Source organism: Flavobacterium sp. LK-23 (genome assembly GCF_058135255.1).
In genome coordinates this window covers 1-57671 of sequence record NZ_JBYUVT010000024.1, presented here as the reverse complement: position 1 = coordinate 57671, position 57671 = coordinate 1, and the positions used below count along the sequence as shown (strand labels likewise).

The following is a 57671-nucleotide window of genomic DNA, read 5'->3' as shown; positions in this document are numbered from 1 at the left end:
GTGCCAACTTGGAATTACATAGCTGTACATGCTTACGGAAGAATCAAAATTGTAGATTACGAAACTTCTGTAGAACAACTGAAAAAACTGGTCGACAAATACGAAGTAAATTCTAATAATCCAGTACGAGTTGAAGATTTATCTGAAAAAACAATGCGCGAAGCCAGAGGGATTTTTGGTTTTGAAATCGAAATTGACGAAATTCAAGCCACAAAAAAACTCTCCCAAAACCGCGACGATCATAATTACAAAAACATAATTTCGGAATTGGAAAAAACCGAAAACCCTCAGTCTATTGCTGTTGCAAAAGAAATGTCAAAATGCCGAAAGTAAATCTGCTTTAGCTATTGAAATTATCGAATTGATAAGTACATTTGCAGTCGCAGAACGTGAAAATTAATAGAATCAAATAAATCAGATGCTTATATACATATTTTACTTTTTTATTGCTATTGTCGTAGTTCAATTATTTTATTATTTAGGAGTCTTTGGGAAATTTGCTTTTGCTAAGCCACAGCAAATTAAGCCTAAAAATCTTCCAGTTTCTGTAATCGTTTGTGCTAAAAACGAAGAAGAGAATGTAAAAAAATACGTTCCGATTTTGGCACAGCAAGATTATCCAGATTTTGAAATTGTCTTAATCGACGATGCCTCTAGCGATGAAACTCTTGAAGTTTTTGAAGAATTTGAAAAAGAATTCTCTAATATCCGTTTGGTAAAAGTCGAAAATAATGAGGCTTTCTGGGGAAATAAAAAATACGCTTTAACGCTTGGAATAAAAGCGGCAAAGAAAGATTATTTACTTTTTACAGATGCAGATTGTTTCCCAAGTTCAAAAGACTGGATTACCTCTATGACTTCTCATTTTACGATGAACAAAACAATCGTTTTAGGATATGGAGGTTATGAAAAAGTAGAGCGTTCGTTTTTAAACAAAATTATTCGCTTTGAAACTGTTCTAACAGCAATACAATATTTTTCTTGGGCAAAAATGGGACTTCCTTATATGGGAGTCGGCAGAAATCTTGCTTACAAAAAAGAAGAGTTTTTTAATGTAAATGGTTTTATTGACCACATTCAGATTCGTTCTGGAGATGACGATTTATTCATCAATCAAGCCGCAAATAAAACAAACACTACTATTTCTTATACGCCTGAAAGTTTTACCTATTCAAAACCTAAGACTACTTACAAGGAATGGTTTACTCAGAAAAGAAGACATATTTCTACCGCAGAACATTACAAGTTCTTTGATAAAATGCAATTAGGATTATTCTTCATTTCACAATTATTTTTCTTTTTATTAGTTATTGTATTATTAGCATTTCAATTCCAATGGATTGCCGTATTAGCAATTTTAGCAACGCGCTATACTGTTGTATGGACCGTAATTGGATTTTCAGCAGGAAAATTAAAAGAAAAAGATATTAAAATTTGGTTTCCAGTTGTTGAGATAGCGCTTATATTAACGCAAATTAATATCTTTATAACTAATATCTTTTCAAAACCCGTATATTGGAAATAAATTCTAAAATAGAAAAAGCAAAAAAAGGCGATCAGATCGCCTTTACTTTTTTATTAGATCATTATTGGAATGAGGTGTATTCGTTTATGCTCAAACGAACCGAAAACGAAACCACCGCAGAAGATATTACGATAGAAACTTTCTCCAAAGCTTTTGACAAAATAGCTTCTTATAATTCAGAGTTTCAGTTTAACACCTGGCTTATTGCAATTGCAAAAAATGTCTATATTGATTTGCTTCGAAAAAAGAAAACCAATCTTTTTATAGAAATCACAGACAATGAAGACCAACAGGCATATAATATTGCCGACCCTACTCCATCTGCAGAAGATGCTTTAATTAAAGAACAGAATCTTTCTCGTCTGCTTCTATGCATCAAAGAACTTAAACCACACTACCAAGAAGTAATTCAGCTTCGTTATTTTCAGGAAATGTCTTATCAGGAAATTGCGGTTAAGATAAACGAACCCCTAAGCAGCGTTAAAGTAAAGCTTTTACGAGCTAAAAAATTATTAGCCGAAATTATCGAACGTAACAGATAATTTATTATCTTTAAATAAAGAATAAACAATTACTCGTTTTATTCTTAAAATAAACAGATTTCCATAATACTAAAACTACAACTTTTACGTTGTTAGCTCAAACCTAAACCTTTTTTGCGTATGATTTAAAGTTACTTAACCTTAAAACCCAAAAATTATGTCTAAATTAAGCATTTATGAAAACAAGTGGACCGATCTTGTTTTCGAGAACAAAAACAAAGAATACGGCGCTTATCAGCTACGTCAGGAGAATTCCAAAAACTCTGTTACAGCTCTCTTTATGGGTTTATTGTTAATAACAGCTTTAGGAAGTGCACCGGTACTTATTAGCAAAATTACGACTTCAACTGTCGAAGTTGAGCCAGAACCTAAGATCTACGAACCAACGATTGTACATGTTGATCCAATTGTTGTGCCGCCACCGCCAGCTCCGCCTGCACCTGTGGTTGAACATAGTACAGCTCCAAAAACAGATGCGGTACAGTTAACAAATCCTGTAGTTACGAGAACACAAGAGGCAGTTGAAAATATTGCAGCAAATACAGAAAATGTACCTGCTACAGATAATAATACAACTGGAAATGGGCCTGCAATTAATGCAATGCCTTCTTCTGCAGGAAATGGAGATGTTGCTTCGGTTGCACCGCCAACCAACGATCCTGTTTCAGTTGCGGTTCTGGATAAGCTTCCAGAATTCCCAGGTGGAATCGCGCAGTTTTACAAGTATGTTGGAAACAATTTCCGCAGACCAGAACTTGATGTAGAAAAAACATTAAGAGTGTATGTATCGTTTGTAGTTGAAAAAGATGGATCGCTTACTGACATTATGGTAAAAAATGATCCTGGTTACGGAGTGGGAAAAGAAGCGATTAGAGTTCTTAAATCATTGAAAACAAAATGGGTTCCAGGAATTCTAGACGGAAAACCAGTGAGAACTGCATACAACCTTCCTATCACAATAAAAACAGAAGTCGAATAATATAAATATTTTGAAAAGTGAAAAAGCAGAACTTAGGTTCTGCTTTTTTGTTTACATTTAATTCATCAATCAAACCCTAGCTAATTAAAATTCAACTTTAATGCCTTTTACATTTTCGCATCCTGCAATAATTCTTCCGTTAAGATATTTACCAAAATCATGGTTTTCTATAACAGCATTAGTAATCGGAAGCCTTACTCCTGATTTCGAATATTTTCTCCGCATGAAAGTTAAAAGTGATTACAGCCATACTCTAAATGGTATTTTCTGGTTTGATTTACCTTTTGCTCTTTTACTAACTTTTCTCTTTCATAATTTAACTAAAAATCTCTTGTTTCAAAATCTTCCATTTTTTATAAAAAACAGAATTCTAATTTTTGCAGATTTTGACTGGAATGTTTATTTTAAAAGAAATTGGCTTATTGTTCTAATCTCTTTGTTAATCGGAATATTTTCTCATCTTTTCTGGGATGCCTTTACACATAAACATGGTTATTTTGTCAATCAATTTGATGCTTTTCAAAACACCGTATCAATATTCAGAGTAGAAATTCCGTTTTGGAAAATAGCGCAGCATTCAAGTACTCTTTTTGGAATTATTGTTATACTATATGCGTTCTCTAAACTCCCAAAAGTTTCTTATCCGCAAACCGCTATTAATAAACTGTATTGGAGTGCTGTTGTTTTATTTACCGTTACGATTATATCAATGAGATTTGCATTAAATCCAAAAGCTTTAAATATTGGAAATTTAATTGTGACTTTTATAGCGTCCTTTCTAATTGCCATAACAATAGTCCCGTTAATAATTAAATTTAAATCCAATCAAAAACAATAACAAAATCGACTACATTTACTACTTCAAAACGGAAATCATTTTAACTAAATTAAAACAGAATAATGGGAATATTTTCAGCAATTCTTGGCAATGCGGGTTCAGTAAGTCAAGAAGATTTAATTAAAAAATACGGACAGCTTTTGACAGCAAATGAAGAAATCGAAATGGGTTTTAAACTTATTCGCGATACTTTTATTTTCACCAACAAAAGATTAATCTTGGTTGATGTACAAGGAATTACAGGAAGTAAAACAGAATACAAATCTATTGGCTATAAAAGCATTACTCGTTTTAGTGTAGAAACAGCTGGAACTTTTGATTTGGATGCCGAATTAAAAATCTGGATTTCAAGCGAACAACATCCGAGTATTGTAAAACAATTTAATAAATCGGTTAATGTCTATGAAGTGCAAAAGATTCTTGCTTTTCATGTATTAGGATAAAAAAACAAACCCGGCAAAATGCCGGGTTTGTTTTTTATGATTACACACAACTCTTATTTCTTTTTGGTTGTAGTTTTCTTAGTGGTTGTTGCTTTTTTAGTTGTAGTGGCTGCTGGAACTGTATTTACAATCTTTTGTTGCACATAAGGTTTGTACAAACCGTCTTTTTCTGCTCTTTTCTTAGCTTCATCTGCTCTTTTCTGAGAATCTGGATGCGAGCTCATCATTTGATCAATAAACGAAGCTTGTGACCCTTCACTCATTTTTGCCAAAATTCTAAAAGCAGATTCTTCAGCATTGACATCGTAACCATTTTTTTTCATGAAATTGTAAGCAAATAAATCTGCCTCAGATTCTTGTTTACGGCTATATTTACTATCAATAATTGCGCTTCCAATTTTTCCAAGCTGACTATCGGTAACTGTCGCCACTGTTGCAGATTGAGAAGCTGCTCCATCCATTAAAGCTTCTTTTTGATAAGCCGCGCGAATAGCATCTCTCGAATCATTGTTTGCTACGTGTCCGATTTCATGCCCAATTACAGCAATTAATTCATTGTCATCCATAATATCCATTAAACCTGAATATACACGAACGCTTCCGTCTGCAGTTGCAAAAGCATTTACTTCTTTTAACTTATATACTTTATAATTTAAAGTAAATCCGTCACCAGAAGCATGTTTTCCAAAAACACGATTTAATCTTAAAGTGTAACCGTCAGTTGGTCCAGCAATTTCATGTTCGGCATCTAATTTATCTACCGCTTCTTTAGATAATTTTGCAGCATCGGCATTACTAAAAGTAAAACCTGTAACACCTTTTTGAACTGCTCCAATCGCCTTATCTCCAAAATTAATCTGAGCATTCATTTTAGTTAAACCAAATGCTGCAAATAAAAGTCCCGCTATTATAAATTTCTTTTTCATATTTTTTTTATAATTACAATTTAACAACAAATGTAGCATAACAAAATGCTATTTTAATTTCATACAAAACTTGTTTTTCAACAAATAAAGATATAACATTTTTATGAGCTGATAATCAATAGACAGTCGATTTTGCTACTATTCTAAAAAGAAAAAAACCGGCAAACTCTTTAGATTTACCAGTTTTGAATAATGCATAACTTATTTCTTTTTTGCTGCACTTGTTTTTTTTGTTGCTGTGGTTGTCTTTTTTGTAGCAGTTACTGGAGCTGTATTGACAATTTTCTGTTGCTCATAAACATGATATAAACCATCTTTTATTGCTCTTTTTTTGGCTTCATCAGCCCTTTTTCCTGGATCTGGATGAGAACTCTGCATTCTTGAAATAAAAGATGAGTCTGCTCCTTCACTTATTTTTTGTAGAATTCTAAAAGATGACTCCACAGCGTTAACATCGTAACCATTTTTTTTCATAAAATCGTAAGCAAAAGAATCTGCTTTAGACTCTTGTTTTCTATTATGCCCACTATCAATCATTGCACTTCCTAATTTTCCATATTCAGATTTTGAAATAGTAGATACAATATCCGACTGTGATGCCGCTGCATGCAATAAAGCTTCTTTTTTATAAAATGCTTTAATCCCATTTTTACTATCATGATTTACCACATGGCCAATTTCATGCCCAATAATTGCCAGTAATTCATTATCGTCCATAATATTCATTAAACCTGCAAATACACGAACACTTCCATCCGCACAAGCAAAAGCATTTATGTCTTTTACTAAATAAACTTTATAATTCAAAGTAACGCCCTCACTAGAAGAATGTTTTCCAAATAAGCGATTTAATCGAATTGCATAACCATCTGTCGCTTCAGCCACCGGATTATTTGCATCTAGTTCTGTAATCCCTTTTTGAGCCATAGCTACTGCATCGGCGTCACTAAAAGTAAAGCCTAACATAGTTTTATCTAAAAGCGATAATTCTTTCTTATCTGAGCCCTCCTGTGCATTCATTTTAGTAAGACCTAAGATTGCAACTAAAACTCCTAATACAACAAATTTCTTTTTCATGTTCTTAATCTTTTAAAATATAGGGTAAAATTATCCCCCGTTTTTTCTTTATAGTATCCCAAAAAGACAAATTTGCAATAGATTAAGGCATAAGCATAAAATTTTGAAAAAGCATATTCGAAAAAGCAAAGGAAAAGCAAATAAACATCTCAAAATAAACTACATTCCGTATCTTTGCACTTTGAACATTGATATATGGAAACAGTCACTGAAAATATACAAACCACAAAACCAAAGTGGTTAAAAGTAAAATTACCTATCGGACAAAAATATACTGAACTTAGAGGTTTAGTTGATAAATATAGTTTAAATACCATTTGTACTTCTGGAAGCTGTCCCAACATGGGAGAGTGCTGGGGCGAAGGAACAGCAACTTTCATGATTTTAGGAAATGTTTGTACGCGTTCTTGCGGTTTTTGCGGTGTAAAAACAGGCAGACCAGAAACGGTAGATTGGGATGAGCCTGAAAAAGTAGCTCGTTCTATTAAAATCATGAATATCAAACATGCTGTAATCACAAGCGTTGATAGAGACGATATTAAAGACGGTGGTTCTATTATTTGGATGGAAACCGTGAGAGCCATTAGAAGAATGAATCCTCAAACTACTCTTGAAACTTTGATCCCAGATTTTCAAGGAATTGAAAGAAACCTTGATCGTATTGTAGAAGCAAATCCTGAAGTTGTTTCTCATAACATGGAAACTGTACGACGTTTGACTCGCGAAGTTCGTATTCAAGCTAAATATGACAGAAGTTTAGAAGTGCTTCGTTATCTGAAAGAAAAAGGAATCAACAGAACAAAATCTGGAATTATGCTTGGTCTTGGAGAAACTGAAGAAGAAGTTTTCCAGACTATGACCGATTTGAGAAATGCAAATGTTGATGTGGTTACAATTGGACAGTATTTACAGCCAAGTAAAAAACATCTTCCTGTAAAAGAATTTATTACACCCGAACAATTTGCCAGATATGAAAAATTTGGTCTTGAATTAGGTTTCAGACATGTCGAGAGCGGACCTCTTGTTCGTTCTTCCTATAAAGCGCAAAAACATATTTTATAAAAAAGTTTAATCGTTTAATCGTTTAATTGTAAAACCGATTAAACGATTAAACAGTTAAACGAATAAATAAAAAATTGAAAACAAGAATTGCTATTAATGGATTTGGAAGAATTGGAAGAAATTTATTCCGATTGCTTTTAAATCACCCCGAAATCGAAGTCGTTGCTATAAATGACATTGCAGACAACAAAACCATGTCGCATTTAATTAAATATGACAGTATTCACGGTGTTTTGAAATCCGAAGTAATTCATGACGAAAATAGTATCATTGTAGACGGAAGGCATTTTTTCTTTTTTCATGAAAAAAACATTTCAAACATAGACTGGAAGTCGCATTCGATTGATATTGTGATTGAATCGACAGGTAAATATAAAACGCATGAAGAATTAAATGCGCATCTGGAAGCTGGAGCAAAAAAAGTAATTCTTTCGGCTCCATCAGAAGTTGACACGATCAAAACGGTAGTTCTTGGTGTAAACGAACATATTTTGGATGGAAACGAAGATATAGTTTCTAATGCAAGCTGTACAACAAACAATGCAGCTCCGATGATCAAAATTATCGAAGAATTGTGCGGAATTGAGCAAGCTTACATTACCACTATACATTCTTTCACGACAGACCAAAGTCTTCATGACCAGCCACATAAGGATTTACGCCGTGCGAGAGGTGCCAGCCAGTCGATTGTTCCAACAACTACAGGTGCAGCTAAGGCATTAACAAAAATTTTTCCTAAATTGCACAATAAAATGGGTGGCTGTGGTATTAGAGTCCCAGTTCCAGACGGTTCATTAACAGACATAACCTTCAATGTAAAACGTGCCGTGAGCATTGAAGAAATAAATAAAGCATTCCAACAAGCCTCAAAGACAAATTTAAAAGGAATATTAGATTATACCGAAGATCCGATTGTTTCGGTTGATGTAATTGGCAATACACATTCTTGTTTATTTGATGCACAGCTAACTTCGGTTATCGATAAAATGGTAAAAGTTGTAGGCTGGTACGATAACGAAATTGGCTATTCATCAAGATTGATCGATTTAATTTTACTGATAAGAAAAAAATAAGATTCATTGTAATAGCGTTGCCATACATGATGAAATACTATCTTTTTATTGTTGTTTGTTTTTTAAACTCATTTTTGTATTCTCAAGCTAAAAAGAATACGGATAGTGTTACCTATTATAACAAGCTGGCTAATTCTAACCTTAACAATAAAAAGTTTGATCAGGCGGTTTATTACACCGAAAAGTCGATTAATTTCTGTGAGGAAAATGGCAAAAAAGAGAATTTGGCCAATCAGACTTTTAAGCTCGGAAAAATCTATTACAATCAGAGAAAATTTGAAGACGCTTTAAAAAACTTCCATAAAACGGTTTCTTTATTTGATACTTTAAAACCAAGCTGCACAAAAGTTTTGGCATTGCATTATATTGGCGTAACCAATACTGCAAAAGGCGATTACAAAACGGCTAATGTTTATTATACAAAAGCCAAAGATTTACTAAAAAATCTGAATATCAATGATAACGCAGAAATATTAAATTATCAGAAAGCTTTAGCATTTAAAACCAATAACGATCTTAAATCGGCTATAAAGACTTTTAAAGCGATTACTAAAAAACCAGACAACAATGCAATTATAAAAACCAAAGTAGATACCTATTATCAGCTTGGTTTAATTGAAGGGCAACTTAAAAGAAACGATTCGGCAATTATATATTTTAATAAAGCCTTAGATTACAATGACAAAATCAATGATTTTCCGAAGAAATCGAAAATCGTTTTAGCCATAAGCCAATACTACAAACAAAATAAAAACTATGATTTGGCATATTCCTACCTAGACGAGCATTATCAGCTGGAAAATTATATGCTAAAACTAAAAAATGCCAAAATTGATTTGGATGAATTTCAAAAGTTCAAAAAAAATCAATCTTTAAGCAACACAATTAAGAAAGAAAGCGAAGAAAAATTTCAACTCAAAACATATCGCTATTCTAAATTGGTTAGTATTTTGGCAATTGCTTTGATTTCGATTTTATCCCTTTTGAGTTTAGCTCTATACAAAAACAACATCATCAGAAATCAGAACAATTTATTGCTTCGGGAAAAGAATAAAGAATTGATTCTGGCCAAAAACAAAGCAGAAAAAGCATCAAAAGCAAGATCTGAATTTTTATCTACAGTAAGTCATGAACTCCGGACACCTTTGAATGCAATTAACGGAATTACCCATATTCTACTGGAAGACAAACCGAAGAAAAAACAATTAAAATACTTAGAATCTTTAAAATTCTCTGGGAATTATTTGACCACTTTTATCAACGAAATTTTAGAGATCAACAAAATTGATTCGACTAAAGTCGAAGTTGAAAATATCAGTTTTAATCTTAAAGAACTTCTTTTTAACATTCAAAGTTCATTAAAAGAATTGGCAACCGCCAATAAGAATTACTTCAATCTAGAAATAGATAAAACCATTCCTGATAATCTAATTGGAGACCCAACCAAATTATCTCAGATTATATTAAACTTAATCAACAATGCTTTAAAATTTACTCAGAACGGCCACGTAAATGTTATCGCAAAACTTTATTCTCAGGAAGAAGAAAATGCAACCGTTTATTTCGAAATTGTCGACACTGGAATCGGAATTCCAGAAGACAAACTTCAATCTGTTTTTGAGAGTTTTTCTCAAGGTTCTATCGAGGTAAACAGAAAGTATGGAGGAACAGGTCTTGGCCTTACAATTGTAAAAAAATTAATAGAACTTTTAGGAGGCGAAATAAAATTAAAAAGTGAAGTTGGCAAAGGCTCTACATTTACCTTCAAGTTAAACTTCAAAATCAATAATGAACCATTGGAAGTAATCGAAGAAGTAAAACCTTATAATGACAAACAATTGAAAAACAAATCTATTTTATTGATTGAGGACAACAAGATCAATCAAATGATCACTCGCAAAATGTTGGAAAACAAAAATATCACTTGCGAAATTGTTGACAATGGAGAAGATGCTGTCGAACTTTTAAAAGTTAAACGCTTTGACATGATTTTAATGGATGTTCATCTTCCTGGAATTAACGGTACGACGGCTACTAAATTGATTCGCGAATTTGACAAAGCGACTCCAATTATTGCTTTAACAGCTATTTCGCTTGACGAAAACCGAGATATGCTTCTTTCTTTCGGAATGGATGACGTAATTACAAAACCTTTTGTACCAGACGATTTCTATACTACTATTGCTAAGTTTTTTGATTAACTGAGACACTAAGTTTCTGAGATGCTAAGATTTTGAGTTTTCTTTTAAATACTCTAAAATCGTTGCATCAAAATCTTGCTGATGATTGATGAAAGAGCTTTTTATTGGCAAATAATACAATTGATCTACTAACTCAGAGTCTTTCAATCTCACATAATCTTTTTCGGTGGTGATTATTTTCCTTCCGTTTGCTTTATTTCGAATTGAATCTAAATCTGCATCAGAAAAATGATGATGATCTGGAAAAGTCAAGCATTCATCACTTTCATTTTTTAAATAATCAAAAAATGGTTTTGGTTTTGCAATTCCAGCCAGCAGCAATTTTGGTTCAGATTTGATTTCGCTAACGGCAATTTTTTCGTTTTTACCATAAATGACCATATCGTAATCTATAAAAGTAAAAAAGACTTTCTGACTGCTTTTCAATTTCAACTTTAATCTAATCTCCGTTTGTTCTTCTTTCGTTAAAATTTTAGGACATTTTGCAACAACTACTATACTGGCTCTTTCTGCTCCGCTCCTGCTTTCGCGCAAATTCCCTGTTGGCAGCATAAAATCGTCTGCATATAAATCACCATAAGAAGTCAGTAAAATATAAAAACCAGCTTTTACTTTTCGGTGCTGATAAGCATCATCTAACAGCACAATTTCTGGCTTTTCGTTTTGAGAAAGTAATTGCTGAATTCCGTTTGTACGATTGGCATCAACAGCTACCATTATATTTGGAAATTTTTGATAAAACTGAAAAGGTTCATCTCCCAAAATTTCGGCATTCGAATTTTCATTAGCCAAAACAAAACCTTCTGACTTTCTTTTATAACCGCGGCTTAAAGTGGCAACTTTATATTTATCAGATAATAAACGAATCAAATATTCTATTTGAGGTGTTTTACCAGTTCCGCCAACACTTAAATTTCCAACAGCAATTACTGGAATATCAAACGAAGTGGATTTTAGAATTCCTTTATCAAAAAGAAAATTACGGATTGAAGTAATGAATCCGTATAAAATGGCGAAAGGGAAAAGTATTTTTCGAAGTAAGTTCATAGAATTATTTATCTGAGTAATGACCCATTGCAGAAACTATAATAACGGTGACAATATCTTCTTCTACCCGATAAATCATTCTATCTTTTTGATTAATTCTTCTAGACCAATATCCATTAAGACTATACTTCAACTCCTCTGGTTGTCCTTCTCCAAAAAAAGGGGTTTCAGTTAGTTCTAAAAGTATTTTTTCAATCTTTTTTATGGTAGCTTTATTTCCTGATTTATAGTGATTTTTCAAATCTTTACGAGCAATATCGTCAAATTCTACAAAATACTTCCCCATATATCATCTGGATTTAATCTTGTCGTTTTTCCTTGTTTAATATTCTCTTCTGCTTTTTTAATTTTTTCAATAAATTCGGCACTATAAATACTTGATTCCTCATTAACCTGTCCATAACTATCCGTTTCAATAATCTCAATACCATCAAGACCTTTAAAAAAAGCTTCGAACATTTCCATAAATGCTTTTCCCGTCTTCGTGCGTTCGTTAATTTTTATAGTTGTCATAACTTATAAATTTTATATTACAAATGTACTAAATTTGTACTTTTAGTATCAACTATTATTACCATTAGTATAAATAGTTGTTACCAACAAAAATTTGGAAAAAACTGAAAATGAAAATCAAAAATATTATATCGGTTCTTGAAGAAATGGCTCCTTTGGCTTACGCCGAGGATTTTGACAATGTTGGACTTTTAGTCGGAGATTCTGAAACCGAATCTACTGGAGTTTTAGTCTGTCATGATGCCTTAGAAAATGTTATTGACGAAGCCGTTGCTAAAAACTGTAATCTAGTCGTTTGTTTTCACCCGATATTATTTTCTGGAATTAAAAAAATTACAGGCAAAAATTATGTGGAACGCGCTATTTTAAAAGCGATCAAAAACGATATTGCTATTTATGCCGTTCATACCGCACTTGACAATCATTCGCAAGGCGTAAATAAAATTTTCTGCGATACATTAGGATTGACAAACACTAAGGTTTTGATTCCGAAACAAAATTTCATTCAAAAATTAGTCACTTTTACCGTTCCAGATAATGCAGATAAAGTTCGAAATGCCATGTTTGAAGCTGGAGCAGGAACAATTGGAAACTATGACAATTGCAGTTTCAACACGCAAGGTTTTTTTACTTTTCAAGGAAATGAAGACAGCAATCCTGTAATTGGAGAAAAAGGAAAACTGCATACTGGAGAAGAACTTAAAATTGAAGTGGTTTTTGAAAAACATCTTCAATCCAGAATTTTAAAAGCACTTTTTGCGAATCATATTTACGAAGAGGTCGCTTATGAGATTTACGATTTAAAGAATTCTCACCAAACTATTGGTTTAGGAATGATTGGCGAGCTAGAAAACGAAATGGATGAAAAAGATTTCCTTGTTTCTGTAAAAGAAAAAATGATTGCCGACGGAATTCGTCATTCTGCATTTTTAGGTAAAAAAATAAAAAAAGTAGCTGTTTTGGGAGGATCTGGAAGTTTTGCTATAAAAAATGCAATTCAGGCTGGAGCTGATGCTTTTTTGACTGCCGATTTGAAGTATCACCAGTTTTATGAAGCTGAAAACAAGCTACTTTTGGCCGATATTGGTCATTTTGAGAGCGAACGCTATACAAAAAATTATATTGTTGATTATCTTCGAAAAAAAATTCTTAATTTTGCAATCATTTTATCGGAAGAAAATACAAATCCAGTTAAGTACTTATAGAATATGACGAATACGAAAGAATTAAGTGTTGAGGACAAGTTAAGAGCAATATACGATTTACAGCTTATTGACTCTAGAATTGACGAAATCAGAAACGTTAGAGGAGAACTTCCTTTAGAGGTTGAAGATTTAGAAGATGAAGTTGCAGGTTTGAGCACTCGTTCAGAAAAACTGAAAGGTGAACTTGAAGTGATTGAGGAGCAAATCAAAGCAAAGAAAATTGCTATTGAGGAGCATAAAGAGGTTATCAAGAAGTACACTAAACAACAAGAATCAGTACGTAACAACAGAGAATTTAATTCTTTGACAAAAGAAGTTGAATTTCAAGAATTAGAAATTCAATTGGCTGAAAAGCAAATCAAAGAAATGAAAGCTTCTATCGAGCACAAAAAAGAAGTTATTTCTAATTTAAAAGAAAAACTTGATGCTAAAAGCTCTCATTTAAAACATAAAAAATCTGAGTTAGATGCTATCATGGCTGAAACTCAGAAAGAAGAAACTTTCTTAACTGAAAAATCTGCTGAATTTGCTTCACAAATCGAAGACAGATTATTAGCAGCTTACAACAGAATCAGAAGCAGTGTTCGTAACGGATTAGCTGTAGTTTCTATCGAAAGAGGAGCTTCTGCTGGATCTTTCTTTACAATTCCACCACAAACTCAGGTTGAAATTGCTTCAAGAAAGAAAATCATCACTGATGAGCACTCTGGAAGAATTTTAGTTGATACTCAATTAGCTGAAGAAGAAAAAGAAAAAATGGAACAATTGTTCGCAAAATTCTAATATCAAGTCCCGATTAAATCGGGACTTTTTTTTTACTTATTTTTTTTGCCACAGATTAAAAGGATTAACGCAGATTAAATTATTCTTATGCTGAATAAAATCTTTTTTAATCCTTTTAATCTGTGGCAAAACATTTTTTACCTTTAGAAAAAAAAATTAAGTTTTGGGAATTAAAAAAGGCATTCGTTTTATTACATTAAAATCAGTTGGATCTTATATTAATTTTTTGAGCTATGTGCGTCCGCAAAAAGCAATGGAGCTTTCTTATGCTCTTTTTAGCCAACCGCGAATTGGCCGATTGAAAAAAGAAGAACTTCCGAAAGTTTTGCGACATACAGAAACAGAAACGTTTCATCATAACGAACATCATTTTCAAACCTACATCTGGAAAGGAAATGAAACCAAAATTCTATTGGTTCACGGTTGGGAAAGCAATGCTGCGCGATGGAAAAAAACATTACCTCACCTTCAAAAATCCGGAAGCACTATTATTGCCATCGATGCTCCTGCTCATGGACAAAGCAGCGGAAAAGAATTTAATGTGCCGCTTTATGCTGAGTTTATCAATAAAGCAGTAGAAAAATACCAGCCAGAAATTATTATAGGACATTCTATTGGCGGTGCAGCCTGCGTTTATCATCAGTATTTGTTTCCGAATACCAGCATTAAAAAAATGGTTGTTCTTGGTGCACCTTCTGATTTAAAGACTTTGATCGACAATTATATTGCGATGCTTAGTTTGAACAGAAAAATGCTGCCTCTTCTAGAAACCAAATTTGTAAATCGTTTCAACTTTAAACTAGACGATTTTTCAGGACAAAAATTTGCTTCCCAATTTACTCTTCCAGGTTTTATTGCTCATGATACTTCAGATAAAATCGTTGCTTTTGAAGAAGGAAAAAAAATAGCCAACAGCTGGAAAAACAGTCAGTTTATTGAAACCTCTGGTTTAGGCCACGGAATGCATGATGATGAATTGTATGACAAAGTGATTGAGTTTCTTTTTTCTGAAGGTTCTGAGCCACTAAGTCGCTAAGACACTAAGTTTTCCCCTTAAAAACGGCAGTATTGCCATTCGCCAAAGGAGACTCGAGCGATAGCGAACAGGCGGAGCAAATCTTCGCAAGTAACTCCGTAACGAAAACCCAATCTTTGTCGAGCTTCTCACGAAGATTTCTCCTTAGTCGATATGACAAGATTGCGTAAAATCTATTAATCTGAAATCTAAAATTTTCAAACAACAATCTTAAAATACTTCAGCAATTCCTTCTCTCCTTTTCCAGTAACAGTAATAGCTCTCGAATTTTCAGTTTTTCTTAGCCAGTCTTCTTTCAGCATTTTATTAAAAAGCAATGTTCCAATTGAACCGGCAATATGATTTCTGCGTTCGCTCCAATCCAAGCACGGTTTTAAGAAAATTCGTTTTTGTTTTTGTGCTTCTTCCAAATCAATCCCAAAATCTGAAAACCACTTTTCCCCATCTGAACTTATTTCAAAAGTGTTATTTTGATTGACAATTATTTTTTGTTCCAATAAACTATCCGTTAAAGCCACGCCAATCTTTCCCGCTAGATGATCATAGCAAGTTCTGCAGAATTTTATTGGTGGATAAGTTTCAGTTTTATTTTTCGAAGCAACTTCAGGTTTCGGAATTAAACTTGCCATTGCTTCAAGCGCATAAGCGACTTCTTTATTTGAAAATCGGTAATATTTATGACGCCCTTGTTTTTCTACACAAAGCAAATCGGCATCGAGAAGCTTCCCTAAATGCATACTAATATTTTGCGGAGATGTGTTGACGCTTACTGCCAGTTCTGTAGCTGTAAAAGCCCTTCCGTCCATTAAAGTCCACAAAATTGAAGCGCGCGTAGGATCGCCAATTAAGGATGCTGTTTTTATAAATTGATCTTCCATTTAGATGTTCATAGTTAAGTGCAGAATGAACTATTGCCTTGTAAAGTTAAATAACTTTGCTAAAAACATTCCACATGAAGTCAACTTTATTCCTTCAATCTGACAGCAGCGATCCTTATTTGATCTATAAAACCATGTTGCAAAACAATCCTGTGTATTGGGATGAAACCAATAAAATATGGGCAATATATTCTTATGAAGATTGTGTTTCTATTTTAAAAAATCCTAAAGCTGAGATTCCGGCTTTAAATCCAGACAACAAACAAAAACTGAACAAAACGGCATTAGAAATTTTAAATAACTTAACAAGATTATCAAACGGGATACAGCATGAAATTTCAAAAGAAATCGCAATGTTGTTGTTTTCAAAAATGAAATCTGTAGATATCAATCGGATTATTTCCCAATTAATAAAAAGCAATTTAGTTGAAAATAAAATGGATTGGGTAAATTCGGTTTGCAAAAAACTGCCAGTTCTAGTCGTTCTGAAAAGTTTTAATTTTGAAGAAAAAGATTGTGAGTTTATTGCAAACCAAATAGAATCTTTGGTTAAAATAATGCTTCCGCAGAAAACAGAAGAACAAGTAAAATCTATAAATGAAGTTTCAGCAACAATATTTTCGATCGTAGAAAAACAGCTTTTTCAATTAAACTTTTACGAATCTTTATCAGCCAAAATTTCGGAATCAAATTCTCTTTCGCTTGACGAAATTAAAACAATAAGCATTAGCAATTTAATTGGATTATTTATTCAGAGTTTTGATGCGGGAAGAGGAATTTTGAGCAATTCTCTCTTGCAGATTCTGAATAATAAAACTTTTTCTAGTAAAACGGAAATTGAAAAATCGGTAATCGAAACTTTGCGTTTTGATCCTCCAATTCAAAATACTAGACGAATTGCGACTGAAGATTTTTACATCGGCAAAAGCCTAATTAAAAAAAATGATTCTATTTTAGTTGTGCTTGCATCGGCAAATCGAGATCCGAAAAAGTTTGAAAATGAATCAAAATTTGATATCGAAAGAAAAAATAATGCTGAAAATCTAACTTTTGGAATTGGCGGTCATATGTGTCTGGCTAAACATTTCTCGATTCATTTAACTACCGAAGCTTTATGGTTCCTGTTTAATGAATTTAAAACCGTTACCATTTTAGAAAATAATATTCAATACGAACCCATGATAAATGCCAGATTACCGAAGAATATCTGGATTTCATTACAATAAAAAAAATAAAAATATGATAGCTGTAATTTTTGAAGTAATTCCTAACGAAGGAAAAAAAGAAGAATATCTGGACATCGCTGCAAGTCTGCGTCCAGAATTAGACCATATTGAAGGATTCATTTCTATAGAACGATTTCAAAGTTTTACCGATCCTTCAAAAGTGTTGTCTTTATCATTTTGGAAAGATGAAAAAAGTATTCAGCAATGGAGAAATCTGGAAATGCATCGTCACGCGCAGGCAAAAGGTCGAAATGAAGTTTTTAAAGATTATCATTTAAGAATTGCGACTGTGGTTCGTGATTATGGAATGTTTGATCGAAAAGAAACGCCGAGTGATAGTTCAGTTTTTCATGATTCGTAGAAAAGGTGCTAAGATTCTAAGCTACTAAGGTTCTAAGTTTTTTCTCAAAAATCTAAAGTCTAAATTCTAAAATTCTAAGATATCTAAACTTTTGCCTACTTTTGCAGTATGGAAGAAAATTTGAAACGTCTCAATAAATTTATAGGAGAAACTGGTTATTGTTCTCGTCGTGAAGCCGATAAATTGATCGAAGAAGGGCGCGTTACAATAAATGGCGCTGTGGCTGAAATGGGAACTAAAGTTTCGCCAGATGATGAAGTACGTATTGACGGAAAATTAATCGTTGAAAAAAACGAGAAACTGGTTTATCTGGCTTTCAATAAACCAGTCGGAATCGAATGTACTACCAACTTAGAGGTTAAAAATAACATTGTTGATTATATCAATTATCCAAAACGTATTTTCCCAATTGGAAGATTGGATAAAGCCAGCGAAGGATTAATTTTTATGACCAATGATGGTGATATCGTAAACAAGATTCTTCGTGCCAGAAACAATCACGAAAAAGAATATACCGTTACCGTTGACAGACCCATTACAGATCGTTTTATTCAGAGAATGGGAAATGGTGTGCCGATTTTGGATACGGTTACTAAAAAATGTAAAGTAGAGCAAATTAGCAAATACACTTTCAAGATCATTTTAACGCAAGGATTAAACCGTCAGATTAGAAGAATGTCTGAATACCTGGGTTACGAAGTTACGGCGTTAAAACGTATCAGAATCATTAATATTTCTTTGGATGTTCCTGTTGGAAGATATAGAGATTTAACAGATGCTGAAATAAAAGAATTAAATCAGTTGATTGAGCCTTCGAGTAAAACGGAAGAAGCGAGTTTTCCTAAAGTTGAAACTGCGCCTTCAGCTTCCACTCCAACTAGAAGAAAAAATTTCATCTCAAAACATGATCCCCGATTTAAAAAAAGAGGAGATAATAAATAAGCAAAAATCCCATTCACTAACGGAATGGGATTTTTCATTTTTGTTCTATTTCTTTTCTTTATTCAAAAAATCATAATACAAAGCTTTAGATAAAAAGCTAGCGTCTTGATAATTCCATATCATTTCTTCTCTAACTGATTCTGCATATTTTCCGTCTAAATTGTTCTTTTTAAAATATTCTCGTCGAGCTTCATCATTAAAATTTAATCCGCTAAGGAAAACTGGCTCTACTCCTTTGTTTACAGAAATATTGTAATTCGTAATTAAACCACCCCAATTTACATAACTGCATAAAAGAATCGTTCCGTAGAAATACCAAAGCATTTGATTGAAAAGAAAAGCATTTGTTTTCTGTTTGCTGATTTTTTGAAATGAAACTACTAATCCGATAATGGCTAAAATTAGAAAAGCATACACTCCTAACCTTTTATAAGTGAGACCATAAAAAGAAACATACTCTGAATTTTTAATAATCGCACTGATAATTAAAATCACATTTAGCCCAAGCCATACTTTAGCCAGCATTTTTAAAGAAGAAGCTTTTTCATCAAAATTAAAGCCTCCTTTAAAATAAAATAAGATTACGCCCACTGCCATTAAGATTGAAAAAATTACGGCGTTTACGCGTTCGTGCGTATCAGAACTTAGATTTGTTTTTTCTACTGCTTCAAAAAACTGTTCGTAATTGTAGGTTGCTATAAAAACTAGCAGCATGATATTTAAAAGAAACAAAGTAATTGCGCCACTTTTCCTTTCAAAATCAAGATCTAAAAACGAAAAAGTACTTTGATTTTTTATTTCAGAAATATTGCTGAAATCATTATTTAATTTCGGATTACACTCATAACAAGTGTCTGGAACCCAATAATTCCAAAAACTGAACGAGATGTAAAATCCCAAAGTGCACATTGCAATTAATTGTGGAAGATTAATGTCTAATTCATAATCTGTAAATAATGAAGAGAAATGATCACTTCCGAAAGAATACACGATAAAAAACAATCCGAGAAAAATAATTGGAATAACAACAAAGGCAATTAATTTTTTAGCAAAATCATTGTGGATTTTTCGCTCTGGAAGCCATTGCTTAAAAATAAATATTCTACCCACAGAAGTAAATCCGTTTAAGACTATCAGAGGGAAAACCTGAATCATTTTCAGTTCTCCATTTTGTGTTTTAAATTGTAGAAATAAAATGGATAAAGCTAAAGCAAAAAATGATGCCGCGTCTCCGTACCATGCAAAGGCGAAACAAGACAAGATAGAGGTCATTACAAGAACTAAATGCGATCTGTCGACAAACTTCTCCTGAAAGAAATAACTAATCAAGAGCGTAAGAACTACACCGAAAATAGAAATATTAATTCCCACAGATTGATTGTAAAAAAGCAGTATAAAAACCGCTGTACAGGCTAAGATAATTTGATGTTTTTTCATGATTGATAAATTTAAAAGTACTTTGTAATTCAAAGTTTTTAGGTAAAAAAATAGAATTATTTATGATTTCATTAATTTTTCAAGGTAAGATAAGTGTTCTTTAAAAGCTGCACGCCCCAAATCGGTTACTTGATAAGAGGTTTTTGGCTTTTTGCCTACAAATTCTTTCTTCACTTCGATATAAGCTGCTTTTTCAAGCGCAGAGGAATGACTCGCTAAATTACCGTCGGTGATATTCAAAAGCGCTTTCATCTCGGTAAAATCTACCCAGTCGTTAACCATCAGAACGGACATTATACCCAGTCTGACACGGCTTTCAAAATCTTTATTTAGTTTATCAATAATTCCCATTGGGTTATTTGTATTTTTTGAACATCACTAATCCGTATACAATATGTAGGATTCCGAATCCGATAATCCAGAAAATCAAACCATATCCTATATTAAAAAGTGCAATACATCCTAAAATCAGTTCCGAAAAACCTAGATATTTAATATCTGAAAATGTATATTTTTCTGCGTTTATAACGGCTAATCCGTAAAATATTAATGTCGATGGCGCCACTAAACCAAAATAACCGTGGTACATCATTGCCAAGCAAAACACTCCACCAGCTAAAAGCGGAACACCTAGATTGAACAACATCTTTTTTGTTGCCGAAGTCCAGATTGGCAAATTGTATTTTCGGCTTTTTCTAATGGTAAAAAAGATTCCGAATGCAAATGCAAATACTAAAATTGTGATTCCGATCCAGAATAATTCTGAAACGAGATTGGCAGAATATAATCTATGCTCATCATTGAGATAATCCATTCCGTTTGCTTTAAAAAGCTGGTAAACATAGATTCCGCCAATTAAAGCCGAAAGACCCGCGAAAACTCCCGAAAGTCCGCTTAATGATATAAATCGTGAAGAGCGCTCCATCATGGAACGAATATGTGCTAAATCTTCTTGGTGCTTTTGATTCATAATTAAAGTACTTTGCAATACAAAGTTATTATTTATTTTGAATTGGCAAATAAAAAACGTGAAAATTATTTTTCAAAAATAAAATATATTGCGGCAAGGCTTTGGAAACCTTGTAGATCTGAAGAAATATATAATTTATAATGAGATTCAGATTTTAATTTAAGCCTCAAAAATACCTACAAGGTTTTGGAAACCTTGCAGGAAAGCGAGTTTATTTATTACCGTAAAGTTGCGTGAGGGATAGGAGCATGCTACCGAAGTAGCGCGGATAGCCCGACCGTCCCGATATAAGAAGGCGTATTTACATAAAGCATATTGGCCTTCTTATATCGGGACGGTCACGCCCAAATTATAAAAACGAAAAAGCCCATTCTTAACGTGAACAGGCTTTTACTATTATGAAATTTCGAATTAAAACCATCTTCTTCTTTTGAATAGAAGAACTCCGAAAGTAGATAGAATTATAGAGACTAAAAGCAGAATCCAGATTCCATATTTACTTTCTTCTAAACCGTTTGGCACGTTCATTCCGTATAAACTGGCGATTAGGGTTGGAATCATTAAGATGATCGAAATCGACGTCATCTGTTTCATGATTGTATTCATATTATTTGAAATTACAGAAGCGTAGGCATCCATCATTCCTGTTAAGATGTTGTTGTAAATATTGGCGGTATCTTGTGCCTGATTTAATTCGATTTCGACATCTTCTAATAATTCTGGGTCGTAATTGGCTTTGTGCGCTTTTAGATTTTTAATTCTTTGAAATAAAACGTCATTTGCCTTTAATGAAGTGATGAAGAATACAAAACATTTTTCGATTTGAAGCAGCGCCTGTAATTCTTCATTTTTGATCGATTTCTCTAAGTTATCTTCGGCAAGTTTTATTTTATGATTGATTTGTTTTAGATATTTCAAATACCAAACGCTTGACGACAAAAGCAATCTTAGTACAAGGTTGAAATTGTCTTCAATTTCGATGTTTTTACGTTGTGAATACGACACAAAGTCGGCAATGATTTCTGTTTTATAAAAACTGATGGTCACACAGATATCATCTTTAAAAATGATTCCGAGAGGAACGGTATGAAAAGGAATTTTGATATCGCCACTTTTAACTGGAATACGCATAATAATAAGTGTCCAGCCGTCTTCGATTTCGATACGGGGTCTTTCGTCGATATCCTCGATATCATTGTAAAAAGCTTCGGGAATTTGAAGTTCTTCTACTAAATAATTTTTATCTGATTCTGTTGGAGATTCGATATGAATCCAGCAATTTGAAGTCCATTTTTGGATTTCTACCAATCCGTTGTTGTTTGTGTAAAAGGCTTTCATTTCAAAATACAGGTTTTTAGCGCAGCATTTTGAAATTTCAAAAGCTGCTTAATTTAATACTAACGAATAATAATAATCGTCCATTTGGAGAAGTGTTTTTAAGTGGTGCAAAAGTATCCTTTATTTTTAAGAACCAAAACTTTAAACTATTAATTATATATTAAAATGATATTTTTAAATTCCAAATTTAAAATTCCAAATTCCAATTTTTCAACGGCAAAGAACGCAAGGCCTTTCTTTAATTCTTTACATGTTTTGAGTTCGCAGAGCTTCGACTTAAATCAATTATAGCCAGAGTCAATCTTGTTCTATGTGTTTTTTTTTAGTTGTATTATACAAGAAAGCCCGTTCAACAGAACAGGCTTTGTAATATATTCTTAGAAAGAGAATTATTTTCTTGCGCTTCTCATTTTTCTTGCTAAAAGTGTATTTTTAAGCAACATTGCAATTGTCATTGGTCCTACTCCACCAGGAACTGGTGTAATGAAAGATGCTTTTTTGCTTACTCCGTCAAAATCAACATCACCTTTAATAACATATCCTTTTGCGTTTGATGCGTCTTCTACACGTGTAATTCCAACATCGATAACTGTTACTCCTTCTTTTACCATGTCTGCTTTTAAGAATTCGGGAACTCCTAAAGCCGTAATGATGATATCTGCATTTTTAGTGAATTCTGCTAAGTCTTTTGTACGGCTGTGAGTTAACGTAACTGTAGAATCACCTGGATTTCCTTTACGGCTCATTAAAATACTCATTGGACGTCCTACGATATGGCTTCTTCCAATTACGACTGTATGTTTTCCTGCAGTTTCTACTTTGTAACGCTCTAACAATTCCATAATTCCGAATGGAGTTGCTGGAATAAAACTTTCCATTTCAAGAGCCATTCTTCCAAAGTTAGTTGGGTGGAATCCGTCAACGTCTTTGTCTGGATCGATTGCTAATAAAATTTTTTGCTCGTCGATATGTTTTGGCAAAGGCAACTGAACGATGTATCCATCAAGATTATCATCTTCGTTCAATTCTTTAATTTTAGCCAATAATTCGTCTTCTGTAATCGTTTCTGGTAAAGCAACCAAAGTTGAATCGAAACCAATTTCTTGGCATGATTTTACTTTACTTCCTACGTAAGTTAAACTTGCTCCGTTATTACCTACTAAAACGGCTGCTAAATGAGGTACTTTTCCTCCAGCTGCTTTTATAGATTGAACTTCGGCTGCAATTTCGTTTTTAATGTCGTTAGATGTTTTTTTACCGTCTAGTAGTTGCATTGTGTGTTGTTTCAGGTTTTAATTTTTGTTTCAAGTTTCATGTTATTGTTGAAACTTACTATTTATTGAATTAAAAAAGTTTCAAGTTTTGGTTTCTTAACTAGAAACCTTAAACTTGAAACTCTTTTTATTATTTCGGCATTCCTCCTGGCATACCACCCGGCATCCCTTTCATACCTCCCATCATTTTCATCAGATTTTTTCCGCCTGGGCCTTGCATCATCTTCATCATCTTGCTCATTTGGTCAAACTGTTTCATCAGCTGATTTACTTGCTCGACTTTAGTTCCCGAACCTTTTGCGATTCTGGCTTTTCTTTTTACATCGATAATCGCTGGTTTGCTTCTTTCTCCTGGAGTCATCGAATAAATGATCGCTTCGATATGTTTGAAAGCGTCATCTTCGATCTCAACATCTTTCATGGCTTTTGAAGCACCTGGTATCATTCCAACCAAGTCTTTCATGTTACCCATTTTCTTTACTTGTTGAATCTGCGTTAAGAAGTCGTCAAAACCGAATTCGTTTTTAGCGATTTTCTTTTGAAGTTTTCTTGCTTCTTCTTCGTCAAATTGTTCTTGAGCTCTTTCAACAAGAGACACAACGTCTCCCATTCCTAAGATACGCTCTGCCATACGTTCTGGATAGAAAACATCAATTGCTTCCATTTTCTCACCAGTACCAACAAATTTGATTGGTTTGTTTACAATCGATTTGATTGAAAGTGCAGCTCCACCACGAGTATCACCATCTAATTTCGTTAAAATAACTCCATCAAAGTTTAAGATATCGTTGAAAGCTTTTGCTGTGTTTACAGCATCTTGTCCTGTCATAGAGTCGACAACGAACAATGTTTCTTGTGGCTGAATTGCTTTGTGAACACGAGCAATTTCGTCCATCATTTCCTGATCTACTGCTAAACGTCCTGCTGTATCGACAATAACAACATTGAATCCGTTTGCTTTTGCATGTTTAATTGCGTTTTGAGCAATTTCTACAGGATTTTTATTTTCTGGCTCAGAGTAAACCTCGACACCTATTTGATCTCCCACAACATGTAACTGGTTAATCGCCGCTGGACGGTAGATATCACACGCTACAAGAAGTGGCTTCTTGTTTTTCTTTGTTTTTAAGAAGTTAGCTAATTTTCCAGAGAAAGTCGTTTTACCAGAACCTTGAAGTCCTGACATCAAAATCACTGTTGGATTTCCTGAAAGGTTCACACCAGCAACGTCTCCACCCATTAATTCAGTAAGTTCGTCTTTTACTAACTTAACCAATAATTGTCCTGGCTGTAATGTTGTTAATACATCCTGACCAATTGCTTTGTCTTTTACTCTAGCGGTAAAATCTTTAGCAATTTTAAAGTTAACATCGGCATCAAGTAATGCACGACGAACTTCTTTTAAGGTATCGGCAACGTTTACTTCTGTAATTTTACCGTGTCCTTTTAATATATGGAACGCTTTATCTAACTTATCACTTAAATTATCAAACATATCATTTTCTTTATATGAAGTGCAAAGATAATCTAATTAGATATTTCAGGCAATTTTTATTTAAGCGCAATTTAACCGCAAAGTGCGCGAAGGTTCACGCAAAGAACGCTATATTTTTTTGCTCGCAAAGTCGCGAAGTTTTTTCACGCAGATTTAAAAAGATTTAAGCAGATTCGCGCAGATTATTATTATTTAAAATCTAAAAAATAAAATCTGCTAAAATCTGCAGAATCTGCGTGAAAAAATCTTTTCAATTCTTTAATCTGTGGCAAAAACAAAAAAAAGCGCAAAGAATAAAACCTTTGCGCCTTTGTGCCTTTGCGGCCATATCTTTTTAGAATTGAAAATAAATGAAAGGCTGTGAACCGGCTACTGCTGTTGCGTAAACAATCCAATAAACAAATCCTAAGATTATTGCTTTTACTAATAATGGCGTTTTATCGAAAACAGATTTCATTCCGTTTGTGAATGAATCTGGCAAGAAATGCCAAACATAACCGAACAGCATCAATCCGAAAACATTTTTATAACCTAATACAATTGTTTTCCAAAGTTCTGGTTCGAATGTTAATTGACCAATATTATTAATTACTTGCAAGGCTGTTTCGAAATCTCTAGCTCGGAAGAAAATCCAACAGAAAACCACAAAATGGAATGTGATTACGATTGAGAAAAATCTCCACAAGAAATTTGGACTTTTGTCTTTCTTCGAAGGAAAAAATTCCATAAATATTTTATGAACTGCCAATGCTAATCCGTGAAGTGCTCCCCAAACGATAAACTGTGCTCCTGCTCCGTGCCACAAACCTCCTAAAAGCATCGTGGTAAACAGATTGAAATTGGTTACCAAGGTTTGTTTTATTTTGCTTGACAATAAAAATGACAAAGCGAAAATTAAAATACTGACTCCTGCAATGATAAGCGGAATTATACTTTCATTATAACAAGACATTCCCCAAAGCAATAATCCGAAGAAAAATAAACTTGGGAATAAATATCCTGCGAAAGAACCTTCTCTGTTTCCTCCAATCGAAATGTATAAAAAGTCTTTTAACCAAGTCGAAAGTGAAATATGCCATCTTCTCCAGAAATCGGTAATCGAAGTCGATTTGTATGGAGTTCTAAAGTTGACTGGCAATTTAAATCCAAGCAATAACGCAATACCAATTGCCATGTCTGAATATCCAGAGAAATCACAGTAAATCTGAATGGCATATCCATACGAAGCCATTAAGTTTTCGAATGAAGTATAACTCATTGGCGTGTCAAAAACACGGTCAACAAAGTTTACTGATATATAATTTGAGATTACTGTTTTTTTGATTAAGCCTCCAATAATTAAAAACAGAGCATTGTTTACATCTTCTTTAGTCAAATTTAATTTTTGATAAATCTGAGGCAAGAAGTCTTTCGCACGTACAATTGGTCCAGCAACTAATTGCGGGAAAAACGACACGAAGAATAAATATTCGATGTAATTTTTTGTGGGTTTAATTTCTTCTCTATAAATCTCAATAATGTAACTCATGGATTGGAAAGTATAAAACGAAATTCCAACAGGAAGAAAAACATTGTGAAGTGCAAAATTACCATGAAACATATCATTGTAAGTCACAATCAAAAAGTTCATGTATTTGAAATAGCCTAAAAGGGCTAAGTTCAAAATAACACTTATCACCAAATATAATTTCTTAACACCGTCTCTGCTTTCTCTATAAATAATCTGGCTCAAACCATAATCTACAACCGATGAAAGCAATAGCAGTAGAAAGTAAATTCCACTTGATTTATAGTAAAAGAACAGTGAAAAGAGAATAACATACGTTAATCTCAAATAAAATGTTTTGCGTAAAAAACCATACACAAAATAGAAAACCAGAAATAAACCTAAGAATAAACCGGTATTGAATAAAAGTTTTTCGTCTTCATTATAAACGAACCAACTTTTAACTTGCTCTATTGTAATTGCACCAAAATTTTGAATAAACCAATTATTAATGCTATCTATTGTTGTCAACTTACTTCTTTGATTTAAAATTATCGTATGATCTTAAAAACGCCTGAGTAAACAAATCTCCTTGTTTCTCGTATCCTCTTTTTGAATAATGAACCCAATCTGGTCCTATTAATCCTTGTACTTTTAATTGTCTGATGCCGCTCATTCCGCCAAACTCATCGTATAAATCCCAGACGGCAAGATTTTCTTTCTGAGCTATATTAAGAATTTGTTTGGCATAATCATCAATATAGGTATTTGGTTTTCTTCTTAGCAAAGATGGCGGCGGTGTCATTACAATGATCGGCGCATCTATTTTCTGTGCTCTTATATTGGAGATAAATTCTTTTAGCTCACGAATGTATTTTTCTGGATCTAAATGATCATAGCTTTCATTTGTTCCTAAAGAGAAAACCAGTAAATCTGGATGCAACGATTTTAATTGCTCAAAGAATAACGGATATTTATTGTAATCTGAATATTTAGCTCCGTTTACTCCAATTCCGCTGTAAATAATTCCGGGAGCGTCTTTTTCTAAAACAATTCCGTTTAACTCGTAATCTTTTGCTTCTTTGTTCGGAATCAAGAAAATTCGGCTCAAGGCATTTTCAGAATTATAATAGTGCGAATATGAATCTGATTTTATTGCTAAAGGAACAAATTCTGACATTGAAATCGTCTTTTGTCTCGTTTCTTTTGTGGCAATTTTTAAGGTTCTTCCGGCTCTGATATTATTAGACTTTAAATGATTGTCTCTTTTAATTTCTGTAATCGAAACATTGTATTTGTCTGCAATTGTACCAAGCACTTCGCCTTTTTTAATTTTGTGCGTAATAACTTTTGGCTCTGTTGTCTGAATAGAATTGATTTTAGACGAGGTTGCCAAATCAAACATATCCTGATTTTGAGGCGTAATTATTTTTATTGTATTGAATTTGTAAGCCAAATCTTTTACATCCATTTCCATCACAAATCCGCCAGAATCTCGCCAAAGTCCTATTCCGCTTAACCCAATCGGACAATTCTTAACTGGGTGAATGTTTCTATAACTTTCCCAAGTTCTATTCGATTTGAAACGTTCGTTATAAGAACCATTTGTTTTGGCTAATTGATACGGAAATACTAAACCGCGTCCTGCATTACCAAATTTCTGCTGCAGTTTTTTTCTGATCTCATTAGTCATTAAATCACCTTGAATGTGCGAATCTCCGATATGCACAATATTGATTTTTTGACTCTTCTGATCTTCGTTCTTTTCCAGTTTCTGAAAAAAATCATTTAACGCTTTTGCATTATAAATTTGACCATCAGAAGGAGCATCAATTATTGCTTTATCTGCTTTTTGAATCATACTTTTGGGTGTTGGATGTACATCTGTTTTTGGCGTTTTTTCATTTGTTGCAAAAAAAAGACAACAAAAGAAAAAAATAAGTTTGTTTATCATACACTATCTTTTGTTACTGAAACGGAATCGGGTCTGGCTTTTCTTACTGGTTTTGGCTTAGTTCCTTCAGCATCTCTTTTTTCTCTGAGCACTTTATATTCTTCGTATCCTTTATTCAATTGTCCGTATAGCAAATTACCAATTGCTTTTGCACCACGTTGATTAAAGTGGGTATAATCTTTATTTGCTTTTGCAGGAGTTTCGTCAACCCATTTAATCATAGATCCATCTCCTCCCATCAAAGTATATAAATTCACAAATCCTGCTTGCGCTTCCAATGCATAGTGTTTTTGCGCTTTCATTAATGGAACTACAGCAGAATCGGTCTTCATTTCTAAATCATATTTTGTCGATTTATCGGCAGTAGAAACAATCAGGATTGAAACTCCTGGAAACGATTCTTTAATTTTATTTACGGTTTTAGTCATTCCTTTTTCATACCAAGAATAATTTTTTGTTCCGTAATTTAAAACGTTTGTTCCGTAATGTAGAATAATTAAATCGTATTTTAGACTATTATTAAAAGCTCTCATTACATCTGCATTGAACATCGAAATTGGAAGTCCAGAATTTCCTCTCTGCGAGAAATTATCAACATGAACTCCACTTCCGTTATCAAAATTAAATCCGTAAATCGGAATAGAATCTGCCTGAACAAAGTTTGCCTTGAAAGCTTTTAAACTTCCAGATGAAACTTTTAGTGTGTTCACTAAACTATTTGGCGAAAGACTTTTCTTGATAGTATCTTTTCCGATAATAAAATTAACTTTTCCTGTTTTAGACGAGCGACCGTAAAATAAGGTTGCATTATCTAAAGAAGTAGAATACTTATTAAGTCCCGCTTCGTACTGAACCCAAGTTGAATTGGATTTATCATTTGCAAAAAACACATGTCCGTTAACTCCAAAAGGACTTGTTGGCCTTTTTACATTTAAATAAGATTGTGTCTTCCAGTTTTTAGAATAGGTTGATTTTACAGAACCTCTTGACGCCGCAGACTCTGAAGTAATAGAAACAAATCCTACTCCATTTCCTCCAAAACGTTCCTGATAATTAGTACGAACGTCTTGCACGATTAAATCTCCATCGGTCATGGAATCTCCATAATAAGCAATTCTAACCTTATTCTGAGGATTTTTTTCTAGCTGATACAATTTCTCATAAAAGGAAATCAGGTATTGATAACCTTTGTAGTTTTCAAATGTTTCGGCTGGAAACTCGATTCCTTCGGTTTCATCAAAAACAATTTTCTGGCCGTTTAGTGCTCGCTCACTTTTTGCAATACTGTCTTTGTCTACCGATAGTGAATCTTCGGCAACAGATTCTAAAAGCAGACTGTCTATCAATATATTTTTAGAATCTAATTTAGTCTCAGAAAATATTTTGTCTGGAAGAATTTGCTTAAACCCAATAAAAGCAACCAGCGCTAACGCCACGATCGCAAAAGACTGAAAAAAATAAGATTTTGTATTCACCTAAATAATTATAAAATATGAAGAACTGCATTCAAAAATTAAACCAATTAAATAATGGTTAACTTATTGCAGAAAAAATTTGTGCAAAGATAGAATAACATTTTGTATCTGTTTCATTTTAACAAGAAAGTAGAACAAAAAAAAGAGGTTAGAATTTCTAACCTCTTGAATCAAAAAAAAATAAAAAAAACAAAGCTAATGATTAACTAAACTTTAATGCCGAAGCATTTTTTAAGTTAAAATGAAATATTCTTTATAATCTTTAGATTTTTTCATCTATGAATTTATTTTAAGATCGCATATTGGAATGTTGGATAACCTCTTTCTCCAGCGGCATTTAAACCAGCTGTAAATCTTACTTTATAAACATTTCCTGCTGGATCTTTAACCACATAGAAACGATCTGATCTAGCTGCAAATCCCGAAGTTGGATTACCATTTGCATCTGTTCCTGAAACAGTTCCTCTCCAGTTTGAACCAATATTTCTTTGATCGTCTGTGAATTTTGCACTTTCAACATTTGTCAATGTAAAAGCATCATATGCGAAAGCTGTTGTAAGTACTTGGTAAGTTCTTGCACCACCTTTAACGTTATTTAAAACGAAGTCCGCAAAATTATATGGCACTAAACCTGTTCCAAAATTAGTTGTATTAGTAAAACTTGTGAAGCTGATATCCCATTGTGCTTTCTGAGGCTCAACACTAACTGTTTTCTTGTCTAACAAACTTAAGAATGTAAAGTTATAAGCTGCATTTTTAGTAATAGTAATTTCATTATGAGTAGTTGCAGCAATATCAGCGTACTGAACTTTATAATCATTTCCACTTCTTAAGATTCTAACTTTTTTCCATCCTCTAGAAGGTCCATTAGCAGTGCCCTCATTTCCAGTTTCTGGTTTAGTTGTCGCTGGGTTACTTCCCATGTTAATCACATAAACTTTATTTTCACTGTCTGTCGCTGAGATAGCTGCAATAGTAGTTTTAGTAATATCTCCAGCTGGATCGTCTACTTGAGTTGAACTACCAGATCCTTGATTGAAAATCATAGTTGCATCTTCCTCCTGAACTTCATCGATATTTGTACTCGCAGTTTGTTTAGCAGACATTTTCACTGTATGATTTATTATAACTCTAAAATCTGTTCCAGAATAAAACCCTAAATCCCATGAAACTCTAGGAACAGCAGTCATTTTTCCACTACTTAAATCAACAAAAACTTGATTTGGTTCAGTAGGACCTCCAACTTCTGGAGCCAATGCATTTCCTAAAGATGCAGTTTCATTAAAATTTACCTGAATAGACTTATTTTCAGAAATCACAGCATTGATAGAAGCACTACTAATAGTGAAAACTACATTTTTAACTTCGCCTTCAATAGCTTCTTTTAATTTCTTAAAAGTAAATGTCACAGAAGAAACATTTTGATCAAAAGGAACGATTAGTTTACCAGCAGCGATTGCTGGCGTAGTACTATAATCTGTGCCACTTGCAACTGCTGTTTCAGTGTAAGTTAAAGTTAAAGAACCTGCCGATGCAGTTGGAGAAGCAAATTTAATTTCGATTGGAGTCGTTTCAGCAGATAAATTTACTGAAGTCGCTGCAAAAGCTACAACATTGGCTTGAACTGCTTCATCATCACTACTACAAGCGCCAATGGCAAGCAATACGAAAGATAATATTAAAATAAAGTTTTTTTTCATGGTATTGATTTATTAATTAAAATTTAGATTATATGAAAGTTTTAAGAAGTAAGATCGGCCGTAGCCAAGCATCATATCGCTAGAAGTTCCTCCTCCATGCGCGCCGCCACTTGCATCGCCACCGCCGCCATTTTGCACAGATTGCAAATTGGTTACGTTAAATAAGTTTCGAGCTCCGAGTGTAACTTCAAATTGATTTTTAAAAAATGCTTTTCGGATAGAAGCATCCATCCAACTGTAAGATTCTAATGTACTTAAGAAGAAACCCGATTTCCCGTCTGTACCAGTACCTGCAACATATTGTTGCTGTTGTCCATTATATTTGTAAAAAACAGCTAACAAAGTATTCCATTTCGGAATGTTATAAGAAATACTTGAATTTAATCTGAACGAGTAGAAAAACTTATCATCAGACACCAAATTTTCAGCTGCCAAATCTAATTTTCTAGAAATACCTACTACAGCTGCTCCCAACATTACATTCCAGTTTTTATAAGTATATTGTTCAACTGTAGAAATGTTCCACATTTTATATTTGTTGATGTTCATATATCTATAATTCCAAGTGGGAGTTACCTGTGTAACCACCATATCAATTCTGTCATCAACATCTAAATACGTAACCGCTAAATTGTTAGATATTTGAGCGCCCGAATCAAAAGAGCAAGCTCTTTTAAAACTAACTTCATACGACGTACTGTTTTCAGGAATCAGATTTGGATTTCCTTGCATATTATGGTTTGAATCAACAAAATAAGTATACAGCTCATCAAAGTTTGGAGTACGATAGGATTTACCTAAAGAAGCTCTTGCTTCTAATCCTTTATCAAAAAGATATCTTAAACCTAATGAACTTGCATATTGATTATCAAAAGCGCTTTGAAATGAAAATCGAAGCCCTGGACGAATGGAGAATTTCTCGTTTACGCCAATTTCTGCAACTGAATAAATATCATAATTTTCAAGTCTCTTTCTAATATCTACCCCTTGCTGATTATCATCTCTAAATGCCCCAACTGAAGAGTCATAGAAACCATTCTCGTTAGTGATTTCATAGCCAAGCTGAAAGTCTACACTTTTATTATCAAAGAAATTGCTAAGTGCGCCTGTCGAATAAAAGACCTCTTTTGATTGATAAGTGGCTCTTTGATTATCTACCTCCTGTTTTGTATCTATGTGGTAGACAAAATTTTCCAAATCACGTTCTTGTTTCTGTTGAGAAACCGAAACATTATATTTTAATTTCGAGAAAAGATTTCCATTGGCATTTAAATGGTGGTAATAACGATTGGTGATATATCTTTTATCTCTCGAAAAATAAGTATCTGGAAAAGGGTAATTATCCTGTATATTTACTTGTGGATTGTAATAGTGAACATCTTCACCATAATAATCAAATTTGTAAAAAATTCTAAAACCATCTTTTTGGTAGCCTAAAATTGCATTCCCAACCAATTGTTCTTTCGGAAGCTGGGTATAACCTCTAAGTCCATCATTTTTATCATAATCTTTTCCTTTCTTATCGTCATAATAACCGGCCATCGCATTTCGATTTCCTCCAATATTGATAAACCAATTTTCATTAAAATTGTAACCAATTTTAGCCGATTGAATATGACGACCTTTATCAAAAAATGCAAACTCTTTACCTACTGTTTCTTCTTGAACGGTCGCATTAATCTGCCACTTATAACCGCCTCCTTTTTTTGTAATAATATTTAAAATACCAGTAACTGCATTTGCTCCATGGGTTACTCCCATTGATCCTTCGATAATTTCAATTCGCTCAACGTCGTCTAAGTTTACTTGGGTTAAATCTACATTTGTTCCCATTCCTGTATCGCTTACTAAAGGTATATTATCAACCAAAATTTTAAAATATTGAGAATCTAATCCAAACATTGAGACTTTAGAACGTCCGTCATCTCCATTAGATGTCACAGTAATATTTAAATACTGATTTAAAACATCAGCCAAATTATTTGCTGCCAGCTGTTTTATGTTTTCTTTAGAAATCACTCTAACATTAAAAACAGACTTTTTTATAGATTGTGGCTCAAACTGTCCCGTAACAACAACCTCAGAAAGCTTTTCCTTAGAAGCAATACTATCTTTCTGCTGAGCAAAAGAATATGTACAAAATAGAAATCCAGCAAAAAGGGTAATTTTAATTTTCATTATTTTTATTCAGTCTTAATAATCGATGCAAATATATAACTATTTTTAATTGTTCTAAATAAAATTTATATATTTGCGAAAAATTTAAAAACAAAACAATAAGTTATGATTTCAAAAAGCCTTTTTATGTCAGCCGCTTTGGCCTTAACATGCAGTCTTGGTTTTAGTCAGGACAAAAAACAACAAGACATTAAGTCAATTAAATCAATGTGTGGTTGTTACGAAGTGAAATTTAATTTTACAGAAACATTTTCATATCCAAAAGACACTCTTACTTATAAGCCGTCTGAAACAAAACACGAATCTGCATTAGAATGGGTAGAGTTATTAGAAGATACTCCAAACAAAATTGTAATGCAGCACTTATTGATTGTAAGTGACGATATGATCATCAAGCACTGGAGACAAGATTGGCTATACGAAAACACAGACTTATACTCTTTTGATAAAGGCAATACTTGGAAATACAAAAAGTTAGACAAAAAAGCGGTTAAAGGCCAATGGACTCAAAAAGTATATCAAGTTGATGATAGTCCAAGATATGAAGGGTCTTCAACATGGGTTCACGTTGACGGGCAAGATTATTGGGCAAACGTTGCTGATGCACCGCTTCCAAGAAGAGAGCAAACAAAACGTAACGATTACAATGTATTAAAAAGAAGAAACATTCATGAAATTACTTCTACAGGATGGAATCATGAACAAGACAATGACAAATTGGTTCGTGACGATGCTGGAAAAGATGTTTTGTTAGCACAAGAAAAAGGATTTGACGTTTATACTAAAGTTCCAGATATTAAATGTCTAGCAGCTCAAAAATGGTGGAAAGAAAATAACGCGCTTTGGAAAAACGTTCGTGACAAATGGCAGACTCTTTTTGACAGACACCAAGATTTAAACTTAGAGGCAAAAGTTGACAGAAAAGCACTTTACTCTCTTTTATTTGATTTGAAACCAGATACTGCAAAAGCAGAAACAGATAAAATCATTGACAAATTTGTTAAGTAATTAGAATTAGTTGTTAATAAAAAATCCGGAAGTTTTTATAGCTTCCGGATTTTTTTGTTTGTTCTAGTAATTACTGAGCACACTCAGAATAAGTAACAGCGTGTCTTGATAAATCTGTCCATTTTGGATCTGCTGCAGATGCTGTGATTAATTTGTCACATCCGCTCCACAATGTTGCAAACTCTTTTTTGTATTCTTTTTTCTTTAATAAAAATGCAGGTGCATCTTTTTTAGCAACATAGTAAGATTTAGCATCTCCACCTACAAATTTAATACCTCCAACTCCTAAAGAAGTAGTTTCTTTTGCATGTGGATCACAGTATATTTTAAATTCTTTACTAAATGCAGGGTTTAAAAGTTGCATTAATAATTTTGATTTTTTCTTTTTGATTTGCACATCAGCAGTTTCAAAATATGCGTAACCTTCCTTTAAGTATTCTTGGTTCAGTTTATCATCGTTCCATTTTTGAAAATCTGTACCAAAATCAATTTTTTTAGTCAAATTATCAAGTCCACTAGGTGGTAAGTACATATACTTAATATCCTCCGGTTTTAATTTGTGCTTTTTTCCAGCTGCGTCTTGTAATTTAATAAATTCAATTAACCCTTTGTCTCTATCAATATCACGAATAGTTCCGCTAATTTCTGTTCCGTCTGCTAGCGTAATGTAAGCTGTTTTACTGTGCGAAAATCCATAAGATGGGTTAATTAAATCTTGAGCTTTAGTTGCTGTAAATGCAAAAAGAAGCATCATTAAAAGTAAAGGTTTTTTAATCATTTGTTTTTGGGTTTAAATTTTGCCTACTCTCACGATTTTCGGCTTCCTCGTATTTATTTTATAGTATCGTAAGCCGATTTTTCTTCTTTGTCTATTGGCACTTTCAGCTGAAAAACAATCAATTATTTCTTACTGTAAACATACTTATAAAAACAACATACACAAATCTCGCTAATACTTTTTTACACGAAAATTCATTTAAAAAAATCCAGAAGTTTTAAAGCTTCCGGATTTTTTTGTTTTTTAATTTTTATTATAATGGATTTTGCACAATTAATGGATTGGCATTAATTTCCGCTTTAGGAATTAGCCACTGCCATCTTTTATCTGCAGGGTCTACACTTAAAACCCCATTCACAATACTTGAATCATGATTTGCACCAGTTCTATCTAATGATGAATTTGTTCTCTTCAAATCATAGAATCTAAATCCTTCACCCCATAATTCAATTCTTCTTTGTAAAAGTATTTCCTCAACTAAAGCTTGACCAGTGTTACTAGACAAAACATAAGCAGGATCTCTCATTATTTCAAAATCAAAAAGCACATTTGCTGCAGTAGCATCTCCAAGTCTCGCTTTAGCTTCAGCCTCTATCAGATACATTTCAGCAACTCGCATATACGGAACATCACATCTACTATCTCCTGTACTTATTGCTAAAAATTTCTGGCTAGTGTAAGGAAATTTAGCATAATTCGATGGCAATGAAAGAGCTGTATGGTTTCCTGTTTTATCAAATATTTTAGAACGAACATCCGTTTGTGGAATCATATTATATAATTTACTATTAATTGCTTTTGGGCACGAACGTATAACAGTTGAGTTGTAATTTCTTGACATATATGCTCCAAAGTTTCCAAAATAATCAGTTTGAACTTCATTTATATGACTTCCCCACATCCATTCTTTATTAGAGTAATCATTAAATCCCGCAACATAATCTGATGCAGACATTAGCGTTTTTCCCGTTCTCGCTTTGTTCGCATAATTTGCTGCTACTGCCCAATTCCCTTGAGTTAAAGCAACTCTTGCTTTCAGACCTTGTGCTACTTTTAAATCAAGATGTGAATTGTTGGGTTTTGTGTAATCAGCTAGCAAAACATTTGCTTCATCTATATCCTTATTAATTTGCACATATACTTCTTCTACTGTTGAACGAGGAAATTTATCATTGCCAACAGTCAAAATAATAGGAACACCAAGCTGAGAATTATTAATTCCGCTTATATATCTTTCTCCAAAAAGCTGAACCAATTGATAATGACAAAAAGCTCTATAAAGCAAAGCTTGTCCTTTTACAATTTTCTTATCTGCATCAGAACCGATGGACACATCTGCTGCATTTATAATAGTATTTGCATTTCTAATTATTCTATAATAAGTTCTAAACTGGAATCTTAAATCCTGAGAATTCTCATTAGAGAATGCTGCCCAGTTATAAACTTGCAAATACCAGCCATTAGTAACAGGGAAAACAATGTCATCACCAGCAATATCTATCTGCTGCATCAAACTGCCTAATCCATTTTCATTTTGATTTCCTTCATATCTTATATATAAAGATCTGTGAATACCATTCAAAAGAGTCATTAGGTTTTCAGTTGTTTTTGTTGCTCCTTCATAATCCACAAATTCTGTTGGCTTTTTATCTAGAAAATCATCCGAACAAGATCCAAAAATAATTATGCATACAAATGCAAATATCAATTTTATATAATTTGATTTCATAATGTTAAAAATTTAAATTCAGACCTAATGTTATTACTCTAGATGGTATATATCTATTCTGCGTTGTACCGTTAAAAGTTTGTGTAGGATCCATTCCCTGACGTTTTGTAAACAACAATAGGTTTTCTCCATTAACATAAACAGAAGCATTATCTATCTCTAACTTTGAAATAAACTCTTTTGGCATTTTATAAGATAAATTAATCTGTCTTAATGATAAATAATCAGAACCTTTTAACCATCTGTCTGAAGCGGCAGATGATTGAGTATTTCTATTTACATCTAATCGCGGAACGTCTGTAATATCCCCAGGTTTTTGCCACCTATTCAATATATCAGTACTAAATGCTGATCCGTAACTATTCCCAGTGTGCATTAAAACAGAATAATTTGTATCATACATTTGTCCTCCTATTTGGTAAGTACAAACAACATCTAATTGAAGGCCTTTGTATTTAAATGTATTCCCAAAACTTCCAAATAAATCTGGAATTGCTGAACCAGCATAATGGTATAAAGCTTTATTCTGATCGGTAGTTACATTTACTCCATTTACAACTCTTATAGTACTATCTCCAGAGTTCACAAATTGTGGATCAGCTACATATAAAGCATATCCATCTGCTGGATCCACACCATACCAATCTCTTAGCCAATAATCGTAAATTGAATGTCCTACTGAAAGTTTCTTCGTCCCATCAATAATTTCCCCTTGAGGCAACTTTGTAATTTTATTATTGATAGTTGATGCATTAATATTTAGGTTCCAAGAAAAATCATTTGTTTTGATAATTGCACCATCTAAAGAAATCTCAATTCCTTTATTTACCATTGAACCTATATTTTCCATTCTGTTATCCAAACCAGATGATAAGGGATTTGGAACTGCAAAAATTAACCCATCAGTATTTCTATTATAATACTCAAAACTACCTTTTAATCTATTTTTAAATAATCCAAACTCTACTGCAATATCTTTCTGAGTATTGACTTCCCATTTTAGATTAGGTGCTCCTGCAGCGTAAATTAACACACCGCCTTCTGTTCCGTTATCATATCCTAAACTATAAGTATTCTGACTAACGTAATAATTCAAGCCATTGATTTGCGAACCTGCATCATTTGTATCACTAATCGTATGTGAGTCATTTCCAACTTCTCCAATAGATGCTCTTAATTTTAAGTCATTAATCCATGTTTTTTCTTTTAAAAAATTCTCTTTAGAGATTACCCAAGCTCCTCCAAAAGACCAAAAATTTCCCCATCGATTATCTTTAGCAAATTTTGAAGATCCATCTCTTCGTAACGATGCTGAAAAAATATATTTATCATCATAGTCATACCCAACTCTAGAAAAATATGATTCGGTAGCGTAATTTCTCGTATAAGAATTCAAACCTGTTGTAGTCGCATAATTAACAAACTCTATAATCTCTGGAGCTACCTGACCGGTTTTAGTGCCCGTACTCCAATTTCTTTCATAATCGAAACTTTCATGACCTAAAAGTGCCGTAAAATTATGATTGCCAACTTTTTTAGAATAATTAAGTAACTGATTATATGTAACTCCTGTTAAAATTTTATCATCCTTTCCAATTAATCCTGTTGGCGCCCCATCTCCAATTAAAGTATTATAAGAATAGGTTCTATTCGAATATGTTTTATCGATTGAGGCATTTGTGGTGAACTTAAAATCTTTGAGGAAAGTTATTTCAAAAAATGTTCTTGCAGAAAGCGCTAATCCTTTTACTACATCAGTATCATTTAAAGTTTCATAAACAACATTTCGTCCATTAGAAGCACCCGACCCCCTAGTTGTTGAATAAACTCTATCGCCATTATCATCAAAGACATAATCTCCATTGGCGGTATGATCAAAAACTGGGTAAATAGGCCCCATCGTTCTTATTGTTCTAAATGGGTTTTTGAAAGAACTTGTATTTTCTACACCATCGGTCCCTAATTTAGAGTTAGTTAAAGCTCCTGAAATGTTTACTCCTGTTTTGAACCAATCTTTTAGACTTGTATTAAGATTTAATCTTCCTGTAGTTCTTTCGAAACCTGACTTTTGTATATATCCTTCTTCATTCAAATAACCGAGAGAAGCGAAATAATTTGATTTTTCCGATTTTCCTTGATAAGAAAAATCTACATTTTGGCGAACTCCAGCTCTTTCCAATTGTTTTTCCCAATTCAAATCTTGTGGATAAAGCAATTGAGCATTTGGATTTAATTTTCCATCTGTTCCAACAATACTATTTGCAGGAACATTGAATGGATTTGTAACTAGAACAACTGGTACTCTTGTGGAAGCATAAGCATTAGCTGCATCAATTTGAGATTGGTTTGCCATAGGACGACTATTTCTAATCGCCTCCCATTCTAGAGGATAATAATCAAAAGCATTCACTCTTTCGTAATCCTTAATTGAACGAGAAGTCATTCCCGTACTCATATTTAATGAAAACTTATCTTTTGATGACTTTCCTGTTTTTGTAGTGATTATAATAACTCCATTTGCAGCTTTTGAACCATAAAGAGAAGTTGAAGAAGCATCTTTTAGAACAGTTAGACTTTCAATATCACTTGAATTTAAGCTACTGATATCTCCTGCGTAAGGAACTCCATCAACAATATAAAGTGGAGTATTTGATCCATTTATAGAACTGAATCCACGTATTCTCACTTCTGGTGCGGCCCCAGGTTGACCAGCCGAACTTTGAATTTGTACTCCCGAAGTACTACCTTCTAAAACAGATAAAGCATTCGTTAAAGGTCTACTCTCAAGCTGTTCTGATTTAATTTGAGTTGCTGATCCTGTGTAAGAACTTTTTTTTGCTTTTCCATAAGCCACCTGAACAACAACTTCTTCTAATTGTTCTCCACCCTCCTGCATTTTAATATTTACAGAAGATGAATTTCCAACGGTAACCGACTGATCTTTCATCCCCATGTAAGAAAAAACCAGAACATCTCCCGTTTTTGCTTTAATCTTGTATTTTCCATCAAAATCGGTTTGAACTCCATTGCTAGTTCCTTTTACCATAACATTTGCACCTGGAATTGGTCCGCTTGCATCTGATACAATTCCTGAAATTGTTTTTTCCTGCGCAAAAAACAATTGAGCAGTTAACAAAAACACAAGAATTGCAAATCCTTTAAATTTTCTTTTCATTATAGTTTGTTTGAATTAAGGGGCGCAACTTATAAAATTAAATTAATTTTAACAAGATTTTACACTTATTTAACACCTAATAACATAATACTAAACTTACAAATAATTAAAATAAACAAAAAAACCACCTATTGCTAGATGGTTTTAATCCTGTATCATTTATACTAAAAGCTTACTAATTCAAAATAGTTAAAAAACGAATATTAGGAAGTATCTTAATGACTATGTAATTTAATACTGAGAAATCTGATGCAAAACTAATACAGAATCAAACCGAATATATTACCGTATAAGCCAAAAAAGCAATAAAAAAAGCCAATAGTTCAAAAACTATTGGCTTTAAAATTCTTAAGCTTTAATCCTTACATTCTCTCTGGAACTTCAATTCCTAATAATTGGAATGCTGATTTGATTACCTCTGCAACCTTTTGAGAAAGCTGCACTCTAAATATTTTTTTCGTTAAATCAACTTCTCCTAAAATATGTACTGATTGGTAAAAAGAGTTATATTCTTTTACTAAATCGTACGTATAATTAGCAATTAATGCTGGGCTATGATTCTGAGCCGCATTCTGAATTACTTCTGGGAAAAGCTCGATTTGTTTTACCAATTCTTTCTCTTTTTCATGCAATTCTTCGATTTCAATTTTATTAGAAAAATCAAAATCGGCTTTACGGATTATAGACTGAATTCTAGCGTAGGTGTATTGAATAAACGGCCCAGTATTTCCAGCGAAATCTACAGATTCTTCTGGGTTAAACAAGATACGTTTTTTAGGATCTACTTTTAAAATGTAATATTTTAAAGCTCCCAATCCAATTGTTTTATACAGTATTGCTTTTTCTTCGGCAGAATAGCTATCCAATTTCCCTAAATCTTCTGCGATTTGTTTGGCTGTATCGGTCATATCTTGCATCAAATCATCAGCATCGACAACTGTTCCTTCACGGCTTTTCATTTTTCCAGAAGGTAAATCTACCATTCCGTATGATAAGTGATATAAACTTGAAGCCCAGTCAAAACCTAATTTCTGTAAGATTAAGAATAATACTTTAAAGTGATAATCTTGTTCATTTCCTACAGTGTAAACCATTCCCCCGACATCTGGCATGTCTTTAACACGTTGAATTGCAGTTCCGATATCTTGGGTCATATAAACCGCTGTTCCATCAGAACGTAAAACAATTTTTCTGTCAAGACCTTCGTCTGTCAAATCAATCCAAACAGAACCATCTGGATCTTTTTCGAAAACGCCTTTATCCAAACCTACCTGAACAACATCTTTTCCTAAAAGATAGGTATTGCTTTCGTAGTAATATTTATCAAAATTAACTCCAAGATTACTGTAAGTTGTTGCGAAACCTGCATAAACCCATTCGTTCATTTTTTTCCAAAGCTCAATTACTTTTTCGTCACCAGCTTCCCATTTCTTAAGCATATCTTGCGCTTCGATAATGATTGGAGCTTGCTTTTTGGCTTCTTCTTCTGTTTTTCCAGCTTCTATTAAACCGTTAATTTCATTTTTGTAAGCTTTATCAAACTCTACGTAGTATTTACCTACTAGTTTGTCCCCTTTTAAACCAGATGTTTCAGGAGTTTCTCCGTTTCCGAATTTTTCCCAAGCTAGCATTGATTTACAGATATGAATTCCTCTATCGTTGATAATTTGAGTTTTATGCACTTTTTTACCAGAAGCTTTTAAAATCTCTGCAACAGAATATCCTAACAAATTGTTACGAACGTGTCCTAAGTGCAAAGGTTTATTGGTATTTGGAGAAGAATATTCTACCATAATTGCCTTCTCTGCCGGATTTGGAGCTACAAAACCAAACTGTTTTTGATCTTTTATTCCGTTAAAGAAATTCACATAATAACTGTCTGAAATAACAATATTCAAGAAACCAGAAACTACATTAAAGCGAGCAACCTCAGAAACATTCTCAACTAGATAATTTCCAATTTTATTTCCCAATTCAGCCGGATTGCTTTTGATGACTTTCAATAAAGGGAAAATTACCATTGTAATATCTCCTTCAAACTCTTTTCTAGTAGTTTGAAACTCGATTTTATCAACAGTAACATCAAATAATGCTTGTATTGCTTTTTGTATAGAAGGTGTAAGAATTTGTGATAATGACATGTAAACTTATTTTAAAGTGAGCAAAGATACTGCTTATTCATCAATTAGAGAAAATCAAAAACATATTAAATTCAGAAAAAGAGTTTCAATTTGACAAAAAAGCACATTTTTTAATTGTTAAAATTATCAAAAAATCAAAACCGTAATCTCTTACAAAACAGCCAACGAGAAAAAAAACATACTTTTTTATTTAATTTCTTGTAACATATCAACTGTAAAAGAGTCTTAATAGAGACTCTAATTTTTTAAGGTCAACAAAAACAAAAAAAAGAAAAACTAACAAAACGAAATCTCATCATCAATCAAATCAAAAATAATCAGTAAAAAAATCATGAAATTAAAATTCTTTCTGTTTGCGTTATTAGGTATAATCGCAACTGCACAGGCCCAGAATACTGGAAGTATTACTGGAAAAATTACAGAAAAGTCGAACAACGCGCCGATTTCTTATGCAACAGTTTCGCTTAAAGAAAATGGGAAAGTGGTTTCTGGAGTAAATACAGACGATAACGGGGACTATTCATTTAAAAACATTGCTTTAAAAAGTTACACTATCGAGATTCAATATATTGGATTTAGAAAATATATCGGTTCTGTTCTTTTGAGCGAAAACAAAAAAAATGCTACTGTAAATGTAGCTCTTGAAGAAGAAGCAACGCAATTAAAAGGTGTCAACATTATCGCAGAACGCTCTACAATCGAACAAAAAATTGACAGAAAAGTAGTTAATGTTGGTAAGGACTTGACAACTGCAGGAGCTTCGGCATCTGATATTATGAACAATATTCCTTCTGTGAATGTGGATCAGGACGGAAAGCTTTCGCTTCGCGGAAATGATAATGTTCGTGTATTAATTGATGGGCGTCCAACGAATATTGATCCTGCTCAATTGTTAAAACAAATTCCGTCAACTTCTATCAAGAAAATTGAATTGATTACGAACCCAAGTGCAAAATACAATCCAGAAGGAATGTCTGGAATCATTAATATTATCTTGCACAAAAATGCAAATACTGGCTTTAATGGAAGCTACAGCGGTGGTATTACTTTTGGTAAAACGGCAAAATACAATCAGTCTTTAGATTTAAACTATAAAACTGGTAAAGTAAATTTCTTTGGAAATGTGGGACAAAATTTTGGAACATACCAAAACACAGGATTCATCCAAAGATTTGATCAAGATATAGTTCAAAATATATCAGTTTTGAATGATAATGATTCCTACTTATACAAAATAGGAATGGATTATTTAATTGATGATCATAACACCTTGTCTTTCTACACCAATCAAAACAAATCTAACGGAAAAGGTTTTGTAGACACTGATATTGATTACAATAATGTAACGGGTTCTGACATTTCCAATATATTTCAAAAATCAAGCTATTGGGGACCTGATAGAGTTGGAACATACAATTTGGCATACAAACACATCTTTAAAAAAGAAGGTCACACTTTAGATTTTGAAGCAAATTATAGTGACAATAAAGAAACTCAAAATGCTGCTTTTGACACTAAAACGACCAAAATAGACAATACTGCTTCGGGTATTGTATACAATGATTTTCTGCAAGGAACTAGAAAATTAAGCACTGTAAACGTAGATTATGTTAATCCGTTAAACGAAAAAACAACCCTTGAAGCCGGAGCTGAAGCTAGGATCACGAGAACAGATAACGATTATGTGACTGGAAATCCTTTGTTGCCAGTAGCAGATCAAACGTCTCATTATACGTATGACACCGATATCTATTCTGCTTATGTAACATTTGGACAGAAATACAAAAAGTTTAGCTATCAATTGGGTGCACGTTTTGAAAGCTATAAAGTACAGGCTAACTTAAATTACGGTCAGACTAAATTTGATGATGATTATATTACATTATATCCATCAGCATATTTAACGTATAATTTGAATGAGAAAAACACGTTGCAGTTTAGCTACAGCCGTCGTGTAGACCGTCCGAGTTTAGAACAGACAAAACCTATTCGTGAATTTGCTACTCCGTTAGTTACTTCATTAGGAAATCCTGAATTAAGACCTCAGTTTACCAACTCAGTTGAAGTAAATTATACTAAAACTCTTGAAAAAGGAAGTTTTACAACTGGAGTTTTTGTGAGAAGTATTAATGACCAAATCAGCAGAATTTTATATCCTGATCCAGCAGATCCGAGCATGGAAAAACAAATCATGAGTTTTACCAACTACGATCACAATACAGCTTACGGATTTGAAGTTTCTTTTAATTATAAAATCACAAAATGGTGGGATATCCAACCATCGATTGATTTCTCAAGTATTAATCAGCAAGGTATTGTATTCCAATACGATCCTGCAACAAATACAAGTAACCCAATCGATAGAAAAATTACTGTTGCTGCTTTCAACGGACGTATGAACTCTAATTTTAAAGTAAACAAACGTTTAAGTTTCTTAGCTTTTGGATTCTATAGAGGTGCTACAGACGGGCTTCAAAACAACAGCCACGAAATGTATAAAATGGATATTGGTACACGTTACACCTTATTGGACAACAAAATGAATTTAAGTGTTCGTTTCAATGACATTTTCAATACAATGAAATATGCTTTTGATACCATGTATCCTTATCCTCAAGCAGGTCAGTTTAAATGGGAAAGCCAAACGGTTTACTTTGGTTTGACTTATAACTTTGGAGGCGGAAAAATCAAAAATTTACAGCGTAAACAAAGAGATGACAATACTAACAAAGGCGGGGGCGGAATGTTCTAATCTTGTCTGAGAAAATTTTTTAAATAATTTTTTGAATAATTTCTTGTAGAAAAAAAGTCTGGAGATTGCCACCTCCAGACTTTTTTTGTTTTATTCTATTCTATAAAAAGTTACGCAACTCTTTTATTTCTTCTGGATTTGCAGTTTCAGAATTATCTGTTATTGCTGAAGAATGATAAAAAGTGAGATCTAATTTTTCTTGCAACAGTTTGATATTTGAAGATCTTAAACCTCCTCCTGGCATAATTTCAATTCTGTCTCCCGCTAGTTCTTGAAGCCTTTCTAAAGCCAAAATTCCTTCTTCTACATTTACACCTTGACCTGAAGTCAAAATGGTTTTGAAGCCACAGTCGATTACATCTTCAAGTGCTTTTTCAGGATTTTTAACTACATCAAAAGCACGGTGAAAAGTACACGATAACGGATGCGCCAAATGCACTAATTCCTTATTCTGCTTTTTATTTACTTTTCCGTTTTCTTTTAAAATTCCGAAAACGAAACCATCAACGCCTAGTTTTTTATATTGCTTGATATCTTGTTTCATTTCGGTAAGCTCTTCGTCAGAATAGACAAAATCACCACCTCTAGGCCTTATAATAACATGCATTTTTATATTTATACTTTCGCGAACCTTTACTACCAAAATAGAGTTTGGCGTAGTTCCTCCCAGTTTCATATTTTCACATAGCTCAATTCTATCCGCACCGTTTGCTTGAGCAATTACTGCCGATTCATAATTAAAACAAGCTATTTCTAGTTGATTTTTTTTCATTTGTATTGTATTAAAATGGCTTCGACTCCGCTCAGCCTGACAAGCTGCAAAAAAATTATGTTTAATCTTTGTCTCCCTGAGCGGAGTCGAAGGGCGCTCCTATTGGAACGTGGGCTTCGACTCCGCTCAGCCTGACAAAGTATGTCCTGACGAAACCGACGGCTAATTTAATACTAAACATCCTTTTTATTAAAATTTTTATGAGTTGTTTTATTCAAACATTGAGAAAGTTTTTTCAAATCCTCCCATTTATCTTTTATTATAGCTTCTTTCTTTTTTCTGCTCCAGCCTTTTACTTGCTTTTCAAATGCAATGGCTTGGATAACATCATTAAACTCTGTACAAAACACCAACTCCAAAGGCCTTTTATTAAATGTATAGCTTTCTTTATTTAAACCATAATTATGTTCACTTAGTCTTCTATTTATATCATTTGTCATTCCTGTGTAATAACTTCCATCAGAGCATTTTAAAATATAGACGTAATATCTTTTCATAATTTTTTACTTCAAAAACAATAAAAGTAAGAAATTTAATTCAAAAATATTAAAAAGAGCGTGATAATAGAAACGTGGCTTCGACTTCGCTCAGCCTGACAAATAGAAATCAAACACATACAATCGTCAAAGCTTTGTCACCCTGAGCGGAGTCGAAGGGCGAGCCTATTGGAACGTGGGCTTCGACTTCGCTCAGCCTGACAAATAGAAATCAAACACATACAGCCATCAAAGTTTTGTCACCCTGAGCGGAGTCGAAGGGCGCTACTATTGGAACGGGAGCTTCGCCTTCGCTCAGCTCAAATGGCTATAAAAAAAACCTACTCCCAATAAGAAGCAGGTTTTAAAAAAATATAATGTAAGATGATTATTTTACCATTTAATAATAGCACTTGCCCAAGTAAATCCACTTCCGAAGGCTGCTAAGACTACAGTATCTCCAGATTTGATCTTTCCTTGTTCCCAAGCCTCAGTCAAAGCAATCGGAATAGATGCTGCGGTTGTGTTTCCGTATTTCTGAATATTGTTATGAACTTGGTCGTCTGTCAATTTGAATTTATTTTGAATGAATTGCGAAATTCTCAAATTGGCTTGATGCGGAATTAACATATCAATATCTGAAACCTGAAGACCATTTGCCTCCAATCCTTCATTGATTACTTCAGCAAAACGAACTACAGCATTTTTAAATACAAATTGTCCGTTCATATACGGGTAATAACTTTCATCATTCGGATCATTATCTGCAATAATATCTGTTACCCAACGCGCTCCCATTCCTGGCGCTTGCAAAGCCAATTCTTCTGCGTGCTCTCCTTCAGAGTGTAAGTGTGTAGATAAAATTCCTTTGCTTAAATCTTCTTCACGGCTTAAAACTGCAGCTCCTGCTCCGTCTCCGAAAATTACAGAAACTCCACGTCCGCGAGTTGTCATGTCTAATCCTGTAGAGTGAACTTCAGAACCAATAACCAAAATATTTTTATACATTCCGGTTTTAATATATTGATCTGCAACAGAAATTGCATAAACAAAACCAGAACATTGATTTCTAACATCTAATGCTCCAACTGTTCTTAAACCTAAATCTCTTTGAACCAGAACTCCAGGTCCTGGAAAATAATAATCTGGACTTAATGTAGCAAAAACTACAAAGTCAATATCTTCTTTGGCAACACCAGAACGCTCTATTGCAATTTTAGCTGCTTTTACTCCCATTGAAGTAGTAGTGTCTTCTCCACGGATAATGTGTCTTCTTTCCTGAATCCCGGTTCTTTCCTGAATCCATTCGTCATTGGTATCCATTATCTTAGACAAATCATCGTTAGTCACCACATTAGAAGGAACATAATATCCTAAACCAGCTATTTTTGAATGATACATATATCTATTATTATTTATTAAAAAATTGGATTGCAAATTTACGCATACTTTAAAATATACGTACACAAATTACTATTTTTTTCGTTATTAGCAATTTAATATATTCTAATTCTACACTAACTTATCATCATTTACTTCTTGAAAAGACAATTTTGGAACGCAAACATTGAAAAAAATTAAAAATCAGACTCAAGATGTAACAAGACAAAACTATCTTAGACAAACATTTTGAATACCAATTACAAACCCATAAAATTCAAACTATGAAATTAAAGGTTACACTGTTTTTATTTTTAAATATAAGCTTTTTCTCTTTTGCACAGGAGAATCTAACTTATCAAAAACCTTCAAAATCTATTTTAGATTTGGCAGACTATCAAAGAGCTCCTTCCGTATCAATGGATACAAAAAAAGAGAACATGCTCTTGATGTACCGCAACACCTATAAAACGCTCGACGATTTAAACCAAGACGAAGTTCGTCTAGCTGGTTTGAGAATTAATCCGGTTACTAATATTTCAAGCACGGTAACGTATTTAATCAATCTTAAACTAAGAAAAATAAACGGAAAGGAAGAAATTCAGGTAAAAGGGCTCCCTGATAATCCGAAAATATCAAACATTCTTTGGTCGCCAAACGACAAAAAAATCCTATTCTCGCACACTACCAATTCTGGTGTAGAACTTTGGGTTTTAGATGTTGCAAGCGCACAAGCGACAAAACTCACAGAAGCTAGAGTAAATGCCAATCTTGGAAATCCGTTTAACTGGTTTTTAGACAGCGAAACTATCTTAGTAAAAATGCTTCCTAAAAACAGACCGCCGCTTTTAGATTCTAAAAAAGATTTGCCGACTGGGCCGATTATTTCAAATACTTCAGGAGAAAAATCTCAAAATAGAACGTATCCCGATATGCTGAAAAACAAAAACGACGAAGCTAATTTTGAAAACTGCATAACTTCTGAATTGTATAAAGTAAAACTAAATGGAGATGCTGTTTTATACAAAGACGCCGCTATGTTTGCCGGAGAAAAAATCTCTCCAGATGGTCAGTACATTATGCTGACAACCATTCAAAAACCATTTTCTTATGTAGTTCCATTAAACAGATTTCCATCTAAAACGGTTGTTTATGATTTAAGCGGAAGAGAAATTAGAACGGTAAATGAAGTTCCTTTAAATGAAATTATGCCAAAAGGTTTTATGGCTGTTCGAAAAGGAAAAAGAGAAATGGCTTGGAGAAACGACAAACCTGCAACTTTATCTTATGTTGTAGCTTTAGACGAAGGAGATCCTGCAAACAAAGTTGATTTTAGAGATGAAGTTTTTCTTTGGGATGCGCCTTTCGACAAAGAAGCTTCTTCATTAGCAAAAACTCCACAGCGTTTTAGTGATATTATATGGGGGAATGACAATTTAGCGGTTCTTTCAGAAGAATGGTACGACACGAGAAACACCAAAACATTTTTGATTAATCCATCAAACCCAAATCAGCAGCCAAAATTGATTACGGATAGAAATTCGCAAGATGTTTATTCTGATCCTGGAGTTTTTGAAACAAAAAAGAATGCTTACAATAAATATGTTTTAGCCGTCGAAAAAAACAACTTGTATAGAATTGGTGAAGGTTATACTAAAAACGGACAATTTCCTTTTGTAGATGAATTCAATATAGAGACTTTAAAATCAAAACGCATCTATACTTCTCCTTATAAAGATAAAAAAGAGGATATTTTAGAAATTGAAGATTTCAAGTCTGGGAAAATCTTAGTTATGATTCAGTCAAAAACAGAATACCCAAATTACTATTTCAGAAATATTAAAAAACAAAACAGCCTAACACAAGTTACTGATTTCAAAAATCCGTTTGAAAGCATTAAAGACGTAAGCAAAGAAGTTATTAAATACAAACGTAAAGACGGATTAGAGCTTTCAGGAACTTTATATCTTCCTGTTGGTTATGATAAAGCTAAAAAAGAAAAATTGCCACTATTGATTTGGGCATATCCTGCAGAATATAAAGATAGAAATAGCGCTTCTCAATCGACTCAAAATTCAAATGAATTCACTTTTCCTTATTATGGTTCATTTGTTTATTGGGTAACTAAAGGTTATGTAGTTTTAGATGATGCTGCTTTCCCAATTATTGGTGAAGGAACTACAGAACCAAACGACAATTTTATTTCGCAATTAGTAGATAATGCAGCAGCAGCGATTGATGCCGTAGATGCTTTAGGCTATATTAATCGTAAAAAAGTGGCTGTTGGAGGACATTCTTATGGAGCTTTTATGACTGCGAACTTACTAACCCATTCGGATCTTTTTGCATGCGGAATTGCGAGAAGCGGTGCTTACAACAGAACTTTAACACCATTTGGATTCCAATCTGAACAAAGAAATTACTGGGAAGCGCCAGAAGTTTACAACGCAATGTCTCCATTTATGAATGCAGAAAAAATGAAAACTCCAATTTTGTTAGTTCATGGAGAAGCAGACAATAATCCGGGAACTTTTACCTTGCAGACAGAACGTTATTTTCAAGCATTAAAAGGATTAGGAGCGCCAGCAAGAATGGTTATTCTGCCAAAAGAATCTCACGGTTATGTAGCAAAAGAAAATATTTTGCACCTGCTTTGGGAACAAGATCAGTTCTTAGAAAAGTATCTGAAAAACTAAATTCATAATTTGATTCTAAAAGGAAACCCGACAAGTTTTTGAAAACTGTCGGGTTTATTATTTTAACAATTAGAAATTATCTAATTTTCTAATTGACATATTCCCTAATTACAAATAATTTAAAGCCAGAAAAACTTCTTGCTCAAGTGGTAAATCTATTTCGCTTTCAAAGAAAATCAATTGCCTTTTGTAAACTGTTTCAATTAAATAATGGCTTCCTCTAAAATAAGTTCTTCTAATTTTCACCATCAATTTTGATTCTGAAACCATTTTAAATTGATGCGGATAAACCAATGTTTTATGTGTTTCATCCTCGTAAGACAACAATAAATGAGTCGGAATTTCATTTACTTCTCCAAACAAAGATGCCACATATTTAACCTTTGGATCTTCGTATATTTTTGAAGGATCATCTTTTACCAACACTTCTCCGTTTCTCATCACGATTGCCTGATCGGCAAAAGACAAAGCATCTGTACTATCATGTGTTGCAATAATACACGTAATTCCTTTTTGTTTTAGATAACGAAATAAATTACGACGCAGAGCATTTTTTCTAAAAGCATCTATCTGACTAAATGGCTCGTCTAACAAAATCACTTCTGGTTCTAAAGCCAAAACTCGAACCAGTGCCACTCTTTGCTGTTGTCCACCACTTAGAAATTTGGTCTTAACATTCGCAAACTGATCCATTTCTACCATCTCTAATAATTCCTGAACACGAAGCTTTTTCATGTTTGCAAAACCGTTCGAGAGAAACTTACCTACGTTTTCTGCCACTGTTTCGTATGGAGACAAATCAAAATCCTGTGCCAGATATTTCATATAAGGCATTCCAGGAATCAGATTGAACTTTGGTCCCAAGATCGGTTTATCGCCATAAAAAATCTTCCCTTCATCCAGATCGTATAATCCGTATATAAGCTTGAGTAGCGTACTTTTTCCACAGCCACTCTCACCAATAATCGCAATATTCTGGCCTTTTTCAATAGAAAAAGAAATGTTTTTTATAACGGGGTTTTCGGTGTACGAAAAAGATATATTTTGAATGTCAAGCATGAGTTGTAATATGAGTCGTCAAATTTACAATGTTTAATTTCTAAAGTCAAAAAAAAGCTGCTTCAATTATTTGAAACAGCTTTTTTGATAATTTATTTTATTAGAAACTATTTTCCAGCTTCTGCTTTAGCGTCATTTACCATTTTGTCGTTTGCTGTAATTGAGAATTCAACACGACGGTTTTGAGCTCTTCCTTCTGGAGTATCATTTGTTGCAATTGGATCTGCAATTCCTAAACCTGAAGTTTTGAAACGGCTTGATTTTAATCCTTTTGAAACTAAATAAGCTTGCACAGAAGCAGCTCTTTGCCCAGAAAGTGTCAAGTTATATTCTGGTTTTCCAGTATTATCTGTGTAACCAAAAATTTGAATATCTGTATCTCCATACTCATTAAATACAGGAACTAATTTATCTAAATTAGCTTTTGCTTGAGTTGTCAAAGTAGATTTATTAGTATCAAAACGAACTGCATTTTCGTTTAATGTCAAGTGAATACCTTCACCAACTCTTTCAACAGAAGCACCTGGTAAAGCTTGATCAATTTCACGAGCTTGTTTATCCATTTTATTTCCAATCAAAGCTCCAGTTCCTCCACCTACAGCAGCTCCAATTGCAGCTCCTAAAGCAGCGTTTCCGCCTCGTCCGATATTATTTCCTAAAATACCACCAATAACACCACCTGCAACTACACCAATTCCGGCTCCTTTTTGTGTATTATTTGCGTTTTTTACTGAATCACAGCTTGTAAAAAAACTAGCTATAACCATTAAACTACTTAAACCTAAAACCGTTATCTTTCTCATTTTCTATATCTTTAAAATATTAATTAGCTCTTTGAAATTGGTAAACTACATCTTTTACCTGACCACCTACATTTATATTATCAATTAACTGAAAAGAACTTTCAGTTACACCTGCAACTTTAAGCAAATAACCATCTCTTACTTTCTTCGCTTTTTCACCTGCATTAAGAATTTTCAACACAAACAAACCTTGGTTGTTGATACTCCATACAATTGGCGAAGAAAATCCAGTACAACTTGGCGAAGTCAAAGCCATTGTTCCTTTATTATTATTCGAAATAAAGCTCCAAGTACTTCCAATAAAACATTTTGAATCTGCAAGATCGAATGAATTTACTTTGATATAATCAGAACCTGGGTAAGAAACATTGGTAAGTACCCAATTTCCTTTTAGCGCTACTTGAGTCGATTTGTCAAGTTTTGTTGAAAGCGTAGTAGCCTCAGAAGATGAAGCTGTTGACGAAGCTGATTTACACGCAAAGAACATAGCGGCAATCAAGCATATAAAAATACTCTTCTTCATTTTGTACAATTTTTTTTTAGATTAATACTTGCCTTTTTAACAATTATTGTACCACAAATATACGATTCATAAAGATAATTTTCGTTTTAGAATCTATTTATTTTCTTTCAAAATTAACATTTGCGACATTTTGTCACCCAAAATACAATTGGTATTTTATTTGAACGAATGAAAATCATCAAATTAAATCAAAAATTAAAAAATATGGCAACAGGTAAAATTAATGTTTCAGTAGAAAACATTTTTCCTTTAATTAAAAAGTTCTTATACAGCGACCACGAAATTTTCTTACGCGAGCTTGTTTCTAATGGTACTGATGCTACTTTAAAATTAAAACATCTTATTAGCATTGGTGAAGCTAAAGTAGAATACGGAAACCCAATTATTGAAGTAAAAGTCGATAAAGAAGGTAAAAAAATCCACATTATCGATCAAGGTTTAGGGATGACCGCTGATGAAGTTGAAAAATACATTAATCAGGTAGCCTTTTCTGGTGCTGAAGAATTTTTAGACAAGTACAAAGATTCTGCTAAAGATTCTGGAATTATTGGACATTTTGGTCTTGGTTTCTATTCTGCTTTCATGGTAGCTGAAAAAGTTGAAATCATTACAAAATCGTATAAAGATGAACCAGCTGCACATTGGACATGTGACGGAAGTCCTGAATTCACTTTAGAACCAGCTGACAAAACTTCACGCGGAACAGAAATCATTCTTCATATTGCTGAAGATTCTCTTGAATTTTTAGATGACTCTAAAATTAGTGGTTTATTAAACAAATACAACAAATTCATGCCGATTCCGATTAAATTCGGAACAAGAACTGAAACGCTTCCAAAACCAGAAGACGCTCCAGAAGATTACGTTAATGAAACAGTTGACACTGACAACATCATTAATAATCCAAATCCAGCTTGGACAAAACAGCCTTCTGAATTATCTGACGAAGATTACAAAAACTTCTACAGAGAATTGTATCCAATGCAGTTTGAAGAGCCATTATTCCACATTCATTTAAATGTAGATTATCCTTTTAACTTAACTGGTATTTTATATTTCCCGAAATTGGGTAATGATATGCAGATCCAGAAAGACAAAATTCAGTTGTACCAAAACCAAGTTTACGTTACTGACAACGTAGAAGGAATTGTCCCTGAATTTTTGACAATGTTAAAAGGTGTTATCGATTCTCCAGATATTCCATTGAACGTTTCTCGTTCTGGTTTACAGGCTGATGGAGCTGTTAAAAAAATCTCAAACTACATTACTCGTAAAGTAGCAGATAAATTGAAAGCTTTATTTAACGAAAACCGTGCTGATTTTGAAGCAAAATGGAACGATATTAAAATCGTTTTAGAATACGGAATGCTTTCTGAAGAGAAATTCTACGAAAAAGCAGGTGCATTTGTTTTGTATCCAACTGTAGATGACACTTACTTTACTTTAGAAGAATTAAAAGAAAAACTAAAAGAAAACCAAACTGATAAAGACGGTAAACTTGTAGTTCTTTATGCTGGAAACAAAGATGCTCAGCACTCTTACATTGAGGCAGCAAAAGACAAAGGCTACGAAGTATTGCTTTTAGATTCTCCGATTATCTCGCATTTGATTCAAAAAATCGAAAACGATAACAGCGGATTAACTTTTGTACGTGTTGACTCTGATCACATTGACAATTTAATCAAAAAAGAAGAAAACACCATTTCTAAACTTTCTGATGACGAAAAAGCTGCTTTAAAAACTTCTTTAGAAGCTTATATTCCAAAAGCATACAGCGTTCAATTGGAAGCTATGGATTCTCAAGCAGCTCCATTCATCATCACGCAACCAGAATTTATGCGTAGAATGAAAGAAATGAGCCAAACAGGTGGCGGCGGAATGTTCGGAATGGGGAATATGCCAGAAATGTACAATTTGGTTGTAAACACCAATTCTGATTTAGCTTCAAGTATTTTAAATACAGAAGACAAAACGCACCAAGAGCATTTAGTTAAACAAGCTTTAGATTTAGCTAAATTATCTCAAAACCTATTAAAAGGAGAAGCTCTTACGGCTTTCGTAAAAAGAAGTTTCGAAATGATCAAATAAGCATTTAGATGCTATCTTACTAAAAGCTGCCCAGTTTGGGCAGCTTTTTTTATTTCTCATCGCTTCAACCATAATTTTTTCTTCAAAAATTCGTTATAAAGCGCTATAGATTACCACTAAATGATCTTTATTGCAATTCAAATTTTTTATTACATTTGACTGCCTTATTAATCTAACCCAAAACAAAAAGACCCTATGAAAAAAACTGCTATTTTATTAACAACCATTTGTGCTACAGCACTTTTATATGTCTCTTGTTCAAGCGACAATAACGACCCGGCCGTTTCAACAGACTTGACCAGCATTGGAGCTTCAGTTGCCGTTGACGCTTCAAACGAAATGGATCTTAACACCAGTCTTTTAATCAGTACAAGCACCTCAACTTCTGGAAAAACTGCCGAAACACCTCTTGGAATTTGTGCAACAATCACCATTACAACACCAAATGGAGAAAATTATCCTAAAGTCTTTTTAGCCGATTTTGGAACAGCAGGATGCAAAGACGCAAATAATCTTACGCGTAAAGGGAAACTAGAAGTAACACTTTCAGGACCAATTACAGAAACTGGAAGCAAAATGACAATTAAAAGAATTGACTATTCTATAAAAGACATCAAACTAGAAGGAACTATTGAATATATAAACACTACAACTGTTGCTTCTACACCACAATGGACCAGAAAAGTCACTAATGGTAAATTAACCGATTTACAAGGAGGGGTTTATACCAATTCAGGAACTTACACTACTAAACAAACTGCAGGTGCAGACACGCCTTTGATTTTATCTGACAATGTTTATGAAATTATCGATGGCACGCATACCGTAACATCTTCAAATGGTGTAGCACTTACTTTGACAGTAAAAGAACCGCTAATTAAAAAATATTCCTGTTTATTTATCTCCAAAGGACAATTAAAAGTACAAGGCGGTATTTTAAACGGAATTATAGATTACGGAAACAATGACTGCGACTCAAATTACACGTATACGCACGAAAATGGCACTTCGTTTATTTTGTCGATGTAAAACCTTTTCTTGCATTACTTTAGAATCCCAATTTAGAAATAAATTGGGATTTATTTTTTTTATAAAAATAAAACATCACCCCCTATTTACATTTAAACTATTTTCTTTATTTTGCACCAAAATCTCAAAAACTAATGAAAAAAACACTAATTGCTTTTGTTACTCTTGCAGTATTAGCATCTTGCAGCAAAAAAGAATCAGCTGCTGATAACCTACACATCACAGGAAACATTAAAGGTTTAAAAACCGGAACTTTATATATCCAAAGAATTGTCGACACTTCTCTTGTTGCTATTGACAGCATCAAAATTGATGGAAACTCAGCTTTTGAAAGAGATATTAAATTAGAATCTCCAGAAATGCTCTATTTATATTTGGATCGAGGTGTAACAAACTCATTAGACAATAACATTTTATTCTTTGCCGAGCCAGGAACTATCAATATCGATACTAATCTGGACAACTTCATTGCTGGTGCAAAAATTACTGGATCTAAAAACCAGGAATTATATGAGGAATACCAAAAAATAAACACACGTTTTAGAGACGAAAACTTGTCTATGGTAGAATCAAAATTCAAAGCTTTAAAAAGACAAGATCAAAAAGCAGTTGACAGTATTGACGCGAAACAACAGTCAAACATCAAAAGAAAATATTTATATGCTACAAACTTTGCTATAAACAATAAAGACCACGAAGTAGCACCTTATATTGCGTTAGCAGAGATTTACGATATCAATTTGAAGTTTCTTGATACCATTCAAAAATCAATGACTCCAAAAGTAGCGCAATCACTTTACGGAAAGAAACTAACTAAGTATGTAGCTGAAGTTAAAAAAGCAGAACAAAAAGCTCCTGCAGCCGAAACAACTCCTGCTCCAGCTGAATAAAAACATAAAAGCAACAACAAAAAACGTCCTGAATTATCAGGGCGTTTTTTATGCTTAAATCCAACAATAATAGCAATCGCAGATTAACTACCACATCCAACGTTTCTAAGCGTTAGAACGCAATTACACAATCATTATGCAATTATTATATAATATGTTTTCCGTGATTAAAATCGTAGTTTATATTTAAAAAACTTCCACAACAAAAATCACCCATCTTTGTTCAATTCCTCAATATGTTTTCTTCTTCGTCGAAAAATTGGGATTTGGAATTTTTATTATTGGAATTTTCACTTTTGGGCATAAAAAAACCACCACATTTCTGTGATGGTTTTTGAGCCGATAGAGGGACTCGAACCCACGACCTGCTGATTACAAATCAGCTGCTCTAGCCAGCTGAGCTACATC

The 57671-nt window shown here is 33.3% G+C and carries 48 protein-coding genes (1 of these 48 running past the window's edge); 21 read left to right on the top strand and 27 right to left on the bottom strand.

Annotation, left to right across the window (positions count from 1 at the left end; all coding sequences use genetic code 11):
* The 6 genes from AC3Y25_RS22420 to AC3Y25_RS22395 form a co-directional block, all read left to right on the top strand.
* Window positions 1-333, top strand: the 3' portion of a protein-coding gene (locus AC3Y25_RS22420) for an FMN-binding negative transcriptional regulator (RefSeq protein ID WP_489904287.1). 282 nt of this gene lie to the left of the window's left edge; the window shows 333 of its 615 coding nt (coding positions 283-615); its start codon lies beyond the left edge, outside the window; the stop codon is at window positions 331-333.
* Between the two features lie 85 nt (window positions 334-418).
* Window positions 419-1525, top strand: coding sequence for a glycosyltransferase (locus AC3Y25_RS22415; RefSeq protein WP_379801423.1), 1107 nt, complete (start codon window positions 419-421; stop codon window positions 1523-1525).
* Window positions 1516-2067 (top strand): RNA polymerase sigma factor, encoded by a 552-nt coding sequence (locus tag AC3Y25_RS22410; RefSeq protein ID WP_095929424.1) that lies wholly within the window; start codon window positions 1516-1518, stop codon window positions 2065-2067. Before AC3Y25_RS22415 ends, AC3Y25_RS22410 begins: the two co-directional genes overlap by 10 nt.
* Window positions 2068-2224: 157 nt before the next feature.
* Window positions 2225-3046, top strand: coding sequence for an energy transducer TonB (locus tag AC3Y25_RS22405; protein WP_427875141.1), 822 nt, complete (start codon window positions 2225-2227; stop codon window positions 3044-3046).
* A gap of 100 nt (window positions 3047-3146) precedes the next feature.
* Entirely contained in the window at window positions 3147-3884 is a 738-nt protein-coding gene (locus AC3Y25_RS22400) for a DUF4184 family protein (protein WP_427875142.1), read from the top strand.
* A 62-nt stretch (window positions 3885-3946) separates the two neighbouring features.
* Window positions 3947-4327, top strand: coding sequence for a PH domain-containing protein (locus AC3Y25_RS22395; RefSeq protein ID WP_095929421.1), 381 nt, complete (start codon window positions 3947-3949; stop codon window positions 4325-4327).
* A gap of 53 nt (window positions 4328-4380) precedes the next feature.
* Here the strand turns inward: AC3Y25_RS22395 and AC3Y25_RS22390 are convergent, their stop codons facing one another.
* Together AC3Y25_RS22390 and AC3Y25_RS22385 are read right to left on the bottom strand one after the other, a co-directional pair.
* Window positions 4381-5253 (bottom strand): M48 family metalloprotease, encoded by an 873-nt coding sequence (locus tag AC3Y25_RS22390; RefSeq protein ID WP_427875143.1) that lies wholly within the window; start codon window positions 5251-5253, stop codon window positions 4381-4383.
* A gap of 201 nt (window positions 5254-5454) precedes the next feature.
* Window positions 5455-6330: a M48 family metalloprotease gene (locus AC3Y25_RS22385; protein WP_489904286.1), complete on the bottom strand. Its 876-nt coding sequence runs from the start codon at window positions 6328-6330 to the stop codon at window positions 5455-5457.
* 195 nt (window positions 6331-6525) lie between these two features.
* Here AC3Y25_RS22385 and lipA point away from each other — a divergent pair, with 195 nt between their 5' ends.
* The 3 genes from lipA (at window position 6526) to AC3Y25_RS22370 (ending at window position 10666) form a co-directional block, all read left to right on the top strand.
* Entirely contained in the window at window positions 6526-7392 is an 867-nt protein-coding gene (gene lipA, locus AC3Y25_RS22380; protein ID WP_202005899.1) for a lipoyl synthase, read from the top strand.
* Window positions 7393-7466: 74 nt separating this feature from the next.
* Complete coding sequence (gene gap / locus AC3Y25_RS22375) at window positions 7467-8465, top strand: type I glyceraldehyde-3-phosphate dehydrogenase (RefSeq protein ID WP_427875145.1); 999 nt, start codon at window positions 7467-7469, stop codon at window positions 8463-8465.
* A 29-nt stretch (window positions 8466-8494) separates the two neighbouring features.
* Window positions 8495-10666 carry a tetratricopeptide repeat-containing hybrid sensor histidine kinase/response regulator gene (locus AC3Y25_RS22370; RefSeq protein WP_489904299.1) on the top strand — a complete coding sequence of 724 codons (2172 nt, stop codon included), beginning with the start codon at window positions 8495-8497 and terminating at the stop codon, window positions 10664-10666.
* A 24-nt stretch (window positions 10667-10690) separates the two neighbouring features.
* Here AC3Y25_RS22370 and lpxK read toward each other — a convergent pair whose 3' ends face one another.
* From lpxK to AC3Y25_RS22355, 3 genes are read right to left on the bottom strand one after another with little or no spacing between them, the layout of a single operon-like run.
* Entirely contained in the window at window positions 10691-11713 is a 1023-nt protein-coding gene (gene lpxK, locus AC3Y25_RS22365) for a tetraacyldisaccharide 4'-kinase (RefSeq protein ID WP_489904285.1), read from the bottom strand.
* Between the two features lie 4 nt (window positions 11714-11717).
* Complete coding sequence (locus AC3Y25_RS22360) at window positions 11718-11999, bottom strand: Txe/YoeB family addiction module toxin (protein ID WP_489904284.1); 282 nt, start codon at window positions 11997-11999, stop codon at window positions 11718-11720.
* Window positions 11981-12226, bottom strand: coding sequence for a DUF2683 family protein (locus AC3Y25_RS22355; protein ID WP_427875148.1), 246 nt, complete (start codon window positions 12224-12226; stop codon window positions 11981-11983). Before AC3Y25_RS22355 ends, AC3Y25_RS22360 begins: the two co-directional genes overlap by 19 nt.
* Window positions 12227-12336: 110 nt before the next feature.
* On the opposite strand from AC3Y25_RS22355, the gene AC3Y25_RS22350 reads away from it, so the two are divergent.
* The 3 genes from AC3Y25_RS22350 to AC3Y25_RS22340 all read left to right on the top strand — a co-directional run bounded on the left by AC3Y25_RS22350 (window position 12337) and on the right by AC3Y25_RS22340 (window position 15250).
* Window positions 12337-13431 (top strand): Nif3-like dinuclear metal center hexameric protein, encoded by a 1095-nt coding sequence (locus AC3Y25_RS22350; protein WP_489904283.1) that lies wholly within the window; start codon window positions 12337-12339, stop codon window positions 13429-13431.
* 3 nt (window positions 13432-13434) lie between these two features.
* Window positions 13435-14214 (top strand): zinc ribbon domain-containing protein, encoded by a 780-nt coding sequence (locus AC3Y25_RS22345; protein ID WP_095929412.1) that lies wholly within the window; start codon window positions 13435-13437, stop codon window positions 14212-14214.
* A gap of 163 nt (window positions 14215-14377) precedes the next feature.
* Entirely contained in the window at window positions 14378-15250 is an 873-nt protein-coding gene (locus AC3Y25_RS22340; RefSeq protein ID WP_427875150.1) for an alpha/beta fold hydrolase, read from the top strand.
* Window positions 15251-15447: 197 nt separating this feature from the next.
* On the opposite strand, the gene AC3Y25_RS22335 is transcribed toward AC3Y25_RS22340, so the two are convergent.
* Window positions 15448-16128, bottom strand: coding sequence for an ArsR/SmtB family transcription factor (locus AC3Y25_RS22335; RefSeq protein WP_489904282.1), 681 nt, complete (start codon window positions 16126-16128; stop codon window positions 15448-15450).
* Window positions 16129-16202: 74 nt separating this feature from the next.
* Here AC3Y25_RS22335 and AC3Y25_RS22330 point away from each other — a divergent pair, with 74 nt between their 5' ends.
* From AC3Y25_RS22330 to rluF, 3 genes are all read left to right on the top strand, one after another.
* The gene (locus AC3Y25_RS22330; RefSeq protein WP_489904281.1) at window positions 16203-17354 is read left to right on the top strand and encodes a cytochrome P450; all 1152 of its coding nucleotides are present in this window, start codon (window positions 16203-16205) and stop codon (window positions 17352-17354) included.
* A gap of 13 nt (window positions 17355-17367) precedes the next feature.
* On the top strand, window positions 17368-17715 hold the full coding sequence (locus tag AC3Y25_RS22325; RefSeq protein WP_489904280.1) for an antibiotic biosynthesis monooxygenase family protein: 348 nt from the start codon (window positions 17368-17370) through the stop codon (window positions 17713-17715).
* Between the two features lie 108 nt (window positions 17716-17823).
* Entirely contained in the window at window positions 17824-18657 is an 834-nt protein-coding gene (gene rluF / locus AC3Y25_RS22320) for a 23S rRNA pseudouridine(2604) synthase RluF (RefSeq protein ID WP_489904279.1), read from the top strand.
* Between the two features lie 45 nt (window positions 18658-18702).
* Here rluF and AC3Y25_RS22315 read toward each other — a convergent pair whose 3' ends face one another.
* The 11 genes from AC3Y25_RS22315 to AC3Y25_RS22265 form a co-directional block, all read right to left on the bottom strand.
* Window positions 18703-20094: a DUF4153 domain-containing protein gene (locus AC3Y25_RS22315; protein WP_489904278.1), complete on the bottom strand. Its 1392-nt coding sequence runs from the start codon at window positions 20092-20094 to the stop codon at window positions 18703-18705.
* A gap of 60 nt (window positions 20095-20154) precedes the next feature.
* Window positions 20155-20445: a winged helix-turn-helix domain-containing protein gene (locus AC3Y25_RS22310; protein WP_095929406.1), complete on the bottom strand. Its 291-nt coding sequence runs from the start codon at window positions 20443-20445 to the stop codon at window positions 20155-20157.
* Between the two features lie 4 nt (window positions 20446-20449).
* Window positions 20450-21064, bottom strand: coding sequence for a hypothetical protein (locus AC3Y25_RS22305; RefSeq protein WP_489904277.1), 615 nt, complete (start codon window positions 21062-21064; stop codon window positions 20450-20452).
* Between the two features lie 411 nt (window positions 21065-21475).
* On the bottom strand, window positions 21476-22402 hold the full coding sequence (locus AC3Y25_RS22300; RefSeq protein WP_250837351.1) for a magnesium transporter CorA family protein: 927 nt from the start codon (window positions 22400-22402) through the stop codon (window positions 21476-21478).
* 389 nt (window positions 22403-22791) lie between these two features.
* Window positions 22792-23676 (bottom strand): bifunctional 5,10-methylenetetrahydrofolate dehydrogenase/5,10-methenyltetrahydrofolate cyclohydrolase, encoded by an 885-nt coding sequence (locus AC3Y25_RS22295; protein WP_250837352.1) that lies wholly within the window; start codon window positions 23674-23676, stop codon window positions 22792-22794.
* Window positions 23677-23806: 130 nt separating this feature from the next.
* Window positions 23807-25171 carry a signal recognition particle protein gene (ffh, locus tag AC3Y25_RS22290; protein WP_095929402.1) on the bottom strand — a complete coding sequence of 455 codons (1365 nt, stop codon included), beginning with the start codon at window positions 25169-25171 and terminating at the stop codon, window positions 23807-23809.
* A gap of 334 nt (window positions 25172-25505) precedes the next feature.
* Window positions 25506-27188: an MBOAT family O-acyltransferase gene (locus AC3Y25_RS22285; protein WP_489904276.1), complete on the bottom strand. Its 1683-nt coding sequence runs from the start codon at window positions 27186-27188 to the stop codon at window positions 25506-25508.
* 1 nt (window position 27189) lies between these two features.
* A complete protein-coding gene (locus AC3Y25_RS22280) occupies window positions 27190-28518 on the bottom strand; it encodes a GDSL-type esterase/lipase family protein (protein ID WP_489904275.1) in 1329 nt (442 codons plus the stop codon).
* Between the two features lie 89 nt (window positions 28519-28607).
* Window positions 28608-30086, bottom strand: a complete 1479-nt coding sequence (locus AC3Y25_RS22275; protein WP_489904274.1) for an SGNH/GDSL hydrolase family protein — start codon at window positions 30084-30086, stop codon at window positions 28608-28610.
* Between the two features lie 284 nt (window positions 30087-30370).
* On the bottom strand, window positions 30371-31786 hold the full coding sequence (locus AC3Y25_RS22270) for an HmuY family protein (RefSeq protein ID WP_489904273.1): 1416 nt from the start codon (window positions 31784-31786) through the stop codon (window positions 30371-30373).
* A 12-nt stretch (window positions 31787-31798) separates the two neighbouring features.
* Window positions 31799-33964, bottom strand: a complete 2166-nt coding sequence (locus tag AC3Y25_RS22265) for a TonB-dependent receptor plug domain-containing protein (protein WP_489904272.1) — start codon at window positions 33962-33964, stop codon at window positions 31799-31801.
* 105 nt (window positions 33965-34069) lie between these two features.
* Here AC3Y25_RS22265 and AC3Y25_RS22260 point away from each other — a divergent pair, with 105 nt between their 5' ends.
* Window positions 34070-34972, top strand: a complete 903-nt coding sequence (locus AC3Y25_RS22260) for a DUF6607 family protein (RefSeq protein ID WP_489904271.1) — start codon at window positions 34070-34072, stop codon at window positions 34970-34972.
* Window positions 34973-35042: 70 nt separating this feature from the next.
* Here AC3Y25_RS22260 and AC3Y25_RS22255 read toward each other — a convergent pair whose 3' ends face one another.
* The 4 genes from AC3Y25_RS22255 to argS form a co-directional block, all read right to left on the bottom strand.
* Window positions 35043-35750, bottom strand: a complete 708-nt coding sequence (locus tag AC3Y25_RS22255) for a hypothetical protein (RefSeq protein WP_427875162.1) — start codon at window positions 35748-35750, stop codon at window positions 35043-35045.
* Window positions 35751-36003: 253 nt separating this feature from the next.
* Window positions 36004-37479: a RagB/SusD family nutrient uptake outer membrane protein gene (locus AC3Y25_RS22250; protein WP_489904270.1), complete on the bottom strand. Its 1476-nt coding sequence runs from the start codon at window positions 37477-37479 to the stop codon at window positions 36004-36006.
* A gap of 4 nt (window positions 37480-37483) precedes the next feature.
* Window positions 37484-40654: a SusC/RagA family TonB-linked outer membrane protein gene (locus tag AC3Y25_RS22245; RefSeq protein WP_489904269.1), complete on the bottom strand. Its 3171-nt coding sequence runs from the start codon at window positions 40652-40654 to the stop codon at window positions 37484-37486.
* Window positions 40655-41016: 362 nt separating this feature from the next.
* Entirely contained in the window at window positions 41017-42795 is a 1779-nt protein-coding gene (argS, locus tag AC3Y25_RS22240) for an arginine--tRNA ligase (protein ID WP_489904268.1), read from the bottom strand.
* 331 nt (window positions 42796-43126) lie between these two features.
* Here argS and AC3Y25_RS22235 point away from each other — a divergent pair, with 331 nt between their 5' ends.
* Window positions 43127-45547, top strand: a complete 2421-nt coding sequence (locus AC3Y25_RS22235; protein ID WP_489904267.1) for a TonB-dependent receptor — start codon at window positions 43127-43129, stop codon at window positions 45545-45547.
* 100 nt (window positions 45548-45647) lie between these two features.
* Here the strand turns inward: AC3Y25_RS22235 and AC3Y25_RS22230 are convergent, their stop codons facing one another.
* The 3 genes from AC3Y25_RS22230 to AC3Y25_RS22220 form a co-directional block, all read right to left on the bottom strand.
* A complete protein-coding gene (locus AC3Y25_RS22230) occupies window positions 45648-46319 on the bottom strand; it encodes a copper homeostasis protein CutC (protein WP_320493077.1) in 672 nt (223 codons plus the stop codon).
* Between the two features lie 173 nt (window positions 46320-46492).
* Complete coding sequence (locus AC3Y25_RS22225; RefSeq protein ID WP_250837365.1) at window positions 46493-46816, bottom strand: GIY-YIG nuclease family protein; 324 nt, start codon at window positions 46814-46816, stop codon at window positions 46493-46495.
* Between the two features lie 372 nt (window positions 46817-47188).
* The gene (locus AC3Y25_RS22220) at window positions 47189-48196 is read right to left on the bottom strand and encodes a 3-oxoacyl-ACP synthase III family protein (RefSeq protein ID WP_248728175.1); all 1008 of its coding nucleotides are present in this window, start codon (window positions 48194-48196) and stop codon (window positions 47189-47191) included.
* A 263-nt stretch (window positions 48197-48459) separates the two neighbouring features.
* On the opposite strand from AC3Y25_RS22220, the gene AC3Y25_RS22215 reads away from it, so the two are divergent.
* Window positions 48460-50871, top strand: a complete 2412-nt coding sequence (locus tag AC3Y25_RS22215) for an alpha/beta hydrolase family protein (RefSeq protein ID WP_489904266.1) — start codon at window positions 48460-48462, stop codon at window positions 50869-50871.
* Between the two features lie 108 nt (window positions 50872-50979).
* On the opposite strand, the gene AC3Y25_RS22210 is transcribed toward AC3Y25_RS22215, so the two are convergent.
* The 3 genes from AC3Y25_RS22210 to AC3Y25_RS22200 form a co-directional block, all read right to left on the bottom strand.
* Window positions 50980-51930, bottom strand: a complete 951-nt coding sequence (locus AC3Y25_RS22210) for an ABC transporter ATP-binding protein (protein WP_427875170.1) — start codon at window positions 51928-51930, stop codon at window positions 50980-50982.
* Window positions 51931-52037: 107 nt separating this feature from the next.
* Window positions 52038-52733 carry a YiaD family glycine zipper/OmpA-like lipoprotein gene (locus tag AC3Y25_RS22205; protein ID WP_250837367.1) on the bottom strand — a complete coding sequence of 232 codons (696 nt, stop codon included), beginning with the start codon at window positions 52731-52733 and terminating at the stop codon, window positions 52038-52040.
* A 19-nt stretch (window positions 52734-52752) separates the two neighbouring features.
* Window positions 52753-53256: a lipocalin family protein gene (locus AC3Y25_RS22200; RefSeq protein ID WP_250837368.1), complete on the bottom strand. Its 504-nt coding sequence runs from the start codon at window positions 53254-53256 to the stop codon at window positions 52753-52755.
* A gap of 204 nt (window positions 53257-53460) precedes the next feature.
* Between AC3Y25_RS22200 and htpG the strand changes: the two genes are divergently transcribed.
* The 3 genes from htpG to AC3Y25_RS22185 all read left to right on the top strand — a co-directional run bounded on the left by htpG (window position 53461) and on the right by AC3Y25_RS22185 (window position 57263).
* Window positions 53461-55344, top strand: a complete 1884-nt coding sequence (gene htpG, locus AC3Y25_RS22195) for a molecular chaperone HtpG (RefSeq protein WP_489904265.1) — start codon at window positions 53461-53463, stop codon at window positions 55342-55344.
* A 195-nt stretch (window positions 55345-55539) separates the two neighbouring features.
* Window positions 55540-56373, top strand: a complete 834-nt coding sequence (locus AC3Y25_RS22190; RefSeq protein ID WP_489904264.1) for a hypothetical protein — start codon at window positions 55540-55542, stop codon at window positions 56371-56373.
* 134 nt (window positions 56374-56507) lie between these two features.
* A complete protein-coding gene (locus tag AC3Y25_RS22185; protein WP_489904263.1) occupies window positions 56508-57263 on the top strand; it encodes a DUF4369 domain-containing protein in 756 nt (251 codons plus the stop codon).
* The last annotated feature ends 408 nt before the right edge of the window (window positions 57264-57671 follow it).

Excerpts from the sequence above, each read along its gene's own strand:
- AC3Y25_RS22415 (WP_379801423.1), top strand. The coding sequence starts at position 419 with ATGCTTATATACATATTTTACTTTTTTATTGCTATTGTCGTAGTTCAA.
- AC3Y25_RS22405 (WP_427875141.1), top strand. The coding sequence starts at position 2,225 with ATGTCTAAATTAAGCATTTATGAAAACAAGTGGACCGATCTTGTTTTC.
- AC3Y25_RS22400 (WP_427875142.1), top strand. The coding sequence starts at position 3,147 with ATGCCTTTTACATTTTCGCATCCTGCAATAATTCTTCCGTTAAGATAT.
- AC3Y25_RS22395 (WP_095929421.1), top strand. The coding sequence starts at position 3,947 with ATGGGAATATTTTCAGCAATTCTTGGCAATGCGGGTTCAGTAAGTCAA.
- AC3Y25_RS22390 (WP_427875143.1), bottom strand. The coding sequence starts at position 5,253 with ATGAAAAAGAAATTTATAATAGCGGGACTTTTATTTGCAGCATTTGGT.
- AC3Y25_RS22385 (WP_489904286.1), bottom strand. The coding sequence starts at position 6,330 with ATGAAAAAGAAATTTGTTGTATTAGGAGTTTTAGTTGCAATCTTAGGT.
- lipA (WP_202005899.1), top strand. The coding sequence starts at position 6,526 with ATGGAAACAGTCACTGAAAATATACAAACCACAAAACCAAAGTGGTTA.
- AC3Y25_RS22370 (WP_489904299.1), top strand. The coding sequence starts at position 8,495 with ATGAAATACTATCTTTTTATTGTTGTTTGTTTTTTAAACTCATTTTTG.
- lpxK (WP_489904285.1), bottom strand. The coding sequence starts at position 11,713 with ATGAACTTACTTCGAAAAATACTTTTCCCTTTCGCCATTTTATACGGA.
- AC3Y25_RS22360 (WP_489904284.1), bottom strand. The coding sequence starts at position 11,999 with ATGGGGAAGTATTTTGTAGAATTTGACGATATTGCTCGTAAAGATTTG.
- AC3Y25_RS22355 (WP_427875148.1), bottom strand. The coding sequence starts at position 12,226 with ATGACAACTATAAAAATTAACGAACGCACGAAGACGGGAAAAGCATTT.
- AC3Y25_RS22350 (WP_489904283.1), top strand. The coding sequence starts at position 12,337 with ATGAAAATCAAAAATATTATATCGGTTCTTGAAGAAATGGCTCCTTTG.
- AC3Y25_RS22345 (WP_095929412.1), top strand. The coding sequence starts at position 13,435 with ATGACGAATACGAAAGAATTAAGTGTTGAGGACAAGTTAAGAGCAATA.
- AC3Y25_RS22335 (WP_489904282.1), bottom strand. The coding sequence starts at position 16,128 with ATGGAAGATCAATTTATAAAAACAGCATCCTTAATTGGCGATCCTACG.
- AC3Y25_RS22330 (WP_489904281.1), top strand. The coding sequence starts at position 16,203 with ATGAAGTCAACTTTATTCCTTCAATCTGACAGCAGCGATCCTTATTTG.
- AC3Y25_RS22325 (WP_489904280.1), top strand. The coding sequence starts at position 17,368 with ATGATAGCTGTAATTTTTGAAGTAATTCCTAACGAAGGAAAAAAAGAA.
- rluF (WP_489904279.1), top strand. The coding sequence starts at position 17,824 with ATGGAAGAAAATTTGAAACGTCTCAATAAATTTATAGGAGAAACTGGT.
- AC3Y25_RS22315 (WP_489904278.1), bottom strand. The coding sequence starts at position 20,094 with ATGAAAAAACATCAAATTATCTTAGCCTGTACAGCGGTTTTTATACTG.
- AC3Y25_RS22310 (WP_095929406.1), bottom strand. The coding sequence starts at position 20,445 with ATGGGAATTATTGATAAACTAAATAAAGATTTTGAAAGCCGTGTCAGA.
- AC3Y25_RS22305 (WP_489904277.1), bottom strand. The coding sequence starts at position 21,064 with ATGAATCAAAAGCACCAAGAAGATTTAGCACATATTCGTTCCATGATG.
- AC3Y25_RS22300 (WP_250837351.1), bottom strand. The coding sequence starts at position 22,402 with ATGAAAGCCTTTTACACAAACAACAACGGATTGGTAGAAATCCAAAAA.
- AC3Y25_RS22295 (WP_250837352.1), bottom strand. The coding sequence starts at position 23,676 with ATGCAACTACTAGACGGTAAAAAAACATCTAACGACATTAAAAACGAA.
- ffh (WP_095929402.1), bottom strand. The coding sequence starts at position 25,171 with ATGTTTGATAATTTAAGTGATAAGTTAGATAAAGCGTTCCATATATTA.
- AC3Y25_RS22280 (WP_489904275.1), bottom strand. The coding sequence starts at position 28,518 with ATGATTCAAAAAGCAGATAAAGCAATAATTGATGCTCCTTCTGATGGT.
- AC3Y25_RS22270 (WP_489904273.1), bottom strand. The coding sequence starts at position 31,786 with ATGAAAAAAAACTTTATTTTAATATTATCTTTCGTATTGCTTGCCATT.
- AC3Y25_RS22265 (WP_489904272.1), bottom strand. The coding sequence starts at position 33,964 with ATGAAAATTAAAATTACCCTTTTTGCTGGATTTCTATTTTGTACATAT.
- AC3Y25_RS22260 (WP_489904271.1), top strand. The coding sequence starts at position 34,070 with ATGATTTCAAAAAGCCTTTTTATGTCAGCCGCTTTGGCCTTAACATGC.
- AC3Y25_RS22255 (WP_427875162.1), bottom strand. The coding sequence starts at position 35,750 with ATGATTAAAAAACCTTTACTTTTAATGATGCTTCTTTTTGCATTTACA.
- AC3Y25_RS22250 (WP_489904270.1), bottom strand. The coding sequence starts at position 37,479 with ATGAAATCAAATTATATAAAATTGATATTTGCATTTGTATGCATAATT.
- AC3Y25_RS22245 (WP_489904269.1), bottom strand. The coding sequence starts at position 40,654 with ATGAAAAGAAAATTTAAAGGATTTGCAATTCTTGTGTTTTTGTTAACT.
- argS (WP_489904268.1), bottom strand. The coding sequence starts at position 42,795 with ATGTCATTATCACAAATTCTTACACCTTCTATACAAAAAGCAATACAA.
- AC3Y25_RS22235 (WP_489904267.1), top strand. The coding sequence starts at position 43,127 with ATGAAATTAAAATTCTTTCTGTTTGCGTTATTAGGTATAATCGCAACT.
- AC3Y25_RS22230 (WP_320493077.1), bottom strand. The coding sequence starts at position 46,319 with ATGAAAAAAAATCAACTAGAAATAGCTTGTTTTAATTATGAATCGGCA.
- AC3Y25_RS22225 (WP_250837365.1), bottom strand. The coding sequence starts at position 46,816 with ATGAAAAGATATTACGTCTATATTTTAAAATGCTCTGATGGAAGTTAT.
- AC3Y25_RS22220 (WP_248728175.1), bottom strand. The coding sequence starts at position 48,196 with ATGTATCATTCAAAAATAGCTGGTTTAGGATATTATGTTCCTTCTAAT.
- AC3Y25_RS22215 (WP_489904266.1), top strand. The coding sequence starts at position 48,460 with ATGAAATTAAAGGTTACACTGTTTTTATTTTTAAATATAAGCTTTTTC.
- AC3Y25_RS22210 (WP_427875170.1), bottom strand. The coding sequence starts at position 51,930 with ATGCTTGACATTCAAAATATATCTTTTTCGTACACCGAAAACCCCGTT.
- AC3Y25_RS22205 (WP_250837367.1), bottom strand. The coding sequence starts at position 52,733 with ATGAGAAAGATAACGGTTTTAGGTTTAAGTAGTTTAATGGTTATAGCT.
- AC3Y25_RS22200 (WP_250837368.1), bottom strand. The coding sequence starts at position 53,256 with ATGAAGAAGAGTATTTTTATATGCTTGATTGCCGCTATGTTCTTTGCG.
- htpG (WP_489904265.1), top strand. The coding sequence starts at position 53,461 with ATGGCAACAGGTAAAATTAATGTTTCAGTAGAAAACATTTTTCCTTTA.
- AC3Y25_RS22190 (WP_489904264.1), top strand. The coding sequence starts at position 55,540 with ATGAAAAAAACTGCTATTTTATTAACAACCATTTGTGCTACAGCACTT.
- AC3Y25_RS22185 (WP_489904263.1), top strand. The coding sequence starts at position 56,508 with ATGAAAAAAACACTAATTGCTTTTGTTACTCTTGCAGTATTAGCATCT.